The 57671-nt window shown below is 66.2% G+C and carries 52 protein-coding genes (2 of these 52 only partly in view); 40 read left to right on the plus strand and 12 right to left on the minus strand.

Going from position 1 to position 57671, the window contains the following annotated elements:
• Together rpoS and KDW55_RS11580 are read left to right on the plus strand one after the other, a co-directional pair.
• On the plus strand, nt 1-556 hold the 3' portion of the coding sequence (gene rpoS, locus KDW55_RS11575; RefSeq protein WP_069241443.1) for an RNA polymerase sigma factor RpoS. Its footprint begins 530 nt before the window's first position; only the last 556 of its 1086 coding nucleotides appear in the window; its start codon lies beyond the left edge, outside the window; its stop codon occupies nt 554-556.
• 3 nt (nt 557-559) lie between these two features.
• Nucleotides 560-1336 (plus strand): 3'-5' exonuclease, encoded by a 777-nt coding sequence (locus KDW55_RS11580; protein ID WP_209824336.1) that lies wholly within the window; start codon nt 560-562, stop codon nt 1334-1336.
• A gap of 27 nt (nt 1337-1363) precedes the next feature.
• Here KDW55_RS11580 and KDW55_RS11585 read toward each other — a convergent pair whose 3' ends face one another.
• Entirely contained in the window at nt 1364-2224 is an 861-nt protein-coding gene (locus tag KDW55_RS11585) for an endonuclease/exonuclease/phosphatase family protein (RefSeq protein WP_069241442.1), read from the minus strand.
• Nucleotides 2225-2431: 207 nt separating this feature from the next.
• On the opposite strand from KDW55_RS11585, the gene rlmD reads away from it, so the two are divergent.
• The gene (gene rlmD, locus KDW55_RS11590; protein WP_212160607.1) at nt 2432-3829 is read left to right on the plus strand and encodes a 23S rRNA (uracil(1939)-C(5))-methyltransferase RlmD; all 1398 of its coding nucleotides are present in this window, start codon (nt 2432-2434) and stop codon (nt 3827-3829) included.
• 61 nt (nt 3830-3890) lie between these two features.
• On the opposite strand, the gene KDW55_RS11595 is transcribed toward rlmD, so the two are convergent.
• Nucleotides 3891-4589: a Bax inhibitor-1/YccA family protein gene (locus tag KDW55_RS11595; protein WP_006761414.1), complete on the minus strand. Its 699-nt coding sequence runs from the start codon at nt 4587-4589 to the stop codon at nt 3891-3893.
• Between the two features lie 250 nt (nt 4590-4839).
• Here KDW55_RS11595 and ndk point away from each other — a divergent pair, with 250 nt between their 5' ends.
• The 17 genes from ndk to KDW55_RS11680 all read left to right on the plus strand — a co-directional run bounded on the left by ndk (nt 4840) and on the right by KDW55_RS11680 (nt 23574).
• The gene (gene ndk, locus KDW55_RS11600) at nt 4840-5265 is read left to right on the plus strand and encodes a nucleoside-diphosphate kinase (RefSeq protein WP_040144283.1); all 426 of its coding nucleotides are present in this window, start codon (nt 4840-4842) and stop codon (nt 5263-5265) included.
• Between the two features lie 55 nt (nt 5266-5320).
• On the plus strand, nt 5321-6460 hold the full coding sequence (gene rlmN / locus KDW55_RS11605; RefSeq protein ID WP_040144282.1) for a 23S rRNA (adenine(2503)-C(2))-methyltransferase RlmN: 1140 nt from the start codon (nt 5321-5323) through the stop codon (nt 6458-6460).
• A 162-nt stretch (nt 6461-6622) separates the two neighbouring features.
• Nucleotides 6623-7645 (plus strand): helix-turn-helix domain-containing protein, encoded by a 1023-nt coding sequence (locus KDW55_RS11610; protein ID WP_212160608.1) that lies wholly within the window; start codon nt 6623-6625, stop codon nt 7643-7645.
• Nucleotides 7646-7751: 106 nt separating this feature from the next.
• Nucleotides 7752-9056, plus strand: coding sequence for a flavodoxin-dependent (E)-4-hydroxy-3-methylbut-2-enyl-diphosphate synthase (gene ispG / locus KDW55_RS11615; RefSeq protein WP_040144963.1), 1305 nt, complete (start codon nt 7752-7754; stop codon nt 9054-9056).
• A gap of 21 nt (nt 9057-9077) precedes the next feature.
• Nucleotides 9078-10418, plus strand: a complete 1341-nt coding sequence (hisS, locus tag KDW55_RS11620) for a histidine--tRNA ligase (protein ID WP_040144280.1) — start codon at nt 9078-9080, stop codon at nt 10416-10418.
• A 55-nt stretch (nt 10419-10473) separates the two neighbouring features.
• Nucleotides 10474-11103 carry a tetratricopeptide repeat protein gene (locus KDW55_RS11625; RefSeq protein ID WP_040144279.1) on the plus strand — a complete coding sequence of 210 codons (630 nt, stop codon included), beginning with the start codon at nt 10474-10476 and terminating at the stop codon, nt 11101-11103.
• Nucleotides 11104-11142: 39 nt separating this feature from the next.
• Nucleotides 11143-12288: an outer membrane protein assembly factor BamB gene (gene bamB / locus KDW55_RS11630; RefSeq protein ID WP_059547573.1), complete on the plus strand. Its 1146-nt coding sequence runs from the start codon at nt 11143-11145 to the stop codon at nt 12286-12288.
• A 247-nt stretch (nt 12289-12535) separates the two neighbouring features.
• Nucleotides 12536-13873, plus strand: a complete 1338-nt coding sequence (der, locus tag KDW55_RS11635) for a ribosome biogenesis GTPase Der (RefSeq protein ID WP_052111045.1) — start codon at nt 12536-12538, stop codon at nt 13871-13873.
• A 153-nt stretch (nt 13874-14026) separates the two neighbouring features.
• Entirely contained in the window at nt 14027-14266 is a 240-nt protein-coding gene (gene hfq, locus KDW55_RS11640) for an RNA chaperone Hfq (protein ID WP_006399927.1), read from the plus strand.
• 72 nt (nt 14267-14338) lie between these two features.
• Nucleotides 14339-15514 carry a GTPase HflX gene (hflX, locus tag KDW55_RS11645; RefSeq protein ID WP_069241437.1) on the plus strand — a complete coding sequence of 392 codons (1176 nt, stop codon included), beginning with the start codon at nt 14339-14341 and terminating at the stop codon, nt 15512-15514.
• Nucleotides 15515-15561: 47 nt separating this feature from the next.
• Nucleotides 15562-16938 (plus strand): FtsH protease activity modulator HflK, encoded by a 1377-nt coding sequence (gene hflK, locus KDW55_RS11650; protein ID WP_040144275.1) that lies wholly within the window; start codon nt 15562-15564, stop codon nt 16936-16938.
• Between the two features lie 15 nt (nt 16939-16953).
• A complete protein-coding gene (locus KDW55_RS11655) occupies nt 16954-17853 on the plus strand; it encodes a protease modulator HflC (protein WP_069241436.1) in 900 nt (299 codons plus the stop codon).
• A 36-nt stretch (nt 17854-17889) separates the two neighbouring features.
• A complete protein-coding gene (locus tag KDW55_RS11660) occupies nt 17890-18081 on the plus strand; it encodes a DUF2065 domain-containing protein (RefSeq protein ID WP_009687995.1) in 192 nt (63 codons plus the stop codon).
• 98 nt (nt 18082-18179) lie between these two features.
• Entirely contained in the window at nt 18180-19328 is a 1149-nt protein-coding gene (locus KDW55_RS11665; protein WP_069241435.1) for an ATP phosphoribosyltransferase regulatory subunit, read from the plus strand.
• A gap of 113 nt (nt 19329-19441) precedes the next feature.
• Nucleotides 19442-20788, plus strand: coding sequence for an adenylosuccinate synthase (locus tag KDW55_RS11670; protein ID WP_040144272.1), 1347 nt, complete (start codon nt 19442-19444; stop codon nt 20786-20788).
• Between the two features lie 8 nt (nt 20789-20796).
• Nucleotides 20797-21393, plus strand: a complete 597-nt coding sequence (locus KDW55_RS11675; RefSeq protein WP_040144962.1) for a phosphoribosyltransferase — start codon at nt 20797-20799, stop codon at nt 21391-21393.
• 267 nt (nt 21394-21660) lie between these two features.
• Nucleotides 21661-23574: a potassium transporter Kup gene (locus tag KDW55_RS11680; RefSeq protein ID WP_040144271.1), complete on the plus strand. Its 1914-nt coding sequence runs from the start codon at nt 21661-21663 to the stop codon at nt 23572-23574.
• A 116-nt stretch (nt 23575-23690) separates the two neighbouring features.
• Here the strand turns inward: KDW55_RS11680 and KDW55_RS11685 are convergent, their stop codons facing one another.
• Nucleotides 23691-26015, minus strand: a complete 2325-nt coding sequence (locus KDW55_RS11685; protein WP_040144270.1) for a Tex family protein — start codon at nt 26013-26015, stop codon at nt 23691-23693.
• 160 nt (nt 26016-26175) lie between these two features.
• On the opposite strand from KDW55_RS11685, the gene KDW55_RS11690 reads away from it, so the two are divergent.
• From KDW55_RS11690 to KDW55_RS11700, 3 genes are all read left to right on the plus strand, one after another.
• On the plus strand, nt 26176-26925 hold the full coding sequence (locus KDW55_RS11690; RefSeq protein ID WP_209821750.1) for a hypothetical protein: 750 nt from the start codon (nt 26176-26178) through the stop codon (nt 26923-26925).
• A gap of 77 nt (nt 26926-27002) precedes the next feature.
• Nucleotides 27003-27218 carry a YdcH family protein gene (locus KDW55_RS11695; RefSeq protein WP_006755091.1) on the plus strand — a complete coding sequence of 72 codons (216 nt, stop codon included), beginning with the start codon at nt 27003-27005 and terminating at the stop codon, nt 27216-27218.
• Between the two features lie 55 nt (nt 27219-27273).
• Nucleotides 27274-29514: an ATP-dependent DNA helicase gene (locus tag KDW55_RS11700; RefSeq protein WP_212147873.1), complete on the plus strand. Its 2241-nt coding sequence runs from the start codon at nt 27274-27276 to the stop codon at nt 29512-29514.
• 82 nt (nt 29515-29596) lie between these two features.
• On the opposite strand, the gene KDW55_RS11705 is transcribed toward KDW55_RS11700, so the two are convergent.
• Nucleotides 29597-30421 carry an outer membrane protein assembly factor BamD gene (locus KDW55_RS11705; RefSeq protein WP_040144267.1) on the minus strand — a complete coding sequence of 275 codons (825 nt, stop codon included), beginning with the start codon at nt 30419-30421 and terminating at the stop codon, nt 29597-29599.
• Between the two features lie 41 nt (nt 30422-30462).
• Here KDW55_RS11705 and KDW55_RS11710 point away from each other — a divergent pair, with 41 nt between their 5' ends.
• From KDW55_RS11710 to phaR, 6 genes are all read left to right on the plus strand, one after another.
• Nucleotides 30463-31665: an RluA family pseudouridine synthase gene (locus KDW55_RS11710; RefSeq protein WP_212160609.1), complete on the plus strand. Its 1203-nt coding sequence runs from the start codon at nt 30463-30465 to the stop codon at nt 31663-31665.
• A gap of 6 nt (nt 31666-31671) precedes the next feature.
• Nucleotides 31672-32511 (plus strand): peptidoglycan editing factor PgeF, encoded by an 840-nt coding sequence (gene pgeF / locus KDW55_RS11715; RefSeq protein ID WP_040144265.1) that lies wholly within the window; start codon nt 31672-31674, stop codon nt 32509-32511.
• 365 nt (nt 32512-32876) lie between these two features.
• Nucleotides 32877-34751: a class I poly(R)-hydroxyalkanoic acid synthase gene (gene phaC, locus KDW55_RS11720; protein ID WP_212160610.1), complete on the plus strand. Its 1875-nt coding sequence runs from the start codon at nt 32877-32879 to the stop codon at nt 34749-34751.
• Nucleotides 34752-34850: 99 nt separating this feature from the next.
• Entirely contained in the window at nt 34851-36032 is a 1182-nt protein-coding gene (locus KDW55_RS11725; protein ID WP_040144263.1) for an acetyl-CoA C-acetyltransferase, read from the plus strand.
• A gap of 118 nt (nt 36033-36150) precedes the next feature.
• A complete protein-coding gene (locus tag KDW55_RS11730) occupies nt 36151-36891 on the plus strand; it encodes a 3-ketoacyl-ACP reductase (RefSeq protein WP_040144262.1) in 741 nt (246 codons plus the stop codon).
• Nucleotides 36892-37009: 118 nt separating this feature from the next.
• Nucleotides 37010-37576, plus strand: coding sequence for a polyhydroxyalkanoate synthesis repressor PhaR (phaR, locus tag KDW55_RS11735; protein WP_011549704.1), 567 nt, complete (start codon nt 37010-37012; stop codon nt 37574-37576).
• A 290-nt stretch (nt 37577-37866) separates the two neighbouring features.
• Here phaR and KDW55_RS11740 read toward each other — a convergent pair whose 3' ends face one another.
• Nucleotides 37867-38121 carry a hypothetical protein gene (locus KDW55_RS11740; RefSeq protein ID WP_040144261.1) on the minus strand — a complete coding sequence of 85 codons (255 nt, stop codon included), beginning with the start codon at nt 38119-38121 and terminating at the stop codon, nt 37867-37869.
• 284 nt (nt 38122-38405) lie between these two features.
• Between KDW55_RS11740 and rimO the strand changes: the two genes are divergently transcribed.
• The 4 genes from rimO to KDW55_RS11760 all read left to right on the plus strand — a co-directional run bounded on the left by rimO (nt 38406) and on the right by KDW55_RS11760 (nt 42730).
• Nucleotides 38406-39767 carry a 30S ribosomal protein S12 methylthiotransferase RimO gene (gene rimO, locus KDW55_RS11745; RefSeq protein WP_040144260.1) on the plus strand — a complete coding sequence of 454 codons (1362 nt, stop codon included), beginning with the start codon at nt 38406-38408 and terminating at the stop codon, nt 39765-39767.
• Nucleotides 39768-39770: 3 nt separating this feature from the next.
• Nucleotides 39771-40697, plus strand: a complete 927-nt coding sequence (locus KDW55_RS11750; protein WP_209824333.1) for a sugar kinase — start codon at nt 39771-39773, stop codon at nt 40695-40697.
• Between the two features lie 195 nt (nt 40698-40892).
• Entirely contained in the window at nt 40893-41435 is a 543-nt protein-coding gene (locus KDW55_RS11755) for a hypothetical protein (RefSeq protein WP_059544052.1), read from the plus strand.
• Between the two features lie 110 nt (nt 41436-41545).
• Complete coding sequence (locus KDW55_RS11760) at nt 41546-42730, plus strand: cystathionine beta-lyase (protein WP_059544053.1); 1185 nt, start codon at nt 41546-41548, stop codon at nt 42728-42730.
• Between the two features lie 76 nt (nt 42731-42806).
• Here KDW55_RS11760 and serB read toward each other — a convergent pair whose 3' ends face one another.
• Both serB and KDW55_RS11770 read right to left on the minus strand, forming a co-directional pair.
• Entirely contained in the window at nt 42807-43652 is an 846-nt protein-coding gene (serB, locus tag KDW55_RS11765) for a phosphoserine phosphatase SerB (RefSeq protein WP_069241428.1), read from the minus strand.
• 186 nt (nt 43653-43838) lie between these two features.
• Nucleotides 43839-44780 carry a LysR family transcriptional regulator gene (locus tag KDW55_RS11770; RefSeq protein WP_040144255.1) on the minus strand — a complete coding sequence of 314 codons (942 nt, stop codon included), beginning with the start codon at nt 44778-44780 and terminating at the stop codon, nt 43839-43841.
• 130 nt (nt 44781-44910) lie between these two features.
• Here KDW55_RS11770 and KDW55_RS11775 point away from each other — a divergent pair, with 130 nt between their 5' ends.
• On the plus strand, nt 44911-45927 hold the full coding sequence (locus tag KDW55_RS11775) for a zinc-binding alcohol dehydrogenase family protein (protein ID WP_040144254.1): 1017 nt from the start codon (nt 44911-44913) through the stop codon (nt 45925-45927).
• Nucleotides 45928-46087: 160 nt separating this feature from the next.
• Complete coding sequence (locus KDW55_RS11780) at nt 46088-46639, plus strand: DUF6013 family protein (RefSeq protein WP_212197961.1); 552 nt, start codon at nt 46088-46090, stop codon at nt 46637-46639.
• A gap of 120 nt (nt 46640-46759) precedes the next feature.
• Here the strand turns inward: KDW55_RS11780 and fetB are convergent, their stop codons facing one another.
• Together fetB and KDW55_RS11790 are read right to left on the minus strand one after the other, a co-directional pair.
• Nucleotides 46760-47563, minus strand: coding sequence for an iron export ABC transporter permease subunit FetB (gene fetB / locus KDW55_RS11785; protein ID WP_040144253.1), 804 nt, complete (start codon nt 47561-47563; stop codon nt 46760-46762).
• Complete coding sequence (locus KDW55_RS11790) at nt 47560-48261, minus strand: ATP-binding cassette domain-containing protein (RefSeq protein WP_212197962.1); 702 nt, start codon at nt 48259-48261, stop codon at nt 47560-47562. Before KDW55_RS11790 ends, fetB begins: the two co-directional genes overlap by 4 nt.
• A 158-nt stretch (nt 48262-48419) precedes the next feature.
• On the opposite strand from KDW55_RS11790, the gene KDW55_RS11795 reads away from it, so the two are divergent.
• Nucleotides 48420-50708 carry an AsmA family protein gene (locus KDW55_RS11795; protein WP_212197963.1) on the plus strand — a complete coding sequence of 763 codons (2289 nt, stop codon included), beginning with the start codon at nt 48420-48422 and terminating at the stop codon, nt 50706-50708.
• 129 nt (nt 50709-50837) lie between these two features.
• Here KDW55_RS11795 and KDW55_RS11800 read toward each other — a convergent pair whose 3' ends face one another.
• Entirely contained in the window at nt 50838-51290 is a 453-nt protein-coding gene (locus KDW55_RS11800) for a lipocalin-like domain-containing protein (protein ID WP_040144251.1), read from the minus strand.
• Between the two features lie 167 nt (nt 51291-51457).
• On the opposite strand from KDW55_RS11800, the gene KDW55_RS11805 reads away from it, so the two are divergent.
• Nucleotides 51458-53050, plus strand: a complete 1593-nt coding sequence (locus tag KDW55_RS11805; protein ID WP_040144250.1) for an ABC-F family ATPase — start codon at nt 51458-51460, stop codon at nt 53048-53050.
• A gap of 228 nt (nt 53051-53278) precedes the next feature.
• Here the strand turns inward: KDW55_RS11805 and KDW55_RS11810 are convergent, their stop codons facing one another.
• Nucleotides 53279-54325 carry a zinc-dependent alcohol dehydrogenase family protein gene (locus KDW55_RS11810; RefSeq protein ID WP_212197964.1) on the minus strand — a complete coding sequence of 349 codons (1047 nt, stop codon included), beginning with the start codon at nt 54323-54325 and terminating at the stop codon, nt 53279-53281.
• Nucleotides 54326-54461: 136 nt separating this feature from the next.
• Here KDW55_RS11810 and KDW55_RS11815 point away from each other — a divergent pair, with 136 nt between their 5' ends.
• Nucleotides 54462-54926 (plus strand): Lrp/AsnC family transcriptional regulator, encoded by a 465-nt coding sequence (locus tag KDW55_RS11815; RefSeq protein ID WP_212160612.1) that lies wholly within the window; start codon nt 54462-54464, stop codon nt 54924-54926.
• 28 nt (nt 54927-54954) lie between these two features.
• On the opposite strand, the gene KDW55_RS11820 is transcribed toward KDW55_RS11815, so the two are convergent.
• Nucleotides 54955-55320 carry a hypothetical protein gene (locus tag KDW55_RS11820; protein WP_040144247.1) on the minus strand — a complete coding sequence of 122 codons (366 nt, stop codon included), beginning with the start codon at nt 55318-55320 and terminating at the stop codon, nt 54955-54957.
• A 256-nt stretch (nt 55321-55576) separates the two neighbouring features.
• Between KDW55_RS11820 and KDW55_RS11825 the strand changes: the two genes are divergently transcribed.
• Nucleotides 55577-57013, plus strand: coding sequence for an aldehyde dehydrogenase family protein (locus KDW55_RS11825; RefSeq protein WP_212149847.1), 1437 nt, complete (start codon nt 55577-55579; stop codon nt 57011-57013).
• 132 nt (nt 57014-57145) lie between these two features.
• Nucleotides 57146-57671, plus strand: the beginning of a protein-coding gene (locus KDW55_RS11830) for a nitronate monooxygenase family protein (RefSeq protein WP_069241964.1). The gene runs 665 nt beyond the window's last position; only the first 526 of its 1191 coding nucleotides appear in the window; the start codon lies at nt 57146-57148; its stop codon lies off the right edge, out of view.

A 57671-nucleotide genomic window follows, 5' to 3' on the forward strand; every position in this document is an offset into this window, starting at 1 on the left:
GAGCATCGAGCGCGCGATCATGAACCAGGCGCGCACCGTGCGGCTGCCCGTGCACGTGATCCGTGAGCTGAACCAGGTGCTGCGCGCGAAGCGCCACCTCGAAAAGAATTCGATGTCGACGGGCGAGGCGGCGGAGCGCCGCGAAGCCAGCATCGACGACATCGCCTATCTCACCGGCAAGACCGCCGAGGAAGTCACCGACATCCTCGCACTCAACGAACACACCGCATCGCTCGACGCGCCGCTCGATCTCGATCCCGCGAGCAGCCTGCTCGACCTGTTGCCCGACGACCAGAGCCAGTCGCCCGATGCCGAAGTCCAGCACCGCGAACTCGAGACGCTCACGCGCGCATGGCTGTCGCGGCTGTCCGACAAGCACCGGCATGTAATCGAGCGCCGCTTCGGCCTCAACCACATCGAGCCGGCCACGCTCGAGGAACTGGCGGACGAAATGGGGCTTACGCGCGAGCGCGTGCGGCAGATCCAGCAGGAAGCGCTGGTGCGCCTCAAGCGGTTCTTCGCCTCCAACGGTGTGCGCAAGGACGCCGTTCTGTAACTGATGACACCGATTCTCGTTTTTGACATCGAGACCATTCCCGATGTCGACGGCATTCGCCGTCTGGAAGATCTCCCCGCGACGCTCGACGATGCCGCTGTCGCCGAACATGCATTCGCCGCGCGCCGCGAGAAGACCGGCAGCGATTTCCTGCCGCATCACCTGCAGCGCATCGCGGCGATCTCTTGCGTGTTCCGAGACAACAACGGTTTTCGCGTGCGCTCGCTCGGCACGCCGCAGGACAATGAGGCGGCGCTGATCCAGTCGTTCTACCGCGTGATCGAGAAATACACGCCGCAGCTCGTGTCCTGGAACGGCGGCGGCTTCGATCTGCCGGTGCTCCACTATCGCGCGCTCGTGCACGGGATTCCCGCGACCCGGTACTGGGATCTCGGCGAGGACGATCGCGAATTCAAGTGGAACAACTATATTTCGCGCTATCACTCGCGGCACACCGATCTGATGGACGTGCTGGCGATGTATCAGGCGCGGGCGAACGCACCGCTCGATGCGCTCGCGAAGCTGTGCGGCTTTCCGGGCAAGCTCGGGATGGACGGCAGCCAGGTGTGGCCCGCATTTCAGGAAGGGCGCATCGAGGAGATCCGCAACTATTGCGAGACCGACGTCGTCAACACGTATCTGCTGTATTGCCGCTTCCAGCTGATGCGCGGCGGGCTCACGCCGAGCGAGTATGCGGACGAGATCCTGCTCGTGAAAAACGCGCTGGCGCAGGAGCCCGCGCCGCACTGGGCCGAATATCTGGCCGGATTCGACGCCTAGGCTCGGCGGCGCGTGGCGCGGCCGCACTCAATCCAGATCGAGTTCGAGTATGAGCGGCTGGTGGTCCGACGCGCGCACGTCGCCGTCGATCTCGCAGCGCGTGACGCGCGGCAGCAGCGTATCGGTCACGAACACGAAGTCGCAGGCGAGCGGGCCGTCCGACCACTGGGCGGTATCGTAGACACCGGCCGTCGGCGGCGGCGTGCAGCCCGCGTGCCGGGCGACCCATGCATCGACGAACGACGGCGCGTCGGCGATCGGCTCCAGCAGGCGCCGGTACGCATCGCTGCCGAACGCGCTGTTGAAGTCGCCGCAGATGATCGCGTCGCGCGGCTGGTCGGTTGCGGTGAACGGCCCGGTCGCATTCTCGGCCGGAGCAGGGTGGGCGCCGTGTGCGCATGCTTCGCGGTGTCGCGCGCGCAGCGCATCGACCTGCGCGAGCCGCTGGCGGGCCGAGTAGAACTCGAGGTGTGTCGTGACGACGCGCAGCGCGCTCGTCGATGTCGCCAGTTCCACCTCGACCGCGACGCGCGGCATCGATGGCGTACCGGCGTCTGCCGGCCAAGGCAGCAGTTGGCGCAGCACCCGCGCAACCGGCAGCCGGGTCGCTATCGCGTTGCCGAACTGCCGGCGAGGCGCGCCGGGTTCGAGCGCCGGCAGGTCGGCGCCGATCGCGTCGACGATCGTATAGCCGGGCAGCAGCGCCGCCAGTTCGGCGAACTGGTCGGGGCCTGGCTGGCCGGGCAGCGCGCCGAAGCCGCGCGTGACTTCCTGCATGCACAGCACGTCGAAGTCGCCAAGCAGGCGCGCGGCGGCGATCGTGCGTGCGAGGTCGACGATGCCGTCGGCATCCCGACCCCATTGAATGTTCCAGTCGATCAGTCGCATGGTCGAATCTCTCCAGATTCGCTACGGCGAGCACAACGCGTGCCGCGGGGCGGCGGTGCGCGCTGCGGCGCGCCTCTCAACGATCCATTCTCGCACCGCGCACCGCGACATGCGCGTCGACTCCGCCGCGCGCGCGACGAAAGCGGGCGATGCGGGCTGTCGTCGTCTACAATCTCGCCTTCTTCAACGTTTTGTCAGGAAAAGCTGGTGTCCGAAGCCGTCCCCACTTCTGCGCGCAAATCGAAAAATGCGCCCGTCGCGCCCGGGCCTGCCCCGGTTCTGGAGATCGAATCGCTCGACATGGAAGCGCGCGGTGTCGGCCGCACGGCTACCGAGGACGGCACGCCCGGGAAGGTGATCTTCGTCGAAGGCGCGTTGCCCGGCGAACGCGTCACCTATTCGAGCTACCGCCGCAAGCCGAGCTACGAGCAGGCAACCGTCGTCGACATTCTGCGCCCGAGCGTGATGCGCACGCAGCCGAAATGCAAGTTCTTCGGTACGTGCGGCGGCTGTTCGATGCAGCATCTGGACATGCGCGCGCAAGTGGCGATCAAGCAGCGCGTGCTCGAGGACAACCTGTGGCACTTGTCGAAGCTGCGCGCCGACGCGATGTATGCGCCGATCCACGGGCCGTCGTGGGGCTACCGCTACCGCGCGCGCCTGACGGTGCGCAACGTCGCGAAGAAGGGCGGCGTGCTGGTCGGCTTCCACGAAAGGAAGAGCAGCTACGTTGCCGACATGACGAACTGCGAAGTGTTGCCGCCGCATGTGTCGGCGATGCTCGTGCCGCTGCGCCGGCTCGTCGAGGGTTTGTCGATCCGCGACCGGATGCCCCAAATCGAGCTCGCGGTCGGCTCGACGGTCACGGCGCTGGTGCTGCGCGTGCTCGAGCCGATCAATGCGGACGACGAGGCGCTGCTGCGCGCGTTCGCGGACGAGCACAACGTGCAGTTCTGGCTGCAGCCGAAAGGCCCGGACACGGTGACGCCGTTCTATCCGCTCGACGTGTCGCTCGACTACACGTTGCCGGAGTTCGGCATTCGCATGCCGTTCAAGCCGACCGACTTCACGCAGGTCAACCATCAGATCAACCGCGTGCTGGTGGGCCGCGCGCTGCGTCTGCTCGCGCCGTCGCGCGACGATCGCGTGCTCGACCTGTTCTGCGGGATCGGCAACTTCACGCTGCCGCTCGCGCGCCTGTCGCGCGAGGTGATGGGCATCGAAGGCAGCGAAACACTGACGACGCGCGCGCTCGCGAACGCGCGCGAGAACGGCGTCGACGGCCACACGACGTTCGCGTGCCGCAACCTGTTCGAAGTAACCGGCGACGATCTCCGCGCGCTCGGCGCATTCGACAAGTTCCTGATCGATCCGCCGCGCGAAGGCGCGCTCGCGGTGTCGAAGGCGCTGGCCGAAATCGCGCAGAGTGGCGACGGTCCGCTGCCGAAGCGGATCGTCTACGTGTCGTGCAATCCGTCGACGCTCGCGCGCGACGCGGGCCTGCTCGTGCACGAGGCCGGCTACCGGCTGAAGGGCGCCGGAGTCGTGAACATGTTCCCGAATACGTCGCACGTCGAATCGATCGCGCTGTTCGAGCGCGATTGAGCGGGCGGCAGACGTAAAAAAACCGGCCCGAGGGCCGGTTTTTTCATGATCATGACGAACGTCAGTTGCGGTTGCCGCCGAAGATGCCGAGCAGCGCGAGCAGGTTCGTGAATACGTTGTACAGATCGAGGTAGATGGCGAGCGTGGCCGAGATGTAGTTCGTCTCGCCGCCGTTCACGACACGCTGGACGTCGAACAGCATATAGGCCGAAAAGATCGCGATCGCGAGCACCGACACGGTGAGCATCAGAGCCGGCAACTGCAGGAAGATGTTTGCGACCGATGCCAGCAGGATCACGATCACGCCCATGAACAGCCACTTGCCGAGCCCGGAGAAGTCACGCTTGCTGACGGTGGCGATCGTCGCCATCGCGGCGAAGATGATGCCGGTGCCGCCGAACGCGAGCATGATCAGCGACGGGCCGTTCGAGAAGCCGAGGATGAAGCTCAACAGGCGCGACAGCATCAGGCCCATGAAGAACGTGAAGCCGAGCAGCACGAACACGCCCGCCGCGCTGTTTTTCGTGCGCTCGATCGCGAACATGAAGCCGAACGCGATCGCGAAGAACGCGAGCAGGCTCATCATCGGGCTCGTGGCTGCGAACAGCGAGAAGCCCGTCGCGACGCCGACCCATGCTCCCAGAACCGTCGGCACCATCGACAGCGCGAGCAGCCAGTACGTGTTCCGCAGCACGCGGTTGCGAACCTCCGCGGTGCTGACGGAGCCGCCGCGGCCGAAATTGTACGGATAGTCGTTCATGGTTTCTCCTAACATTGAACGCATGGGCGTCCGGGGCCGGTTCGGCGCGCGCGGTGTGCGGCGCAGCAAACCGGAGCAGCTATGGCTAAGATACGTTCCGTGCCGCTTGGTTTCAATGGCCGCGCGGCGCAAAAACATATGAATTTGGAACCTTTCACCGGTGTAAGGGTTCAATCGCAATGATACACGGGATCGTGCTACAATAGCGGATTCATTTGAACCTGTAACTTCTTAATTTTTTGGAGTTTTTATGGCAATCGAGCGCACCCTGTCGATCATCAAGCCGGATGCGGTGGCAAAGAACGTGATCGGCCAGATCTACAGCCGTTTCGAAGGCGCCGGCCTGAAGATCGTCGCAGCGCGCATGGCACACCTGTCGCGTGCTGACGCAGAGAAGTTCTACGCAGTTCACGCGGCACGTCCGTTCTTCAAGGATCTCGTCGATTTCATGATCTCGGGCCCGGTGATGATCCAGGTTCTGGAAGGCGAAGGCGCGATCCTGAAGAACCGCGACCTGATGGGCGCGACGGATCCGAAGAAGGCGGAAAAGGGTACGATCCGCGCCGACTTCGCCGACAGCATCGACGCGAACGCCGTGCACGGCTCGGACGCTGCCGAAACGGCCGCGGTCGAAATCGCGTTCTTCTTCCCGGAAATGAACGTCTACTCGCGCTAAGCCCTGGCTGGCAACAAGTAGGCAGGATTCAGCGCACGCGGCAAGGCAGCACATCATGACGAGCGAAACTTCCGTCAATCTTCTCGACTTCGATGCCGAGGGTCTTGTCGCGTACTGCGGCAGCCTCGGCGAGAAGCCGTTCCGCGCCAAGCAGTTGCAGCGCTGGATCCACCAGTACAACGCCGGCGATTTCGACGGCATGACCGATCTTGCGAAGTCTTTGAGAGAAAAGCTCAAGGGCCGCGCGTCGATCGGGATGCCCGACATCGTCAGCGATCACGTTTCCGCCGACGGCACGCGCAAGTGGCTGATCGACGTCGGAAACGGCAATGCAGTCGAAACCGTGTTCATCCCGGAAGAGACGCGCGGCACGCTGTGCGTGTCGTCGCAGGCTGGGTGCGCGGTCAACTGCCGGTTCTGCTCGACGGGCAAGCAGGGTTTCTCCCGCAATCTGTCGACAGCCGAAATCATCGGTCAGCTCCGGATGGCCGAATTTGCATTGCGTGCGTCGCTCGGTCGCGCGCCCGGTCCGAACGGCAAGGCCGAACGGGTCGTCACCAACGTGGTGATGATGGGCATGGGCGAGCCGCTGCTGAATTACAACGCGGTCGTGCCGGCGATGCGGCTGATGCTGGACGACAACGCGTACGGCTTGTCGCGCCGCCGCGTCACGCTGTCGACGTCCGGCGTCGTGCCGATGATGGACCGTCTCGGCGCCGAACTGCCGGTCGCGCTCGCCGTGTCGCTGCACGCGCCGAACGATGCGCTGCGCGACGAACTGGTGCCGCTCAACAAGAAGCATCCGCTTCGCGAGCTGATGGCCGCGTGCGAACGCTATCTGAAAGTCGCGCCGCGCGATTTCATTACTTTCGAATACTGCATGCTCGACGGTGTCAACGATACCGAAGCGCATGCGCGCGAACTGCTGGCCGTCACGCGTGACGTGCCGTGCAAGTTCAATCTGATCCCGTTCAATCCGTTTCCGGAGTCGGGCCTCATCCGCTCGAAGCCGGAGCAGATCAAGCGCTTTGCACAGGTTCTGATCGACGCGGGTGTCGTCACGACCGTGCGCAAGACGCGCGGCGACGACATCGACGCCGCGTGCGGGCAGCTTGCGGGCGCGGTGAAGGACCGCACGCGCCTGGCGGAGCGGACGGGCGCAGCAGCAAAGATCATCGAAGTCCGGGCGATTTGACGGGGCGGCCTTCGGCCGCGGATGCCCGGACTTTTGGCGGTACAACACGCGAATAGCGATCGGTCGCGGCGCCTCGGCGCCGCGCATGGTATGGACAGTTGCGGGTGTAACCGGCGGGAGCCGGCGGCGCCCCAGTGAAGAAGAATCGACGCGAGGACAAGGATGAGTGAGCCGCAGCCGACCAACGGCGCAGAGACGAATGCCGCGCAGCCGGCATCGGCGGGACTGGAAACGCTGGCGGCTGTCGGCAGCCGGCTGGCGCAGCTCCGGGAGGCGAAGGGCTGGACGGTCGACGACGTATCGGCGCGGCTCAAGGTTGCTCCGCCGAAGTTGCGCGCGCTCGAGGCAGGCGACATCAGCCATCTGCCCGGCGTGACGTTCGCGCTCGGCGTCGTGCGCAGCTACGCCAAGATGCTCGGCGTCGATCCGGAGCCGTTCGCGCAGGCGTTGCGCCGCGAGCGCGGCGTGCCGGAAGTCGACCTGTCGATGCCCGCCTCGTCGGGGACGGATTTGCCGCGCGGCCGCGTATCGATTCCGCTCGGCGGCTCATCCGGTCACCATCCGTGGCTGTGGGGGACGGCGATCGTCGTCATCGCGGTGATCGCGGTGCTCATGTGGCACACTGGCGGCGATTCGTCGAGCTGGCTCGCGCGCTTCAAGGGCGGCGACGCCGGCCATGCGTCCGCGGCGAGCGCGCCGGCGGCGTCCACCGTCGACCAGGCGGCTGCGGCAGGTGCGTCGACGGCAGTCGGTAACGTCGCGCCTGCCGCCGCGCCCGCGCAAGTTGCGGCGTCCGGTGCGGCGCCGCAGGTCGTAGCATCGGCAGCGCCGGCGCCCGTGGTCGCGGCACCCGCATCGCAGCCCGTCGTCGCGGCGGCCGAAGCGGCGAGCGCAGCCGTCGTGCCGGCCCAGCCCGCAAGCGTCGCGGTGGCGGCAGGCCAGTCGATGATCGAACTGAAGGTCAAGCAGGATTGCTGGTTCAGCGTGCGCGACAAGAATGGCAAGGAGCTGTTCTCGGCGCTGGTGCGGGCCGGCGAGACGAAGCAGGTCGCGGGCGACGGGCCGTTCAAGGTCACGATCGGCAACAAGGCCGGCCTCGATACGGTCGCGTTCGACGGAAAACCCGTCGATCCGGCAAAATATTCGGCAGCGCGGGGTAACGTGGCGCGGTTCACGTTGCCCTGACGTCAAGCGCCGTGGCGCGGGCCTGTCCTGGGCAGGCCGCAAGGGCACGGCGCTTTTTCAATTCATGCGCCGCGTCGCGGCGCATTCCGCGTAAATGGATCTATCGATGCAATCCGAAGCTCAATCCCCACGCAGCAGTCAGATTTGTTCAACCGAGCCGGTGTTCGGCGGACATCAGCCGCGTCGTGTGTCGCATGCGGTGAATGTTCGTTGGGGCGGACAACTCGTGACGATCGGCGGCGATGCGCCGGTGCGCGTGCAGTCGATGACGAATACCGATACGGCCGATGCAATCGGTACCGCGATCCAGATCAAGGAACTCGCGAATGCGGGCTCCGAGCTGGTGCGCATCACGGTCAACACGCCGGAAGCCGCGGCGGCCGTGCCCGCGATCCGCGAGCAGCTCGACCGGATGGGCGTGACCGTTCCGCTCGTCGGCGATTTCCACTACAACGGGCACCTGTTGCTGCGAGATTATCCGGGCTGCGCGGAGTCGCTGTCGAAGTACCGGATCAACCCGGGCAACGTCGGCCAGGGCGCGAAGCGCGACACGCAGTTCGCGCAGATGATCGAAGCCGCCGCGAAGTACGACAAGCCGGTGCGGATCGGCGTGAACTGGGGCAGCCTCGACCAGGACCTGCTCGCGCGGATGATGGACGAGAACGCCGCGCGTGCGCAGCCGTGGGATGCGCAGAGCGTGATGTACGAGGCGCTGATCCAGTCGGCGATCGGCTCGGCCGAGCGTGCGGTGGAACTGGGTCTCGGCCGCGACCGGATCGTGCTGTCGTGCAAGGTCAGCGGCGTGCAGGACCTGATCGCCGTGTACCGCGAGCTCGCGCGCCGCTGCGGCTTCGCGCTGCACCTCGGCCTGACCGAGGCGGGCATGGGCTCGAAGGGCATCGTCGCGTCGACTGCCGCGCTCGGCGTGCTGCTGCAGGAAGGGATCGGCGACACGATTCGCATCTCGCTGACGCCCGAACCGGGCGCGCCGCGCACCGGCGAGGTGATCGTCGGCCAGGAGATCCTGCAGACGATGGGCCTGCGCTCGTTCGCACCGATGGTGATCGCGTGTCCGGGATGCGGCCGTACGACCAGCACGTTGTTCCAGGAACTCGCGATGCAGATCCAGACCTACCTGCGCGAGCAGATGCCGGTCTGGCGCAAGGAGTATCCGGGCGTCGAGAAGATGAACGTCGCGGTGATGGGCTGCATCGTCAACGGTCCGGGCGAATCGAAGCACGCGAACATCGGCATCAGCCTGCCCGGGTCGGGCGAGAATCCGGCCGCACCCGTCTTCATCGACGGCGAGAAGGTCAAGACGCTGCGCGGCGAGCGGATCGCCGAGGAATTCCAGCAGATCGTCAGCGACTACGTCGCGCGCAACTACGGCCGTACCGAGGCCCTGAACTAAATTCGTCCACACACACGAACGATGACTGAACAGAAACGCAAGATCGAGAAACTCACCGGCGTCAAAGGCATGAACGACATCCTTCCGCAGGATGCCGGCCTGTGGGAGTTCTTCGAAGCTACCGTGAAATCGCTGTTGCGCGCGTACGGCTACCAGAACATCCGCACGCCGATCGTCGAGCACACGCAGCTGTTCACGCGCGGCATCGGCGAAGTCACCGACATCGTCGAGAAGGAGATGTACAGCTTCACCGATGCGCTGAACGGCGAAAACCTGACGATGCGCCCGGAGAACACCGCGGCCGTCGTGCGGGCCGCGATCGAGCACAACATGCTGTACGACGGCCCGAAGCGGCTGTGGTACATCGGTCCGATGTTCCGTCACGAGCGCCCGCAGCGCGGCCGCTACCGCCAGTTCCACCAGGTCGGCGTCGAGGCGCTCGGCTTCGCGGGCCCGGATGCGGACGCCGAAATCATCATGATGTGCCAGCGCCTGTGGGACGATCTCGGGCTGACCGGCATCAAGCTCGAGATCAATTCGCTCGGCCTCGCCGAAGAGCGCGCCGCGCACCGCGTCGAACTGATCAAATATCTCGAGCAGTTTGTCGACGTGCTCGACGAGGACGCGAAGCGCCGCCTGTATACGAACCCGCTGCGCGTGCTCGACACGAAGAACCCCGCGCTGCAGGAAATCGCGCAGAACGCGCCGAAGCTGATCGACTTCCTCGGCGACGAATCGCGTGCGCACTTCGAAGGGCTGCAACGCCTGCTGCTCGCGAACAACATTCCGTTCAAGATCAATCCGCGTCTCGTGCGCGGCCTCGACTACTACAACCTGACCGTGTTCGAGTGGGTGACCGACAAGCTCGGCGCGCAGGGCACGGTCGCGGCCGGCGGCCGCTACGACCCGCTGATCGAGCAGCTCGGCGGCAAGCCGACTGCCGCTTGCGGTTGGGCGATGGGCATCGAGCGCATCCTCGAACTGCTGAAGGAAGAGAATCTCGCGCCCGAGCAGGAAGGTGTCGACGTATACGTCGTGCACCAGGGCGAGACGGCGCGCGAACAGGCGTTCATCGCGGCCGAGCGTCTGCGCGATACGGGCCTCGACGTGATTTTCCACTGCAGCGCCGATGGCGCGCCGGCGAGCTTCAAGTCGCAGATGAAGCGGGCCGATGCGAGCGGCGCCGCGTTCGCGGTGATCTTCGGCGAGGAAGAGGTCGCGAACGGCACGGTGGGCGTGAAAGCGTTGCGCGGGTCGGGCCAGGAAGGGGAAAAGAACGTTCAGCAGACCGTACCGGTCGAAAGCTTGACCGAATTCCTAATCAATGCGATGGTTGCATCCGCCGAAGACGGCGACGACTGATCGCGCTGGCATTCGCTCGACAAGAAAAGCCTGAAAAGGAAGGAATCGCTCGCCGATGAGTTATCACGACGAACAAGAATCGATTGAAAGTCTGAAGGCGTGGTGGGCCCGCTGGGGCAACCTGACCACGTGGATCGTGCTGGCGGCGCTCGTCGTCGCGGCCGGCTTCAACGGCTGGAATTACTGGCAACGCCGTCAGGCTGCGGAGGCTTCCGGGTTGTACGAACAGGTGCTGAAAGCCGCCGCCGCGAACGACAAGGCGACGATGGCTCGCGCGGCCGCCGACATGGAAGACAAGTTCGGCCGCACGCCGTATGCACAGATGACCGCGCTTGCTGCCGCGAAGACGCTGTACGCGGCCGGCGACGCAGCCGGCGCGAAGGCGCAGCTGCAATGGGCGGTCGACCACGCGAAGGACGACGAATACAAGCAGATCGCGAAGCTGCGTCTCGCATCGCTGCTGCTCGACGAGAAGGCGTACGACGCGGGACTCGCGCTGCTGTCCGGCACGCCGGTCGATGCATTCAAGGGCCTCGTGGCAGATCGCCGCGGCGATCTGCTGGCCGCGCAAGGCAAGACCGACGATGCGCGCGCCGCGTACAAGCTCGCGCTCGACGGTCTGTCGCAGGACGACCAGTCCGCGCGTCAGCTCGTACAGTTCAAGCTCGACGCGCTCGGCGGCTGATTTCGGCCCCCTCAACCTCTTAACTTGCTTCGCTAACCGATGAATTTGCTGAAACGTTACGCTGTGCCCGTAGCCTGCGCGGCGGCTGTCCTGGCATTGGCGGCCTGCTCGTCGTCGAAGGACGCGCGCCGCGTGCCGACGCCGCTCACCGAGTTCAAGCCCGTCCTCGACGTGCAACAGGTCTGGAAGGCGAGCGTCGGCAAGGGCGGGCGCTATCTGTTCTCGCCGGTGGCCGTGGGCGACGCCGTTTTCGCGGCGGGCGAGAACGGTTCGGTCGAAAAGATCGACGCGAAAACGGGGCAGACGCTGTGGCGCACGAAGGTCGGGTCGGACCTGTCCGCCGGTGTCGGCAGCGACGGCAATCTGACCGCGGTCGGCGCGCTGAAGGGCGGCGTGTTCGTGCTCGGTCCCGACGGCAAGCAGCTGTGGAAGACGAGCGTTCAAGGCGAGATCTTCTCGCCGCCGCTCGTCGGCAACGGCCTCGTGATCGTGCGTACGATCGACGGCCAGGTGATTGCGTTCAATGCGCAGACGGGCGAGCAGAAGTGGAACTACCGCAATCGCGCGGTGCCGCTGAATCTGCGCGTGTCGGCCGGCATGACGTTCGCCGGCGATGCGGCCGTGCTGGCGGGCTTCCCCGGCGGCGGCCTCGTCGCGATCAACCTGCAGACGGGCGAGCCGTTCTGGCAGACGCCCGTGTCGTTCCCGAAGGGGGTGACCGAAGTGGAGCGCATCAACGACGTCAGCGGTCCGCCGACGCTCGTCGGCGCCGAAGCGTGCGCGGTCACGTTCCAGGGGCAGCTCGGCTGCTTCGACGCGAACTCGGGCCGCCCGCTGTGGGAAAAGCCGTTCTCGAGCCGCAGCGGTCTCGCACAGGACGATTCGGTTGTCGCCGGCGGCGACGACTGGTCGGTCGTGACGGCCTACGACGCGGCGAGCGGCAACCAGCTCTGGCGCAACGACAAGCTGAAGAGCCGCGACGTCGGCGTGCCTTATCTGCTTGGCCACGCGGTCGTGATGGGCGACTACAAGGGCTTCGTGCACTTTCTGTCGCGCGAAGACGGCAGCTTCATCGCGCGCATGAAGACCGACGGCAGCGCGATCACCGCGGCGCCGGTCCTGGCGGGCAATACGCTCGTCGTGCAGACGAAGGACGGCGGCCTGTACGGGTTCCGTCCGCGCTGACGCGCACGCAACAGGTGCGATCGCGGCGGAGCGGGCGGGGCCCGCCGGCCGTGATCGTGCGACATGAAGGCGGCCGGTGTTCCCGGCCGCTCGGTATTTGAAAGGCAGTTCGCAACGAAAGACGACGGCGCGCAACGCGCGCCCGGCGCGCGCATCCGGCGCGGCGCGAAATCGTGATATTTTCATTCAGCGCAGCCGCCCGCAGCAGCGGGCCTCCCGCTGCTGCGCATCACCGTAGAAAACACAGATGAAACCGGTCATTGCCCTCGTTGGGCGCCCCAATGTGGGGAAATCCACGCTGTTCAACCGGCTCACGCGCTCGCGCGATGCGCTGGTCGCCGACTTGCCGGGCCTGACGCGCGATCGCCATTACGGCGAGGGGCGGGTCGGCGCGCGGCCGTATCTGGTCGTCGATACCGGCGGCTTCGAACCCGTCGCGAAAGACGGCATCCTGCACCAGATGGCGCGCCAGACGCGGCAAGCCGTCGAGGAAGCGGACGTCGTCGTGTTCATCGTCGACGGCCGCAACGGGCTCGCGCCGCAGGACAAGTCGATCGCCGATTACCTGCGCAAGACCGGCCGGCCGATCTTCCTCGTGGTCAACAAGGCCGAGGGGATGAAGTACACGGCGGTCGCGACCGACTTCTACGAACTCGGCCTCGGCGACCCGCGCGCGATCTCGGCCGCGCACGGCGACGGCGTGACCGACATGATCAACGAGGCGCTGGAAGTCGCGTACGCGGGCCAGCCGGAAGAAGCGGACGAGGACGATCCGTCGCGCGGCATCAAGATCGCGATCGTCGGCCGCCCGAACGTCGGCAAGTCGACGCTCGTGAACGCGCTGATCGGCGAGGACCGCGTGATCGCGTTCGACATGCCGGGCACGACGCGCGATTCGATCTACGTCGACTTCGAGCGTAACGGCAAGAAATACACGCTGATCGACACCGCGGGCCTGCGACGCCGGGGCAAGGTGTTCGAGGCGATCGAGAAGTTCTCCGTCGTGAAGACGCTGCAGTCGATCTCGGATGCGAACGTCGTCATTCTTCTGCTGGATGCGCAGCAGGACATATCCGATCAGGACGCGCACATCGCCGGCTTCGTCGTCGAGCAGGGCCGCGCGCTCGTGATCGGCGTCAACAAATGGGACGGCCTCGACGACCACGCGCGCGATCGTGCGAAAGCGGATTTGACCCGCAAGCTGAAATTCCTCGATTTCGCGAAATCGCACTACATCTCGGCCGCGAAGAAGACCGGCATCGGCGCGCTGATGCGCTCGGTCGACGACGCGTATGCGGCGGCGATGGCGAAACTGCCGACGCCGAAGCTCACGCGCGCGCTGATCGAAGCAGTCGAGTTCCAGCAGCCGCGCCGTCGCGGCCCGGTGCGTCCGAAGCTGCGTTATGCGCACCAGGGCGGCCAGAATCCGCCGCTGATCGTGATCCACGGCAACGCGCTCGATGCGGTGACGGAAACGTACAAGCGTTACCTCGAAAACCGTTTCCGCGAAACTTTCTCGCTGACCGGGACTCCATTGCGCATAGAGTTCCGTTCGTCGAACAATCCGTACGCGGACAAGGGCTGAACACGCCTGCTACGCACGTCCCACAAGGGATAGGCCGCATGGCCCATGCCGGGGCGGGGCAGGCAAAATCGGCTATAGTGTAGCGATTGGCGCCGGATCTCTTTTTCTTCGTCGCCAATCCAGATCAACCTGCAAAAAAAGATGGAGTACGCCATGAGCAACAAAGGGCAATTGTTACAAGACCCGTTTTTGAACGCACTGCGCAAAGAGCACGTTCCCGTTTCGATCTATCTCGTCAACGGCATCAAGCTGCAAGGGAACATTGAATCGTTCGACCAGTACGTCGTGTTGCTCCGTAATACGGTGACCCAGATGGTTTACAAGCACGCCATCTCGACGGTCGTGCCGGCGCGCCCGGTGAATTTCCACCCGGACGCGGAAGCCTCGTCCTAACCCATCGCAGCGGCCGGCATCCGGTCGCCGCGAGCGACCGATGCCAGCCGCCTCATCTTGACACCCGATAATTTGATCAACGCAGCGCTCGTCGGCATCGATTTCGGCAAGACCGATTTCGAAGCCAGTCTCGAAGAACTCAGCCTTCTTGCCTCCAGTGCGGGAGCCCGTCCCGCCGTCACCCTCACGGGCCGTCGCGCCAGTCCCGATGCCAAGATGTTCATCGGCAGCGGCAAAGCCGAAGAACTGCGGCTCGCCTGCGACGCGCACAACGTCGAAATCGTCATCTTCAACCACGCACTGGCACCGGCTCAGCAGCGGAATCTGGAGCAGGCGCTTAACAGGCGTGTGGTCGATCGCACGAGTCTGATCCTCGATATCTTCGCTCAGCGCGCCCGCAGCCATGAAGGCAAGCTGCAGGTCGAGCTCGCGCAGCTGCAGTACCTGTCGACCCGGCTGATCCGCGCGTGGACCCACCTGGAGCGGCAAAAGGGCGGTATCGGCCTGCGCGGCCCCGGCGAAACGCAGCTCGAAACCGACCGCCGGCTGATCGGCGAGCGCATCAAGATGCTGAAGTCGCGGCTCGACCGGCTGCGCCGGCAGCACAGCACGCAGCGTCGCCAGCGCGCACGCAGCGGCACGATGTCGGTGTCGCTCGTCGGCTACACGAACGCGGGCAAGTCGACGCTGTTCAATGCGCTGACGAAAGCGCAGGCGTACGCGGCCGATCAGCTGTTCGCGACGCTCGATACGACGTCGCGGCGCGTGTACCTCGGCGACGAAGTCGGGCAGATCGTCGTGTCCGACACGGTCGGGTTCATCCGCGAACTGCCGCACCAACTGGTTGCAGCGTTTCGCGCGACCCTCGAGGAGACGATCCACGCGGATCTGCTGCTGCACGTGGTCGACGCGTCGAGCGCAGTGCGGCTCGAGCAGATCGAGCAGGTCAACGGCGTGCTGCACGAGATCGGCGCGGACACGATCCGGCAGGTGCTCGTGTTCAACAAGATCGACGCCGTGCCGGAGCTGGCAGCCCGCGGCGACGCGGTCGAGCGGGACGAGTATGGTAATATTTCGCGCGTCTTTTTGAGCGCGCGCACCGGTCAGGGTCTCGACACGTTGCGTGCCGCCATCGCCGAAATCGCCTCCGCGGAACACCTCTCCGGCGCGACGTTGCCCGACGACGCGCTCGACGGCGCGCCCGCAGAACCGCACGAAGACCACACGATTTCCGAACACGGGCGCTAACCGGTCCCGGCCGGTTCGCCGGCGTCCAATCTGGTGAACAAACTCTGGTGAACGAATACAACGAGCGGAGTACCTGGCGGCGGATGCGCGCCTTGCTGTCGATCAACGATCCCCGCTGGGGGCGTGGTGATGGCAAGGGCAACGACGGATCCCGTCCGCGTGCGAACGAATCGAAGCGTCCGCCCGGCGGCGACGGTGACGGCCCGCCCGATCTCGACGAGATGTGGCGCAACTTCAACCGGCGTCTGAGCGGCCTGTTCGGCGGCAAGGGCGGCAACGGCTTCCGGCCCGATAATGGCCGGGCCGCGCGCGTCGGCGTCGGCATCGTGATCGGCGTGCTGATCGCCGTATATGCGGGCAGCGGGCTGTTCGTCGTGCAGGACGGCCAGACGGGCGTCGTGCTGCAGTTCGGCAAGTTGTCGGGCACGGTAGGCCAGGGCGTCCACTGGCGCGCGCCATATCCGTTCGCGTCGCACGAGATCGTCGACACGTCGCAGGTCCGTTCGATCGAGATCGGCCGAAACAACGTCGTGCGTCTCGCGAACGTGAAGGAAGCGGCGATGCTCACGCGCGACGCCGACATCGTCGATGTGCGTTTCGTCGTTCAGTACCGGATCCGCTCCGCCACCGATTACCTGTTCCGCAGCGTCGATCCCGAGCGCAGCGTGTCGCAGGCCGCACAGGCTGCGGTGCGCGCGATCGTCGGCACGCGCAGTGCAGCCGACCTGCTGAACCAGGATCGCGACGCGCTGCGCGAGCAGCTGTCCGCCGCGATTCAGCGCGATCTCGATCGCTACCAGTCCGGGCTCGAGGTCACGGCCGTCACGATGCAGAGCGTCACGGCGCCCGAGCAGACGCAGGCCGCGTATGCGGAAGTCGCGAAGGCGCGCGACGAGCGCGAGGCTGCGAAGCGGGCCGCGCAGGCCTACGCGAACGACCTGCTGCCGAAGGCGCAGCGCGATGCGGCGAAGCTCGCCGACGACGCAAATGCGTATGCGCAGCGCGTGGTCACCGAAGCCGAAGGCGACGCCGAGCGCTTCAAGCAGGTCTATGCGCAATATTCGAAGGCGCCCGCGGTGATTCGCGAGCGGATGTACCTCGAGACGATGCAGCAAATCTATTCGAACGCGACGAAGGTGTTCGTCGGCAACAAGGGCGGCAACAGCGTCGTGTACCTGCCGCTCGACAAGCTCGTCGAGCAGGGGCGGCAAAGCGCCGCGAATGCGACGGCCGCGACGAATGCGGCGAATGCGACGGCAGCCGCTGGCGCAGCCGTGCCCGACCAGTCATCGGCGCCAGCTGCTGCCGCGTCAAGCGCGCCGGCGAGCGCGGCTTCGGCTGCCGCGGCGCCTGCACCGGGCAGCGACGTGCTGCGATCCCGCGAAGCGTTCCGCAGCCGCTCGCGCGAAGACGATACGAAGTAACGGGGAGCGCAGAACATGAACCGAATCATTGCGCTCGTCGTCGCAATCGTGATCGCCGCGTTCGCGGCGTCGTCGACCGTGCTGAGCGTCGATCCGCGCCATATGGCCGTGCTGTCGGGGCGCGACGGCGCGCAGCCCGAGCTTGCCGGCCCCGGCATCCATTTCAAGCTGCCGCCGCCGTTGCAGACTGCGACGCTGATCGATACGCGCCTGCAATCGCTCGAATCGCCGGATCCGTTGCAGGTGGCGACCGAAGACAAGCACGATCTGCTCGTTGCGTACGCGGTCAAGTACCGGATCAGCGACCCGATGAAGTACTTCACGGCGACGGGCGGCGACCCGGCTGCTGCTGCCGAGCGGCTGGCTGCCGCGCTGAAGTCCGCACTCGGCGACGCGTTCGGCAAGCATGCGCTCGACGACGCGCTCGGCGGCCAGCGGGAGATCGCGAATGCGGCCCGCGATGCGGTGCGCGTACAGGCGTCGGGCCTCGGCGTCGACGTGGTCGACGTCCAGTTGACGCGTATCGACCTGCCGGCTGCGCAGACGGACGCCGTGTATCAGCGGATGATTGCCGCGCTGCGCGATCAGGCCGCGAAGGTGCGTGCCGACAGTGCGGCCGACGTCGAGCAGATCAAGGCCGACGCGGAACGCGAACAGCAGGCGGTGCTCGCGAATGCGTACAAGTCGGCGCAGACGATCAAGGGCGAGGGCGACGCGAAGGCCGCGTCGATCGCCGCCGACGCGTTTGGCCGCGATCCGCAGTTCTATCAGTTCTACGCGAGCCTGCAGGCTTACCGGAATACGTTCAAGCGCAACGACATCATCGTCGTCGATCCCGACAGCGAGTTCTTCCGTTTCATGCGCAGCCCGACGGGCGGCGCCGCACCGGCGGCGCCTGCTCCCCGCAAACACTGACCTTGGGGCGCCGCGACGAGCGGCGCCGTCGCTCGCATGGATCTGGCTGGCTCGTTGTTGCTCGCGGTAGCACTGATGCTGATCATCGAGGGGGCGTTCCCCTTCGTGTTTCCCGTCGCCTGGCGCGACACGTTTCGTAGAATAGCGGAGCGGCCGCCGCATCATATCCGGATCGGCGGGCTCATCGTGATGGCGCTCGGGCTCGTCCTGCTGCTGCTTGCCACTTGATCGGACGGCGCACCCGCCGTTCGTTCCGCCCGATTCCGATTTCCGATTCATTTGCGGCGCGTGTGTCGCGCCCTGTTTCCCGTCGTAGGACCGTACCGATGTCGACCTGGTTACTTCCCGAGAATATCGCCGACGTACTGCCGTCGGAAGCGCGCAAGATCGAGGAGCTGCGCCGCAGGCTGCTCGACCGCTTCCGTTCGTACGGCTATGAAATGGTGATGCCGCCGCTGCTCGAATACCTCGAGTCGCTGTTGACGAGCGGCGGCGCCGACCTGCGCCTGCGCACCTTCAAGCTGGTCGACCAATTGTCGGGCCGTACGCTCGGGTTGCGTGCGGACATCACGCCGCAGGTCGCGCGCATCGACGCGCATTTGCTGAACCGTCAGGGCGTGACGCGTCTTTGCTACGCGGGGCACGTGATGCATACGCGCCCGCGCGGCCTGCATGCCACGCGCGAGCAGATCCAGATCGGCGCCGAAATCTACGGCCATGCTGGGCTGGAAGCCGATCTCGAGATCCAGCAGCTGATGCTCGACGCGCTGCACCTCGCGGGGCTGTCGCGGATCCGCCTCGATCTGTGCCACGCGGGCGTGCTCGCGGCGCTGCTCGCGCGCGACGCGCAGGCGGCCGAGCGCGGCGAAGCGCTGTACGACGCACTGTCGGGCAAGGACGTGCCGCTGCTGAGTGAACTGACCGACGATCTCGGCGCGGACACGCGCGCGGCGCTGCGTGCGCTGCCGCAACTGTACGGCGACGCAAGCGTGCTCGACGAAGCGCGCGCACGCCTGCCGGTGCTGCCCGAGATCACGCGCGCGCTGGACGACCTCGCGCAACTCGCGGTCCAGGCGAAGGGCGTCGAAGTGGCGATCGATCTCGCCGATCTGCGCGGCTACGCTTACCACAGCGGCGCGATGTTCACGGCCTACATCGACGGCGTGCCGAACGCGATCGCGCGCGGCGGCCGCTACGACCACGTGGGCCAGGCCTATGGTCGCGCGCGGCCGGCGACGGGCTTCTCACTCGACCTGCGCGAGCTCGCGCGAATTTCGCCGGTCGAGGCGCGCGGCACCGCGATACTTGCCCCGTGGGCGCAGGACGATGCGCTGAGCGCAGCCGTCGCGGCGCTGCGCGATGCGGGCGAGGTCGTGATTCAGGCGTTGCCGGGACACGACCACGTGCTTGACGAGTTCGCGTGCGACCGTTCGCTCGTCGAGCGGAACGGCGCATGGGTGGTCGAACCCCGTTAATCAGGCGTTCGCGGGCCGTCGTTTGACGTGCATATCGTTGAAGCGAAACGGAAAAATTCGGAATCGCCCGCGAACATAGGTAGAATACGTTTTTAACCAGCTAACGAATCAACATGTCTGCCAGCGCAGTGAACGTGACTCCCGGGCGCAATGTCGTCGTCGTGGGAACGCAATGGGGTGATGAAGGCAAGGGCAAGATCGTCGACTGGCTGACGGACCACGCTCAGGGCGTCGTGCGTTTCCAGGGCGGTCACAACGCCGGCCACACCCTCATCATCGGCGGCAAGAAAACCATCTTGCGCCTCATTCCGTCGGGCATCATGCGTGAAGGCGTCGCCTGCTACATCGGCAATGGCGTCGTTCTGTCCCCCGAGGCACTGTTCAAGGAAATCGGCGAGCTGGAAGAAGCCGGCGTGAACGTGCGTGACCGCCTGTTCATCTCCGAAGCCACGACGCTGATCCTGCCGTACCACATCGCGATCGACCAGGCGCGCGAAGCGCGCAAGGGCGCGGGCAAGATCGGTACGACCGGCCGCGGCATCGGCCCCGCGTACGAAGACAAGGTCGGCCGCCGCGCGCTGCGCGTGCAGGACTTGTTCGACGCAAAGACTTTCGCCGACCGCCTGCGCGAGAACCTCGATTTCCACAACTTCGTGCTGACCCAGTATCTCGGCGGCGCGGCCGTCGATTTCCAGGCCACGCTCGATACGATGCTCGGCTATGCCGATCGCCTGAAGCCGATGGTGGCCGACGTGTCGCGCCGTCTGTACGACGCGAACAATGCCGGTCAGAACCTGCTGTTCGAAGGCGCGCAGGGCACGCTGCTCGACATCGACCACGGCACCTATCCGTTCGTCACGTCGAGCAACTGCGTCGCGGGTGCGGCGTCGGCGGGCGCCGGCGTGGGTCCGCAAAAGCTGAACTACATCCTCGGCATCACGAAGGCGTACTGCACGCGCGTCGGCTCGGGCCCGTTCCCGAGCGAGCTGTACGATGCGGACAATCCGCAGCGTCAGGACCAGGTCGGTGTCACGCTCGCGAACGTCGGCAAGGAATTCGGCTCGGTTACCGGCCGTCCGCGCCGCACCGGCTGGCTCGATGCGGCGGCACTGCGCCGCTCGATCCAGATCAACGGCGTGTCGGGCCTGTGCATGACGAAACTCGACGTGCTCGACGGGCTCGATGAAGTGAAGCTGTGCGTCGGCTACAAGGTCGACGGCAAGGACGTGGACATCCTGCCGCGCGGTGCGGTCGACGTCGCGCGTTGCGAACCGGTGTACGAAACGTTCGCAGGCTGGAAGGAAAGCACTGTCGGCATCAAGACGTGGGACGCACTGCCGGCGAATGCGCAGGCATACCTGACCCGCGTCCAGCAAGTGGCTGGCGTGCCGGTCGACATGATTTCGACGGGCCCGGACCGCGACGAAACGATCCTGCTCCGCCATCCGTTCAAGGTTTAATGTTCAGCATGACGCAGCAAATCACGATGACGGCGGCAGACTTGATGACCGATCCGCGCAACGACGACAAGAACCTGTGGGTGGGCTGGGACGAATACCATCGTCTGATCGAGTTGCTCGCGCTGCAGGTGCATGAATCCGGCTGGAAGTTCGACCAGATCCTGTGCCTCGCGCGCGGCGGCCTGCGCGTCGGCGACCAGCTGTCGCGCATCTACGACGTCCCGCTCGCAATCCTCGCGACGAGTTCGTACCGCGAAGCGGCCGGCACCGAGCAGGGCGAGCTCGACATCGCGCAGTACATCACGATGACGCGCGGCAACCTCGCAGGCAACGTGCTGCTGGTCGACGATCTCGTCGATTCGGGCGTCACGCTCGCGCGGGTGCAGGAGCATCTGAAAGAGCGCTATCCGTCCGTCACGGCCGTGCGCTCGGCTGTGCTCTGGTACAAAGGTTGCTCCAAGGTGAAGCCCGATTACCATACGCAGTACTTGCCGACGAATCCGTGGATTCATCAGCCGTTCGAAGAATGGGACACGGTGCGTCCGCACAACCTCGAGGCATGGATCAAGCGCGGTCGCGCGCAGCGCGACGGCTCGGGCGCGTAAGCGGCCAGCCTTGATCGAACGAAAGCCTTGTACGGCGCCGCTTGCGGCGCCGTTTTCATTTGCGCCGCCCGCTGCGGCGATCGGCGGCGGCGGTAGGCAGACGGGGCGGGCCCGGCTATGATGGCAGCCCTGCCACAGCTCGCGCGTGATTGCATGCGCGGCGTGAATCACGTGGTGTCAGGGCAACAGGGCAGGACGGTGTTTCAGGGGGGCGCGAGTAGAATAGCGCTCGTTTTGTCCGAACCGGACCCGATTATTACGCTTCATATGAACGACACGACCCAGGCGACCGACGCCGCCCATGCGCATTCGACGCATCAACATTCGTTGCAGGCGCTCGCGATAGCGGCGATCGGCGTCGTGTTCGGGGACATCGGCACGAGCCCGCTCTATTCGCTCAAGGAAGCGTTCAGCCCCGCCCACGGCATTCCGTTGACCGAAGCGTCGATCCTCGGCGTGATCTCGCTGCTGTTCTGGGCGATCATCCTCGTGGTCGGCATCAAGTATCTGCTGTTCGTGATGCGCGCCGACAACAACGGCGAAGGCGGCGTGCTCGCGCTGATGGCGCTGTCGCTGCGGCCGCTCGATTCGAAAACGCGCGTCGCGGGCGCACTGATGGCACTCGGGATATTCGGCGCGTGCATGTTTTACGGCGACGCGGTGATCACACCGGCGATCTCCGTGATGTCGGCGGTCGAAGGCCTCGAGATCGCGACACCTCGCCTGTCGCACCTCGTGTTGCCGATCACGATCGTGATCCTGATCGCGCTGTTCTGGATCCAGCGTCACGGCACCGCAACGGTCGGCAAGCTGTTCGGGCCGATCATGGTTCTATGGTTCATCGTACTCGCCGCGCTCGGCGTGTATCACATCATGCGCGCGCCGGGCATCATCGCGGCGATCAACCCGTACTATGCCGCGTCGTTCATGGCGGACCACCTGCTGCAGGCTTACGTCGTGCTGGGCTCCGTCGTGCTGGTGCTGACCGGTGCGGAAGCGCTCTATGCGGACATGGGGCACTTCGGCGCGAAGCCGATTCGCCTCGCCGCGTACGGGCTCGTGATGCCGTCGCTCGTGCTGAACTACTTCGGCCAGGGCGCGCTGCTGATCCAGAATCCGAAAGCGATCGAGAATCCGTTCTTCCTGATGGCGCCGGAGTGGGCGCTGCTGCCGCTCGTCGTGCTGTCGACGGTCGCAACCGTGATTGCTTCGCAGGCCGTGATTTCCGGCGCGTATTCGCTGACGTCGCAGGCGATCCAGCTCGGCTACGTGCCGCGCATGAAGGTGCTGCATACGTCCGAGCTGGCGATCGGCCAGATCTACGTGCCGGTCGTGAACTGGCTGTTGCTGTTCGTGATCCTGTGCATCGTGATCGGCTTCAAGAGCTCCGACAACCTGGCTGCCGCGTACGGCATCGCGGTGACGGCGACGATGGTGATTACGACCGTGCTCGCGTGTGTCGTGATGGTGAAGGTGTGGAACTGGAACCGGCTGCTCGTCGGCGCGATCATCACGGTCTTTCTCGCGGTCGACCTCGGCTTCTTCGGCGCGAACCTGCTGAAGGTTGCGCAGGGCGGCTGGCTGCCGCTCGGGATCGGCGCGCTGTTGTTCTTCCTGCTGATGACCTGGTACAAGGGCCGTCACATCGTCAAGGAGCGCACGGCCGCCGACGGTATCCCGCTCGAACCGTTCCTGCAGGGGCTGCTCGCGCATCCGCCGCATCGCGTGTCGGGTACGGCGATCTATCTGACCGGCAACGACAAGCTCGTGCCCGTCAGCCTGCTGCACAATCTCAAGCACAACAAGGTGCTGCACGAGCGGACCATTTTCCTGACCTTCGTCACGCGCGACATCCCGTATGTGCGCGACGACAAGCGCCTCAGTTCCCGCGATGCGGGCGGTGGCCTGTACATCGTGAAGGCGCAGTACGGCTTCAACGAGACGCCTGACGTGAAAGCGGTGCTGGAGGAATTCGGCCGCACGCACGACATGACGTTCGAGCTGATGGACACATCGTTCTTCCTCGCGCGCGAAACGGTGGTGCCGACGCATCTGCCCGGCATGTCGATCTGGCGCGAACGCGTGTTCGCGTGGATGCATCAGAACGCGGCCAAGCCGACCGACTTCTTCTCGATTCCGGCGAACCGCGTCGTCGAACTCGGCACCAAGATCGAGATCTGACGTACGCACGGCCGCTCTTGCGGCCTGCGCGGTTTCTGCGGCGTGGTTCGCTGAAAACATGAAAAAAACCCGCCTTTCGGCGGGTTTTTTCATACGGCGACGATGCGTCGCGCCGCTCAGCGCTTGAGCTTCGCGAACGCCGCGGCCATCGCGCCGGCGGGTTCCGGCTCGCGCGAACGTTGCGGGCGCACCGCGCCGCGGCCGGCGCCGCCGCGATCCTGGCCGCCGCGCGGCGCCATGCCGGGTGCGGCCGCATCGTCGTCGAGGCGCATCGTCAGCGCAATCCGCTGACGCTTCACGTCGACATCGAGGACCTTGACCTTGACGACCTGGCCGGCCTTCACGACTTCGTGCGGATCCTTGATGAACTTCGTTGACATCGCGGATACGTGAACGAGGCCGTCCTGGTGTACGCCGACGTCGACGAACGCGCCAAATGCCGCGACGTTCGTCACGACACCTTCGAGCAGCATGCCCGGCACCAGATCGGACACTTTTTCGACGCCGTCGCGGAACGTCGCGGTCTTGAATTCCGGGCGCGGGTCACGACCCGGTTTTTCCAGTTCGGACAGGATGTCGCGCACGGTCGGCAACCCGAAACGTTCGTCGACGAATTCCGCCGGCGACAGGCCTGACAGTGCGTCGCGGCTGCCGAGCACGTCGTCGATCCGCTTGTTGATCTTCGCGAGAATCCGCTCGACGACCGGATACGCTTCCGGGTGCACCGACGAGCGGTCGAGCGGATTCTCGCCGCCGTTGATGCGCAGGAAGCCGGCAGCCTGTTCGAACGTCTTGTCGCCAAGGCGCGGTACCTTGCGCAGGTGATCGCGCGACGGGAACGGACCGTTCGCATCGCGATAGTCGACGATGTTGCGCGCGAGCGTCGCATTGAGGCCCGACACGCGTGCGAGCAGCGCGACCGACGCGGTGTTCGCGTCGACGCCGACCGCGTTCACGCAGTCCTCGACCACCGCGTCGAGCGAGCGGGCCAGTTCGCGCTGGTTCACGTCGTGCTGGTACTGGCCGACGCCGATTGCTTTCGGTTCGATCTTCACGAGCTCGGCGAGCGGGTCCTGCAGGCGACGCGCGATCGACACGGCGCCGCGCAGCGACACGTCGAGATCCGGGAATTCCTTTGCCGCCAGCTCCGACGCCGAGTAGACCGACGCGCCGGCTTCCGACACGACGATCTTCTGCAACCGCAGCTCCGGATGCTTCGCGATCAGCTCGCTCGCGAGCTTGTCGGTTTCGCGCGACGCGGTGCCGTTGCCGATACTGATCAGCTCGGCCTGCGTCTGCGCGGCGAGCCGGGCGAGCTTCGCCAGCGAGCCGTCCCAGTCGCGGCGCGGCTCGTGCGGGTAGATCGTATCGGTCGCCAGCAGCTTGCCGGTGCGGTCGACCACGGCGACCTTCACCCCGGTGCGCAGGCCGGGGTCGAGGCCGATCACGGCCTTCGGGCCGGCCGGCGCGGCGAGCAGCAGATCCTTCAGGTTGCGCGCGAACACGCGGATCGCCTCGGCTTCGGCCGTTTCACGCAGTTGGGTGAGGAGTTCGTTCTCGATGTGCGGCTGCACCTTCACACGCCAGCACCAGCGGCACACGTCGGACAGCCACTTGTCGGCCGGGCGGCCCTGGTTCGCGATTCCGAAATGGCGCGCGATCATCGCTTCGCCTGGATGCGGAACCTGCGCGTCGAGTTCGTCGCCGAGGCCGAGCTTAACGGTCAGCACGCCGGCGTTGCGGCCGCGGAACAGCGCCAGCGCGCGGTGCGACGGCACGGTGCGGATCGTTTCCGCGTAGTCGTAGTAGTCGCGGAACTTCTCGCCTTCCTCGTTCTCCTTGCCTTCGACGACCGCCGACGACACGACGCCCTGGCTGTGCAGGTAGTCGCGCAGCTTGCCGAGCAGTTCCGCCGTCTCGCCGAATTGCTCGGACAAGATGTCGCGCGCGCCGTCGAGCGCGGCCTTTACGTCGGCGACGCCCTTGTCGGCATCGACGTACGCGGCCGCCTCGGTTTGCGGGTCGAGCAGCGGATTGGCCAGCAGCGCCTGCGCGAGCGGCTCGAGCCCGGCTTCGCGGGCGATCTGTGCGCGCGTGCGGCGTTTCGGCTTGTAGGGCAGATAGAGGTCTTCGAGCACCTGCTTGCTGTCGGCCGCGTCGATCGCGGCGCGCAGTTCGTCGGTCAGCTTGCCCTGTTCGTCGATGCTCGACAGGATCGCGGCGCGGCGATCCTCGAGCTCGCGCAGATAAAGGAGCCGCTCCTCGAGCTGGCGCAGCTGCGTGTCGTCCAGGTTGCCGGTCACTTCCTTGCGGTACCGGGCAATGAACGGAACGGTCGAGCCTTCGTCGAGGAGTTGCACTGCCGCCGCGACCTGGCGTGGCTGGACGGACAGTTCGGTGGCGATGCGCTGTACGATCTTGAGTGCTACGGTTTCCGTCATGTCGTGGATGATCTGCCTGCTGAAATCGCGGCGCGGGCCGGCAGACCGCGCGGCGGGCTGCGAGACGGGCCCGCCGGACCAGATGCCGCGGGTGAGTGAAGCGGGGCATTTTGCCATAAATGGCGGAGCGTCCAGCCGGGGGGGTGATAGAATTTGGCACATGTCCCGCAGCTTTCCTACGACGTTGCCAACTTCCCGCATTTCTCTCGTCGCGCTCGCCGCAGCGCTTGCCGCGGCTTTGTCCGCCGGGCCCACCGCCGCATATGCGCAGGCCTCCGGCGCGGCCGTGCCTGACACCGCCGCCGCGCCGGTTGCGGCCTCTGCCACGCAGGATTTTGACGCCCGTCAAAAAGTGCTCAATCAGCGTTCCGCGGAAAACGATTATCGTTATGCGGTGGCGGAGCACGATTGCTACAGCAAGTTCTTCGTCAACCACTGTCTCGGCAATGCGCGCGACCGGATGCGCGAGGAGCGGGCAAGCATCCGTCAGGAGCAGCTCGCCCTCGACGACGAACAGCGCGCGGTCCGGGCGCAGCAGCGCGACGAGCAGCAAGCGCTGAAGCAGGCGCAGAATGCGGCGGAGGCTCCGCAACGTGCCGCGAACGAGGCGGCGAACGCCGCTGCGTTCCGCGACAAGCAGGAGCAGAATGCACTGAAGCAGGCGCAGCGCGGTGCGGAAGGGCCGCAGCGCGCCGCGAACCGGCAGGCATACGACCAGAAGCAGGCGGATTTCCAGCGCAAGCTCGACCAGGCGCACCAGCAGGCCGCGCAAAAAGCGCAGGAGCGCTCGGAGAACGCCGCGCGCTACGAGCAGAAGCAGAAGGAAGCCGCCCAGCACAAGGCCGATGTCGAGCGGCGTCAGCAGGAAGCAGCCGAGAAGGCGAAGCAGAAGCAACAGCAGGGGCAGTAACGTGGTGGATTGATCCGGAATCAGTCTCGTGCGTGCCGGCACGCCAGCCGGCGCGCTGCTTCGATGAGGAGGCGCATATGCAAAACCGTCCCACGGAACAGCAGCAGGAATTGCACAACCGTTTGGCAGCATTGCAGGAGCAGCACCAGCAGCTCGCACGGGAAATCGAGCTGAAGGAAGGACACTCCGACATCGACGACATTACGCTGCACCGGCTGAAGAAGGAAAAGCTGGCAGCCAAGGACAAAATCATTTTGCTGCAATCGCAGCTGGAACCGGATAAGCGCGCCTGAGCGCGGCCTGGCAAGCGCCGGCGCCGCCCGGGCGCTGGACACAGGAACGCTTGCCTTGAATTCACCGCTTGAAGCCAACCCCGATGCCCGGCGTGACGCGTCGTCCGCCGGGCGCGTTCGTGCGCCCGAACGCACGTTCGAGCTGAGCCGCAAGCGTGTCGACGAACTCGACACGATCTTCGGCGAAGGCGGACTCCTTGCGCGCGCGCTCGACGGTTATCGTCCGCGTCAGTCGCAGATCGAGATGGCGCGCGCGGTCGCGTCCGCGATGGAGGCGTCCGCACGCCGGTTGCCCGAGCCCGAAATCTTCGAGACCCGCAAGCGGCCTGCGCGTCGGCTGGGCGACGCCGACAAGCCGGCCGATCCCGCCGCGGACGCCTCTGTTGACACCGATACCGACGCCGGCGACAACACGCTGATCGTCGAAGCCGGCACCGGCACCGGCAAGACCTACGCGTACCTCGTACCGGCGATGCTGTGGGGCGGCAAGGTCATCGTGTCGACCGGCACGAAGCACCTGCAGGACCAACTGTTCCAGCGCGACATCCCGACCGTGCGCAACGCGCTCGCGGTGCCGGTGACGGTGGCGATGCTCAAGGGTCGCTCGAACTACCTGTGCCATTACTACCTGCAGCGTACGGCCGACAACGGCCGGCTGCCGTCGCGACAGGACACCGCGTACCTGCAGGAAATCGTCCGTTTCGCGAAGATCACGAAGAGCGGCGACAAGGCCGAACTCGCGAGCGTGCCGGAGACCGCACCCGTGTGGTCGATGGTCACATCCACTCGCGACAACTGCCTCGGCCAGGAGTGCCCGCATTACAAGGAGTGCTTCGTGATGCAGGCGCGGCGCGAGGCGCAGCAGGCCGACATCGTCGTGGTCAACCATCACCTGTTCTTCGCGGACATCATGTTGCGTGACACCGGGATGGCCGAACTGCTGCCGAACGCGAACACGGTGATCTTCGACGAGGCGCATCAGTTGCCCGAGACGGCCACGCTGTTCTTCGGCGAGACGCTGTCGACCACGCAGATCCTCGAACTCGCGCGCGACACGGTCGCCGAAGGTCTTAGCCATGCGCGCGATGCGGTCGAATGGGTGAAGCTCGGCGGCGACCTCGAGCGCGCGGCCCGCGACTTGCGCCTTGCGTTCGCGAACGACCAGATCGTGCGCATGTCGCTCGCGCAGCTCGGCGACGATCATCCGATGTTCGGCGCGCTCGACGCGCTCGACGCGGCGCTCGATGCGCTCGCATCGGCGCTGGCCGGCCAGGCCGAGCGTGCGGAGTCGCTCGGCGCCTGCCTGCGGCGCGCCCGCGAATTGCAGGATCTGCTCGCCGGCTGGGTCACGCCCGCGGCGGCGGAAGCGGCCGCGAAGGCCGATGCCGCTGCAGCCGCCAACACCGCCGCCGGCGACGACCCGGGCGAGAAGGTGCGCTGGGTCGAGGTGTTCGCGCATACCGTGCAGTTGCACGAAACGCCGCTGTCGGTCGCGCCGATCTTTGCGAAGCAGCGCGCCGGCGTGCCGCGCGCGTGGGTCTTCACGTCGGCGACGCTGTCGGTGCGCGGCGACTTCACGCACTACGCGGCGCAGATGGGCCTCAGTTCGCGGCGTTCGATGACGCTCGCGAGCCCGTTCGACTATCAGACACAGGGGCTGCTGTACGTCCCGCGCAACCTGCCGCAGCCGTCGTCGCCGGCGTTCACCGATGCCGTGTTCGACGCCGCGCTGCCGGCGATCGAGGCGGCGGGCGGCGGGGTCTTCATGCTGTGCACGACGCTGCGTGCGGTCGACCGGATCGCATCGAAATTGCGCGACGTGATCGAATCGCGCGGCTGGAACACGCCGCTGCTGGTGCAGGGCGATGCAAGCCGCACCGAATTGCTCGATCGCTTCCGCTCGTACGGGAATGCGATCCTGGTTGGCAGCCAGAGCTTCTGGGAAGGGGTCGACGTGCGCGGCGACGCGCTGTCGCTCGTCGTGATCGACAAGTTGCCGTTCGCGCCGCCGGACGACCCGGTGCTCGCCGCGCGTCTCGACGCGCTGACGCGCAAGGGCCTGAGCCCGTTCGCGGTTCACCAGCTGCCGCAGGCCGTGATCACGCTGAAGCAGGGCGCAGGCCGGCTGATTCGCGCGGAGACGGATCGCGGCGTGCTGATGATCTGCGACACGCGGCTCGTCGACAAGCCTTATGGCCGCCGGATCTGGCAGAGCCTGCCGCCGTTCAAGCGCACGCGCGAGATCGCGGTCGTGCAGGACTTCTTCGACGAGCATCGCGCGCAACAACGCGCGTAGGCATACCGTCGCGCGCTGCCGCAGACGGCAACAAAAAACCCGGCTCGATGGCCGGGTTTTTTGCTGGTGCGGCGGGCGTCGCTCAGAATTGCCACCACGACTTCTTCGAGCCCGGTCGCGAGTGGCCCGTGATGTACGGGCTGTCCGGGAACGTGCCCGCGAGCACGCGCTTCGTATCTTCTGCGAGTTGCGGCTGGTTCAGCTTGCCGTACGACAGGATCATGATGTGCAGCGCGTCTTCGATTGCGGGCGCACCCTTGTAGTCCTTGATCGCGAGTTGCGCGCGGTTGATCGCCGCGACATATGCGCCGCGCCGGTAGTAGTAATCGGCCGCATGCACTTCGTGCGACGCGAGCGCGTTGACGATGTAGCGCATCCGGGCCGCCGCATCCGGCGCGTACTTGCTCTTCGGGAAGCGGTCCACGACCACCTTGAACGCATCGTACGATTCGCGCAGCGCCTGCGGATCGCGCTCGCTCATGTCCTGGCCGGAAAAGCGGCCGAACAGGCCGAGATCGTCGTTGAAGTGGATCATCCCCTTCAGGTAGTACGCGTACGGGATGTCCGGGTGGTCCGGGTGGAGTTGGATGAAGCGGTCGACGGCCTGGTCGGCGGCGGCCGGTTCGTTGTCCTTCCAGTTGCAGTACGCGACGTTGATCTGCGCCTGTTGCGCGAAATGACCGAACGGATCGCGGCCTTGCAGCGATTCGAAGTATTTCGCGCACTTGCCCCAGTCGCCGCCGGACAGTGCGTCCTGGGCCTCTGAGTATAATTTGTTGTTCGACCAGGTAGCCGTCTCGTCCTGCTTCTGCGGCAAGCCGTGGCAGCCGGCGATGAGGGCCGCGGCCGCTACCGCCGCAGCTCGGGCGGCGACGGTTTTGGCCGTACGTTTGGTCGAATTCATCATGCTCGCATGTCCTAGCTTCAAGTCTCGGTGACCCAGTCTAAATGACCCGTTCAAGTTCGCAGAATGCCCCGCGGGGCAAGTCAAATCGCGAAGATTATAGCCCAAGCGATCGGCCCGCCGACGCAGCGTCAGGGGATTCCCTCGATGACGATCTGGCCGGCGACGCGATCCGGGCGCCCGTCGTGCCGTCCGCCGCGGGCGACGACGCGCCTCGGATCGTCGAAGTGCCGTTGCCGCTTGCCGGCGAGCGCCTCGACAAGGCGCTTGCCCAGCTGTTTCCCGAATTCTCCCGCAGCCGCCTGCAGAGCTGGATCGACGCGCAGCGCGTGCTGGTCGACGGCGCGCCCGCGAAGATCCGTCAGCCGGTGCCGCTCGGCGCGAAAATCGCGCTCGTGCCCGACCTGCTGCCGGAGCAGCTCGCGTTTACGCCGGAGCCCGTGCCGCTCGACGTGATCTACGAGGACGATGCGCTCGTCGTGATCAACAAGCCGGCCGGCCTCGTCGTGCATCCGGCCGCCGGCAACTGGAGCGGCACCATCCTCAACGGCCTGCTGCACCGCTACGGCGACGCGGCGGCCGGCCTGCCGCGCGCGGGCATCGTGCACCGGCTCGACAAGGAAACGTCGGGCCTGATGGTGGTGGCACGCACGCTCGCCGCACAGACCGATCTCGTGCGCCAGTTGCAAGCCCGCACCGTGAAGCGCCGCTATTTCGCGCTCGTGTGGGGCACGATGCCCGACGAAGGCACGATCGACGCGCCGATCGGCCGCGATCCGCGCGAGCGCACGCGCATGGCTGTCGTCACCGGCGCGTCGGGCAAGCCCGCGCGCACGCATTTCCGCACGGTTGACACATGCGTGTGGCAACGTCAGCCCGTTTCGGCGATCCAGTGCGATCTCGAAACCGGACGCACGCATCAGATCCGCGTGCATTGCTCGCATGCCGGGCATCCGTTGCTTGGCGATCCGGTGTACGGCCGCGCGCGCGGCAAGCGCTCGGTCGCGCCGCTGCCGAACGGGTTCGCACGGCAGGCGCTGCATGCGTGGCGGCTCGGCCTCGTGCATCCGGTCACGGGCAAGACGATGCAGTGGCGTTGCCCGCTGCCGGACGACATGAACGCACTGGTCGCGGCGCTGGGCTTTGGCCAGGATGACGAATTCGACGATGATGACGACGTCTACGACGACGATTTCGCCGGCGAGTATCACGACGATGAGCCCTACGTGGACGACGAGGAGGAGTGAGTGCCGATGACGAACCTGGCGCCGTTGACATGGCATGACTGCATCCGCCCCGACTGGCACGTTTCGCCGCGCGTGCGGGCGCTGATCACCACGCGCGACGGCGGCGTGAGCGAAGGTCCGTATGGGCGCTGGCGGGATGGCGCCGCGTTGGCGGGCGGCATGAATCTCGGCCTGCACACCGGTGACGATCCGGCCCATGTCGCCGCCAATCGCGCGCGACTGCTCGCGCTCGCAGGCCAGTCGCGCGCGGCGTGGCTCGAACAGGTGCACGGCGCGCGGATCGTGCGCGCGGACGAGGTGATCGGCGCCGCGCCTGAGGCCGCGGCACCCGTGCAGGCCGACGCGAGCGTGACGGATCGTGCGGGTGCGGTCTGCGTCGTGATGGTCGCGGACTGCATGCCGGTGTTGCTGTGCGATGCGCAGGGCAGAGCCGTGGGTGTCGCCCACGCGGGCTGGCGCGGACTTGCGGCCGGCATCGTCGAGCAGACCGCGGCCCGCGTTGCCGCGCTCGCGGGCGGCGCGACGGACCAGCTCCATGCGTACCTCGGGCCGGCGATCGGTCCGCAGGCATTCGAAGTCGGCGCGGACGTGCGTGATGCGTTCCTCGACACGGCTGCGCAGTCGGAGCATGATGAAACGCGGCAGGCGTTCGTCGCGAGCGATGCCGCGCCGGGCAAGTTCCTCGCCGATCTGCCTGCGCTTGCCCGGCTGCGACTCGCTCGCGCTGGCGTTGCGCACGTGAGCGGCGGAACCGCATGCACGGTCACCGAACCCGCGCGCTTCTACTCATACCGGCGCGACCGCATCACCGGGCGCATGGCCGCAGCCATCTGGCTGACCGAATGACGGCCGGCCGCGCGCTCGAACGCGCGGCTTATTGCACTGCAAAATGGACTTGTCTCGATATTGACGCGGCAATGCGTCGTTGCACTGACTACCTAATGAATAATCGCAGCGTCAAGTCAAGCAAAATATTTTATGTTTCCGCGGAAGCCTTGTCCCGTCTGTCGCGCGCGGATTATCTCCGGGATGAAACGTTCAGTGGTTTGACGCGGTGCTTCACATGGGGAAAACGATAATGATAAAAATACCGCACTGCGGCAGAATCTGGAGACGCCTCTCCAGAGCATGACGGCCCGGCTCGCAGTCGGCATGCGGCGCGCGAGCAGGATTTCACGATTGACGCTCACGAATCACCGGTAAGGCAGGTAATGACAGCATCGAAAAATTCGTCGACGTCCGCTCAGGCGGGCACTTCCGCGGGCAGCACCGGTTTCGGTCAGGCCGCGCAGCCGATGCAGCAGATGTTCGAGTCATGGCTGAACGCATGGCGCGGCTTCGCCGATCCGGCCCGCGCCGCAACGGCCGCGACTTCCGCGAACCCGTTCGCCGCCTTCCAGTTCCCCGCATCGCTCCCGTTCCAGATGCCGGCGATGCCCGATCTGGGCGGCCTCGGCAATCTCGCATCGCCGTTCGCGGGCCTGAAGCTGCCGGTTGCCGCGATTCCTCCCGAACGGCTCCAGAAGTTGCAGTCCGACTATGCGCGCGACTGCATGACGCTGATGCAGCAAGCCGCTGCCGCCAAGTTCGAGCCGCCGGAACTGAAGGACCGCCGCTTCAGCGCGGATGCATGGAAGGCGTCGCCCGCACATGCGTTCGCGGCGGCGTGGTATCTGCTCAACGCGCGCTACCTGCAGGAACTGGCCGATGCGCTCGAGACCGATCCGAAGACGCGCGAACGCATCCGCTTCTCGGTCCAGCAGTGGACGGCCGCCGCCGCGCCGAGCAACTTCCTCGCACTCAATCCCGACGCCCAGAAGTCGATCCTCGAAACGCAGGGTGAAAGCTTGCGCCAGGGGATGATGAATCTGCTCGGCGACATGCAGCGCGGCAAGATTTCGCAGACCGACGAATCGCAGTTCGTGGTCGGCAAGAACCTCGGCTGTACCGAAGGCTCGGTCGTCTACGAGAACGACCTGATCCAGCTGATCCAGTACGCGCCGAAAACGGACAAGGTGCTCGAGCGGCCGCTGCTGATCGTGCCGCCGTGCATCAACAAGTTCTACATCCTCGATCTGCAGCCCGAGAATTCGCTCGTCGCGCATGCGCTGTCGAACGGCCATCAGGTGTTCCTCGTGTCGTGGCGCAATGCCGATGCATCGGTCGCGCACAAGACGTGGGACGACTACATGAACGAAGGGCTGCTCGCGGCGATCGACGCCGTGCAGCAGATCAGCGGCCGTGAGCAAATCAACACGCTCGGCTTCTGCGTCGGCGGCACGATGCTCGCGACCGCGCTGTCGGTGCTTGCCGCACGCGGCGAACATCCGGCCGCGTCGATGACGCTGCTCACCGCGATGCTCGACTTCACCGACACCGGCATCCTCGACGTGTTCGTCGACGAGGCGCACGTGCAGATGCGCGAGCAGACCATCGGCGGCAAGAACGGCGCGGCGCCGGGCCTGATGCGCGGTGTGGAGTTCGCGAACACGTTCTCGTTCCTGCGGCCGAACGATCTCGTGTGGAACTACGTCGTCGACAACTATCTGAAGGGCCGCACACCTGCCGCGTTCGACCTGCTGTACTGGAACAGCGACTCGACTAGCCTGCCGGGCCCGATGTACGCGTGGTACCTGCGCAATACCTATCTCGAGAACAAGCTGCGCGTGCCGAATGCGCTGACCGTGTGCGGCGAATCCGTCGACCTGTCGCGCATCGACGTGCCGACCTTCATCTACGGGTCGCGCGAGGACCACATCGTGCCGTGGCAAACGGCGTATGCGTCGACGTCGATTCTGACGGGCCCGCTGAAGTTCGTACTCGGCGCGTCGGGCCACATCGCGGGCGTGATCAATCCGCCGGCGAAAAAGAAGCGCAGCTACTGGGTCAACGACAACGATTTGCCCGAATCCGCGGACGACTGGTTCGCCGGCGCGACCGAGCAACCGGGCAGCTGGTGGACGAGCTGGGTCGAATGGCTCGACCAGTACGGCGGCCGCAAGGTGGCGCCGCCCGCCACTGCAGGCTCCGCGCAGTTCCCGGTGATCGAGCCGGCACCTGGCCGTTACGTGTTGCAGCGCGATTGACGAAAACCGGACAGCGGCGCACGCTGTCCGGTGCCCCGCAGTTTTTTTAACAGGGACGGTAGCGATGCACCGTGTCGTGCCGGCCCGGAGGAAACGGAAATGACGGACGTAGTGATCGTATCGGCCGCGCGGACCGCGGTCGGCAAATTCGGCGGCTCGCTCGCGAAGGTTGCGGCACCGGAGCTGGGCGCGACGGTGATTCGTGCGGTGCTAGAGCGTGCGGGCGTGAAGCCCGACCAGGTGAGCGAAGTGATCATGGGCCAGGTGCTGACGGCGGGCTCCGGGCAGAACCCGGCGCGCCAGTCGCTGATCAAGGCCGGCCTGCCGAATGCGGTGCCGGGCATGACGATCAACAAGGTGTGCGGTTCGGGCCTGAAGGCCGTGATGCTCGCGGCGAACGCGATCATCGCGGGCGATGCGGAGATCGTGATCGCCGGCGGCCAGGAAAACATGAGCGCGGCGCCGCACGTGCTGCCGGGCTCGCGCGACGGCTTCCGGATGGGTGATGCGAAGCTGGTCGACACGATGATCGTCGACGGGTTGTGGGACGTGTACAACCAGTACCACATGGGGATCACCGCGGAGAACGTTGCGAAGGAATACGGGATCACGCGCGAGGAGCAGGACGCGTTCGCGGCGCTGTCGCAGAACAAGGCGGAAGCCGCGCAGAAGGCCGGCCGTTTCAACGACGAGATCGTGCCGGTGGCGATTCCGCAGCGCAAGGGCGAGCCGGTGCAATTCGCGACCGACGAATTCGTGCGCCACGGCGTGACGGCAGAATCGCTGGCGGGGTTGAAGCCGGCGTTCGCGAAGGACGGGTCGGTGACGGCGGCGAACGCGTCGGGGCTGAACGACGGCGCGGCGGCGGTGCTGGTGATGTCGGCGCAGAAGGCGGCGGCGCTGGGTCTGACGCCGCTTGCGCGGATCAAGGCGTACGCGAACGCGGGCGTGGATCCGAGCGTGATGGGCATGGGCCCGGTGCCGGCGTCGCGCCGTGCGCTGGAGCGCGCGGGCTGGACGCCGGGCGACCTGGACCTGATGGAAATCAACGAAGCGTTCGCGGCGCAGGCGCTGGCGGTGCACAAGCAGATGGGCTGGGACACGTCGAAGGTGAACGTGAACGGCGGGGCGATCGCGATCGGCCACCCGATCGGCGCGTCGGGCTGCCGGATCCTGGTGACGCTGCTGCACGAGATGGTCAAGCGCGACGCGAAGCGCGGGTTGGCGTCGCTGTGCATCGGCGGCGGGATGGGCGTCGCGCTCGCGGTCGAGCGTCCGTAACGTCCGGCGTCGCGGTATAAACCAATCCGGGTGCCGGCCGATTGCGGCTTCGGCCGGCGCTACGTGAAGTCAGAGGGGGCCTCCGGCAGCTCTCGAATCTAAAAATGGAGTGAGATTTATGTCTCAGCGAATTGCGTACGTAACGGGCGGGATGGGCGGCATCGGCACCAGTATTTGCCAGCGTCTGTCGAAAGACGGCTTCAAGGTGGTCGCAGGTTGCGGCCCCAACTCGCCGCGCCGGGTGAAGTGGCTCGAGGACCAGAAGGCGCTCGGCTACGATTTCATCGCGTCGGAAGGCAACGTCGGCGACTGGGACTCGACCAAGGCAGCGTTCGACAAGGTCAAGGCCGAAGTCGGCGAGATCGACGTGCTGGTCAACAACGCGGGCATTACGCGCGACGTCGTGTTCCGCAAGATGACGCACGAAGACTGGACGGCCGTGATCGACACTAACCTCACGAGCCTGTTCAACGTGACGAAGCAGGTGATCGACGGGATGGTGGAGCGCGGCTGGGGCCGCATCATCAACATCTCGTCGGTGAACGGCCAGAAAGGGCAATTCGGGCAGACGAACTACTCCACCGCGAAGGCCGGCATCCACGGCTTCACGATGGCGCTTGCGCAGGAAGTCGCAACGAAGGGCGTGACGGTCAATACCGTGTCGCCCGGCTACATCGGCACCGACATGGTGAAGGCGATCCGTCCGGACGTGCTCGAGAAGATCGTCGCGACGATTCCGGTGCGGCGTCTCGGTGCGCCGGAGGAAATCGGCTCGATCGTCGCATGGCTTGCATCGAACGATTCGGGCTTCGCGACCGGCGCCGACTTCTCGCTGAACGGCGGCCTGCACATGGGCTGAACGTCCGGGCTGCGCAGGCCGGCTCGGCCGTGCAGCCTGGCGTTTCCGAAGGCCCCCGCCTCCCGTTCCGGGAGGCGGGGATTTGTCACTTGCGCTACGCTGCACCGAAAGGCGTTACATGACTACTACAAAGAAAACGGCCGAGCGGCTCATCAAGAAGTATCCGAACCGCCGGCTCTACGATACCGAGACAAGCACGTACATCACGCTGACCGACGTCAAGCAACTCGTGCTGGAGCAGGAGGATTTCAAGGTCGTCGATGCGAAATCCAACGAAGACCTGACGCGCAGCATCCTGCTGCAGATCATTCTCGAGGAGGAGAGCGGCGGCGTGCCGATGTTCTCGTCGTCGATGCTGTCGCAGATCATCCGTTTCTACGGTCATGCGATGCAGGGGATGATGGGCACGTACCTGGAAAAGAACATCCAGGCTTTCATCGACATCCAGAACAAGCTTGCCGATCAATCGAAGAACCTTTACGAAGGCAACGCGATGAATCCGGAAGTCTGGTCGCAGTTCATGAACATGCAGGCGCCGATGATGCAAGGGATGATGACGAGCTACATCGAGCAGTCGAAGAACATGTTCGTGCAGATGCAGGAGCAGATGCAGAATCAGGCCAAGTCGATGTTCAGCACGTTCCCGTTCAAGCAGCCGGGCGCGCCGGAACCGGAAAAGAAGTAACGCTCGCGCGGCGGGCCGGCCAACCGGCGGCGCGCGCAGCCGGTTGGCGGGCGCTGCTGCGTGCAGCGGGGCGTCACGCCGATTGCGCGCGGCGGCGCTGCGGCCGCCGCTTCAGGCTTTCGCCACGTATGGCCGACGATCGTTTGCGATCGTCGGGATCGGGCGTCCCTGCCGCGTCGGCGGGCGTGATCGCGGTCCGATCCATCGCATTTCATACGATCATCGAAACGATTGCGCCGCCGTTGCGTCTCGCCGCGCTGCTCCCCAAGCGCGCCGCTCACCAGTCTTGCTCAAAGCGCCGGATCGAAATCGTGATGATCGTCCGCCGGCGGAAGGTCGAGCACGAGCTTCACTGCGCAGTAGTTCGACTTCAGCGAAAACACGCGACCGATCACGAGAAACGTCTGGCGCGAATTTTCCAGTTCGACGAAGTCGCCGGGCTGCGGCACGTGCGCGCCTTGGTCATACGAAAAACTCGTGCTGGTTTGCTCGTTGATGGTTTCGGCGGCGTGCTCGGTGAATTCGATCGTGATGTGGGTGGTCATGCGAACCCCGTTGGGTAGGTGAATGGAGCGAATGTCGGGATTTTCGCATAGCGGCGCGGCCGCGCCGGGGCGATTGTCGTGCGGGGGCGGCCGGCAATCTCGCCCGGCGCCGGATCGCCGTCCGCGTGAAAGGGCTGGATCTCCGGTGCCTGCGGCCGCGCGATTCGCGCGTGCGCCCCGCGTGTTGGGGCCGCGATCCCGGGCGCCCGGTCTGCCGGTTTTGCCTCGCTGACCCATAAATAGCTGTAAACTCACGCTTTTGCCGCCACGCCCCCACATTCCAGATGTCCCAGTCCCCCAAAGTAGGCTTCGTATCCCTCGGCTGCCCGAAGGCCCTCGTCGACTCCGAGCAAATCATCACGCAGCTGCGCGCCGAAGGTTATGAAATCTCCGGCACGTATGACGGCGCGGATCTCGTCGTCGTCAACACCTGCGGCTTCATCGACGAAGCCGTGCAGGAAAGCCTCGACGCGATCGGCGAGGCGCTGACCGAGAACGGCAAGGTGATCGTCACCGGCTGCCTCGGCGCGAAGTCGAGCGCCAGCGGCTCGAACCTCATCGAGGAAGTCCATCCGAAGGTGCTCGCCGTCACCGGCCCGCACGCCGTGGGTGAAGTGATGCAGGCCGTGCATTCGCACCTGCCGAAGCCGCACGATCCGTTCGTCGACCTCGTGCCGGCCGCCGGCATCAAGCTCACGCCGCGTCACTACGCATACCTGAAGATCTCCGAAGGTTGCAACCACCGCTGCACGTTCTGCATCATCCCGTCGATGCGCGGCGATCTGGTGTCGCGTCCGGTCGCCGAAGTGATGCTCGAGGCCGAGAACCTGTTCAAGTCGGGCGTGAAGGAACTGCTCGTGATCTCGCAGGATACGAGCGCGTACGGCGTCGACGTGAAGTACCGCACGGGCTTCTGGAACGGCAAGCCGATCAAGACGCGCATGACGGACCTCGTCGCCGCGCTCGGCGAACTCGCCGCGCAGTACGGCGCGTGGGTGCGCCTGCACTATGTGTATCCCTATCCGAGCGTCGACGAAGTCATTCCGCTGATGGCCGAAGGCCCGTTCAAGGGCCACGTGCTTCCGTATCTCGACGTGCCGTTCCAGCACGCGCATCCGGAAGTGCTCAAGCGCATGAAGCGTCCGGCGAACGCGGAGAAGGTGCTCGAGCGCGTGCAAAAGTGGCGCGACATCTGCCCGGATCTGACGATCCGCAGCACGTTCATCGCCGGCTTCCCGGGCGAGACGGAAGAGCAGTTCGACACGCTGCTCGACTTCATTCGCGAAGCGGAACTCGATCGGGTCGGCTGTTTCGCGTATTCGCCGGTCGAAGGGGCGAGCGCGAACGAACTCGACGGCGCACTGCCGGACGAGGTTCGCGAAGCGCGTCGCGCGCGTTTCATGGAGGTCGCCGAGGAAGTGTCGGCGCGGCGCATGCAACGCAAGGTCGGCAAGACCGTGAAGGTGCTGATCGACGAAGTCAACGCGGAAGGCGGCATCGGCCGCACGGCGGCGGATGCGCCCGAGATCGACGGCGTCGTCTATGTGGAGCCGGCGGCGAAGGCTTCGAAGCGCTACAAGGTCGGCGATTTCGTGTCCGTGAAGATCACCGGCGCGGACGGTCACGACCTGTGGGGCGAGGTCTGAGCGATGGCCGCAGCGTTCCCGCAGATCCTCGCGCTCGGCGAGGCGATGATCGAATTCAACCAGTCGCAGCCGGGGCGTCCGGAGTTTCTGCAGGGCTTTGGCGGCGACACGTCGAACTTCTGCATCGCCGCGGCGCGCCAGGGCGCATCGACGGGCTTCGTATCCGCGATCGGTGACGATCGATTCGGTCGCTTGCTGGCGGACATGTGGGCGGCCGAGCAGGTCGACACGACGTATGTGCGGATCGACCGCACTGCGCCGACCGGCGTGTATTTCGTCACGCACGGAACCGACGGGCACCAGTTCGATTATCTGCGCGCGGGCTCGGCGGCGAGCCGCTATTCGATCGCCGACCTGCCGTTCGATGCGCTGGCCGCGGCGAAGGCCGTGCATCTGTCGGGTATCAGCCTTGCGATCAGCACGACCGCGTGCGACGCGGCGTTTGCGGCGATTGCGCATGCGCGCAGCAACGGCGCGCAGGTCAGCTTCGACACGAACCTGCGCCTGAAGCTGTGGCCGCTGCCGCGCGCCCGCGCGGTGATGCGCGAAGCGCTGCGGCAGACCGACATCTGCCTGCCGAGTTGGGACGACGTCACGGCACTCACGGGCGCGAACGATCGGGACGCGATCGTCGATGCGATGCTCGAGCACGGGCCGCAGGTCGTCGCGCTGAAGCTGGGCAGGGAAGGCGCGTATGTGGCAACCCCGAACGAACGTCGTGTGGTGCCGGGTTTCGCGGTCGAGGCCGTCGACGCGACGGGCGCGGGCGACTGCTTCGGCGGCGCGTTCGTGGCGCGGATCGTCGCGGGCGACGATCCGTTCGCGGCCGCGCGGTACGCGAACGCCGCGGCGGCATTGTCGACGACGGGCTACGGCGCGGTCGCGCCGATTCCGCATCGCGCGGCGGTCGAACGCCTGATGCAGGGCTGACGCGAATCGCGCACGCCGGCCGGGCGTTCGCGCACGACATGCGAGACGCGACGTGATGCGTGGAGAACGGCATGCGTATCGCGCGAGCGGCGCCGTTGAATGGAGGCCGTCCGGCGCTCGCGATGGCGTCGATCGGCGTGCGACGAGATATCGCCGCGATTGTCGAGCGAATCTCAAGCAAGGGAGCAACACGAAGTGGGTGGATATTCGGAATGGCAACGTGCGCTGGTGATCGCCGGCGCACTGGCGGCAGCTCTGGCGGTGCCCGGCGTGGCGGCGGCGCAGGCCGCTGCGCCGGGTGTGCAGCAGGATGACGCGGCACCGGCGCGGCCGCTGCGGCCGAATCCTGAATTCGCGCGCCTGCCGCGCTACGAAGGCACGCTCGGCGACCGGCCGATCGTCGTGCATCTCGGGCCGAAGACGGACGAAGAGGGCGTGCACGGCGAATACCAGTTTGCCGATACGGGCGAGGTGATCCTGCTCGCCGGCGATCGCGATGGCGACACGCTCGAAATCGAGGAGTCGAACGACGGCACGAACATCACGGGCGTGTGGATCGGCCGCTTCGATTCGACGGGCGGGTTGAAGGCCGACCGGATGAATTCGGATGAATCGGATCCGCAACCGGTCGTGCTGCGGCCGGCGCCTGGCAAACGCGCCGCGCTGCAGGTTCGCGACGGCCGCGTGCAGGAAATCGAGACGGTCGGCGGCCTGGTCAACCTGCGTACCGACGACTGAGCGCGCTGGCTTGGTGCAGGCGCCGCGCATTGTACCGGGCCAAGCGCGCCGTTTTTGGCTAATCTAACGACATCTTCCGCAACCGAACGGCCTAGCCACGGCCTCCTGCCATGACTCAATCCGCCCCGAAGCGCGCGCTGCAAACCCGCATCGTTCAACCCGACGACGTCATTCCGGAAGGCTTCCGTTCGTTCGTGCCGCCGGTCGCGCGTGCGTCGACGGTCGTGTTCCCCGATCTCGCGACGATGCGCGCGCTCGTGTGGCACAACGACAACCAGTGGCGCTACGGTCTGCATGCGACGCCGACGTCGCTCGCGCTCGCGCAACGGCTCGCCGAGATCGAGGGCGGTACGCACGCACTGCTGCAACCGTCGGGCCTTGCGGCCATCTCGAACGTCTACTTCGGGCTCGTGAAGGCTGGCGACGACGTGTTGATCCCGCACAACGTTTATGGCCCGAACGCCGACTTCGGCAACTGGCTCGCGAAGGATTTCGGCATTACCGTGCGCTTCTACGATCCGTTGGTCGGCGCCGGGATTGCCGACCTGATCCAGCCGAACACGCGGCTGATCTGGATCGAGGCGCCGGGCTCGGTGACGATGGAAGTGCCCGACGTACGAGCAATCACGACGGCCGCGCGGGCGCGCGGCATCGTCACCGCAATCGATAACACGTATTCGGCCGGGCTCGCGTTCAAGCCGTTCGAGCACGGCGTCGACATCTCGGTGCAGGCGCTGACCAAGTACCAGTCGGGCGGCAGCGATTTGCTGATGGGTGCGACGATAACGGCAAACGCGGAGCTGCACGCGCAACTGAAGCTTGCGCGGATGCGCTGCGGGATCGGCGTGTCGGTCGACGATTGCTCGCTCGTGATGCGCAGCCTGCCGAGCATGCAGGTGCGCTTCGACGCGCACGGCAAGAGCGCGCTCGCACTTGCGCAATGGCTGAAGACGCGTCCGGAGATCGCAACGGTGCTGCATCCGCAACTGCCGGACTGCCCGGGCCATGAATCGTTCGTACGCGACTTCACCGGTGCGGGCGGGCTGTTCTCGGTGGTGTTCGACGAACGCTACAGCAGCGAGCAGATCGATCGCTTCGTCGAGGCGCTCGAGTTGTTTGCGATCGGCTGGAGCTGGGGCGGCGCGTGCAGCCTCGCGATGCCGTACGACGTTGCGTCGATGCGCACGGACTGGCCGCATCGCGGCACGCTGGTGCGCTTCTACGTCGGTCTCGAGGACGAAAGCGATCTTCGCGCGGACATCGAGCGCGCGATGCAGGCCACGCTGGGCCGATAACCGACCGAAGCGGAAAAACGAAACGCCGGCGCGATTGGACATCGCGCCGGCGTTTTCATTGGCGGGGTGGCGCGGATCAGAACAGCCGCAGCAGGCCGTCGAGGCCGACGTGGTCGAACGCGACGGTTGCCGCGTCGCGCACGACCGGCTTCGCGTGGAACGCGACCGACAATCCGGCTTCGGCCATCATCTTCAGGTCGTTTGACCCGTCGCCCATCGCGATCGCGCGGCTCGGCGCGATGCCGAGCGATGCGCACGTGTCGCGCAGCATGCGCGCCTTCACGTCCGCGTTGACGATCTCGCCGAGCACCTTGCCGGTCAGCTTGCCGTCGACGATTTCAAGCGTGTTCGCGTGTGCATAGTCGAGGCCGAGACGTGCCTGCAGGCGCTCGGTGAAGAACGTGAAGCCGCCCGATACGAGCAGCGTCTTCAGGCCCGCGGCCCTCACGCCCGCGAGCATCGTCTCCGCGCCCGGCGACAACTGCAGCCGCTCCTCGTACACGCGCTCGAGCGCCCGAGCGTCGAGCCCCGCGAGCAGCGCGACGCGGCGCGTGAGGCTTTCGTTGAAATCGCGGATTTCACCGCGCATCGATGCTTCGGTGATCTCCGCAACCTGGGTCTTCAGCCCGCAGAAATCGGCGATTTCGTCGATGCATTCGATCGTGATCAGCGTCGAATCCATGTCCATTACGACGAGTCCGAAATCGGCGAGCGTCCGGCCGGCCTCGACGAAGCCGAAGTCGAGCGCATGCGTGCCGCAGTACGCATCGATGTCGAGGCGCTGCGCCGGGTTCGCGTTTTCGATGCGCAGTGCGTGCTCGTCGGTCTGCACGATACGGGAGCCGCGCGACAGCGCAAGCAGCGGTTTGTGATGCGCGTCCGACAGCGGCGCGAGACTCTGGATGACGAGATTGTGGGTCATGACGGAATGATTGGAAGCGAATGAAACGCGGGTGCGGCCGCTGGCGGCCGTGTGCGGGCACGGCCTGTCCGGCCTTCGGCCGTTGCGTCGCGAACGCGCCATTGTAGCCCGTTGCTGTCCGAGCGCGACCGGAACGCCGTGGCGGCGCGGCGTACGCTGCCGACAGCGCCGGTTCGCGGACGTCGGTCAGCGTGTATGCACGCGATCCCAGTAAGGCGGATCGCCGAAGTGTTCAGCCAGGAACGCAATGAACGCGAGCGTCTTCAGCGGCACGTGCGCACGGCTCGGATAGACGGCCCAGATCGCGACGTCGTCCGCGAACGGGTAATCGTCGAGCACGGTGACGAGCGCGCCGCTCGCGAGCTGCGGGCCGACGTCCCAGGTCGACTTGATCGCGATGCCGAAGCCGTCGACGAGCGCCTCGCGGATCGCCTCGCCGTTGCTTGCAACGAGCCGGCCGCTCACGCGTACCGTGAGCCGGCCTTGCGGCGTAACGAACGACCAGTCGCGCTGGTCGCCGAGGATCACGCATTCGTGCTGCGCGAGATCGGCCGGATGCCGCGGCGTGCCGCGCTCCGCGAGATACGAGGGCGAGCAGCACACCACGCGCCGGTTCGTGGCCAGCTTGCGCGCCACGAGCGTCGAATCCTTCAGCGCGCCGAGGCGAATCGCGACGTCGTAGCCGTCGTCGACGAGATCGACGATCTCGTCGGAAAGACGCAGATCGAGCGATACGGACGGATAGCGGCGCAGAAATGCCGGAATCACCGGCGCGACGTGCTGGCGGCCGAACGACGACGACATCGACACCTTCAGCCGGCCATACGGCTCGCTGCGGCCATGGCCGACGGACGCGCGCGCCGCATCGGCGGCCGACAGCAGCGCCTCGGCGCGAGCCATGAACACCTCTCCGTCCTGGGTGAGAGAGATCCGGCGCGTGGTGCGATGCAGCAATCGTGCGCCGAGCTGGCGCTCGAGCTGCGCGATACGCGCGCTCGCGACCGCGGCCGACACGCCATACTCGCGTCCGGCCGCGCTCACGTTCGCGAGCAGCGCGGCGCGAACGAACAGGCCGACGTCCAGCAGGTCCAGCGGCTTGTCGGGAGCGGGGATTGGGTCGGATGTCATTATTCTGAGATTCCTGAAAATGTTTCAGGAAATATAGCGGTTTTCTCGAAGGATCGGGCGCCCTACGATGGCGTTCATGGGCTGCGCCGCGGCCCGACCGAATTTCCTGGACACGATAGGAGCTACCGTTATGAAAGCAGTTGGACTGACCCGTTACCTGCCGATCGACGACCCGCAAGCGCTGCTCGACGTCGACGTGCCGCAACCCGAGCCCGGCCCGCGCGACCTGCTCGTGAAGGTCGAGGCGATTTCCGTGAACCCGGTCGACACCAAGGTCCGCGCGCCGAAGCCGCAGGTCGAGGAGAGCCCGCGCGTGCTGGGCTGGGATGCTGCCGGCACGGTCGTCGCGGTGGGCGCCGACGTCACGCTGTTCCGGCCGGGCGACGCGGTGTTCTACGCGGGCAGCATCACGCGCGCCGGCGCGAACAGCGAATTCCATGCGGTCGACGAGCGGATCGCCGCGCACAAGCCGCGCACGCTGGATTTTGCGGCGTCGGCCGCGCTGCCGCTCACCGCGCTGACCGCGTGGGAGGCGCTGTTCGACCGGCTGCGCGTGTCGCCGCAGGGCGCCGATGCGGGCAAGTCGGTGCTGATCATCGGCGGGGCGGGCGGCGTCGGCTCGATCGCGATCCAGCTCGCGAAGACGCTCGGGAAGCTGCGCGTGATCGCGACCGCGTCGCGGCCCGCATCAGCCGAATGGGTGCGTGCGCTCGGTGCGGACGACGTGGTCGACCACTTCGGCGACCTGCCCGCGCAATTGCGTGACATCGGTCATCCGAACGTCGATTACGTGCTGATCTTCAACGACACGGACCGTCATTTCCCTGCCGCGGCGGAAGTCGTCCGGCCGCAGGGCGGCATCTGCACGATCGTCGAGAACGCGAAGCCGGTTCCGGTCGAACTGCTGAAGGCGAAGAGCGCCGCGTTCCACTGGGAGTTCATGTTCACGCGCGCGATGTTCGAGACGCCGGACATGATCGAGCAGCACAAGATCCTCACCGAGGTTGCGCGGCTCGTGGACGACGGCACGCTGCGCACGACGCTCGGCGAACAGCTCGGCACGATCAACGCGGCGAACGTGCGGCGCGCGCATCAGATGCTCGAGGCCGGGCGCGCGATCGGCAAGCTGGTGCTGAGCGGCTTCTGATCGGGCATCGCGCGCACGGGATGCGCGGCCGCGAACGCAAGCGGGGTAACACCCGATGCGTTTGCGGCGCATTGCATGCCGCTTGGCGGTAGACTGGCAACGCATCATGCATCGAAAACCGCGCGGCACGCGCGTGCCGCCGCATTACAAGGAGGTCAGCATGAGCCAACGCAGCTTGTCAGTCGCCGTATCGTGGTCGGCCGTGTTCGCGGCGGCATGCGTAAGCGCAAGCGTATTCGCGGCGCCGCCGGTCAAAGGCAGCCTGAAGGGCGGCGGGACGGGGCAGCTCGAATACACGGTCAAGGTCGATTCGAAGACCTTCGGCAATATGCAGGAGACGCGCAAGATCCGCTCGGGCGAGACGGACGACTTCAACTGGAAGTCGGTGCCGCCGGGCGGTGCGGTCGCGATGCAGGACGGTTGCCCGAGCGCCGACAGCCTGCCGCGCGACGAGAACGGCGCGATGGTGCGCCAGACCCAGGTGCGGCTCGCGCCGTCGGTCGACGCGAAGGGGATCGCGAACGTGCAACTGAGCTTCCTGGCCGCCGCGCCGAAAGGCACACGCAACGTGAGCGCGGGTGGCAAGACGCTGCAGTGTCCGGACGTCGTGTCGGTGAGCCAGGTCAAGTGGGTGTCGATTTCGACGAATGGCGGGTCGAAATCGGTCACGATGAGCGACGGCACGAAGGTGACCGTGTCGATCAAGCACTGAGCCGGTGCGCGCGCAACGAGTATCGGGACGAGCCGCATGTTGCGCGGGGCCGTCGGCAAACGCAGCACCGCGCGCCGACGGCGCACTGCCTGTACGCCGTATGCGCCGCGGCGTCGCGCGTCAGCGCGTGCGTTCCTCGAGCCGCGCGGCAAGAAACCGGTGATCGGCCGAGAACAGCCGGCGATACGTCATCAGTACCGCGCCGACGGTGCCGAGCGCCGACGCCGCGGCGATCAGGAACATGATCACGATCTGATAGCGCACGGCCTGCAGCGGCGACTGGCCGGCCAGCACCTGGCCGGTCATCATCCCCGGCAGACTTACGACGCCGACGACGGCCATCTGATTCAACGTCGGCAGCATGCCCGCGCGCACGGCTTGGCGCGCGGCGTCCTGCGCGGCTTCCCAGCGCGTCGCGCCGAGTGCGAGTGCGGTCTCGACACGGTCGCGCCGCGCGGTGAGCTCGTCCATCATCCGTTCGACGCCGAGCGCCACGCCGGTGAGCGTATTGCCGAGGATCATCCCCAGAATCGGGATCGCGTATTGCGGTTCGTACCACGGGTGAATGCGGATCACGACGAACAGGCCGATCGCCGCGACGAGCCAGCTGCTGACCCAGATCGACGCGATGCTGTCGATGCGCTGCCCGCGGTACGCGTGCTTGCCGCGCGCGGCGCCCGCGAAACCTGCGATCAGCGTCATCAGTGCGGTGAGCGGCAGCACGACCGTCCAGTGCGGATGGCCGAACACCCAGCCGAGGACGTAACCGATCGCGAGCAACTGCACGACGGTGCGCACGGCGGCCAGCGCGAGCTGGCGACCGAGGCCGAGCGACAGCGCGGCCGAGATCGCGCCATTCACCGCGACGAGCGCGGCGGCGATGCCGACGTCGACGAGGCTCAGATCCTGCAGCGCTGGGCTCATTGCGCACCCTCCGTCGAGGCTGCGGCTTGCAGCACGCCGGCCTGCATCACGAGCCGCGTCGTCGCGATCCGCGCGGCCTGCGCCGGATCGTGGGAGATCCACATGTATGCACGCGCATCGGATGCTGCGTCGAACCATGCGTCGACGAGCGCTTCGATCGCACGCGTGGAATCGGGATCGAGCGCGGAGGTCGGCTCGTCGAGCAACAGCACGTCGGGGTCAAGCTGCAGCACGCGCAGCAGCGCGGCGATCTGCGCTTCGCCGCCCGACAGATCGCTCGCACGCTTGTCGAGAAAATCGGCGCCGCGCCCCGCACGCGCGGCGAGCGCTTCGACGCGCGCGCGGTCGAACGTCGCGTCGCGATAGACCGCGAGCGAGTACGGATAGCGCAATTGCGCGTCGACGGTGCCGTCCATCTGCGCGGGGCGCTGGCGCACATACGCGATGCTGCGTCGGTAGCGCGGAATCGCGGCGCGCCTGATGCGCTTGCCGCGCCACAGCACCTGGCCGCCATCGAGCGGATCGAGCAGCGCGAGCGCGCGCAGCAGCACGCTCTTGCCTGAGCCCGACGGACCCGTGATAGCAATTCGCGATCCCGCGGCAAGGCTGAAATCGGTCGGCGTCAGCAAGGTCTTGCCGGTGCGTGCGTCGCGGCGCGTGATGCGCTGTGCGTCGATGAGACCGTGGGGGGCTGTCATGTCACAAATGAAAAAAAGCGTTAATGGCGCCGAGGCGTTGCGGCGGCGTGCGTCATAATAACCATTGAAAAGCCGCCGATGTCGTGCTTCGTGCTCCGCGCGCGTATGCAACAGCCCGATGTCGCGTGCAACTTCTGCAGAACAACAACGGAACCGCCATGACGCTCACCCGAACCATCGGCAAAACCGCTGCATGGATCGTCGGTATCGTCGCACTGATCATCGTCGCTGCCGGCGTCTTCATTGTCACGTTCGACTGGAACCGCGCGAAACCGTGGGTCAACGAACATGTGAGCACCGCGCTTGGCCGTCCGTTTGCGATCAACGGCGACCTCAGGGTCGACTGGCGCCGCCCGCAGAGCGAAACAGGCTGGCGCGCATGGGTGCCCTGGCCTCGCATCTCGGCCACCCGGCTGGAGATCGGGAACCCCGACTGGGCGAAGGGCCCCAAGTTCGTCACGCTCGACGCCGCGCACTTCGATCTCGCGATTCTTCCGCTCCTCACCCACCAGATCGTCATTCCGTCGATCGACGTCGTCAACCCGGCCGTCGACCTCGAACGGCTCGCCGACGGTCGTAACACGTGGACCTTCCAGTTCAAGCAGTCGGGCCAACCGAAGACATGGAAAGTACGGCTCGACAGCTTCGCGTTCGCGAAGGGGACCGTCGTTTATCGAGACGCAATCACCAAGGCCGATCTGACGATCGGGATCGATACGCTCGGCCAGCCGGTTCCGCTCGGTGACGTGCTCAAGGAGCAGGAACAGAAGTCGCGTGCGGCATCGGCGCAGCGTGTCGGCAAGCGCGGCGCCGCGCAACTCGCGGCGAAGGCGAACGCGGAAGCCGCGTCCGGTGCGTCAGCGGCGCAAGGTGCGAGCGAAGTGCCTGCGGCCGCGTCGGCGGGCGCGTCCGCCGCTGCGCCCGTTGCCGCGGCTTCGTCCGCATCGGCGAGTGCGGCTGCCGCCGGCGCGAGCGGCGCATCGGGCGCCGCCGCGCGTGTGCAGCCGGCCGGCCCGATTTACGCGTTCGGCCTGAAGGTCGATGGCCGCTACAAGAACGTGCCGATCACCGGCACCGGCAAGGTGGGCGGTGTGCTGGCGATCGAGAATGCGACGCAGCCGTTCCCGCTGCAGGCCGACGTGAAGGCCGGCGACACGCGGCTCGCGATCGTCGGCACGCTGACCGATCCGATGCACCTGGCGGCGATCGACCTGCGGCTGTGGCTGCAGGGCACGTCGATGTCGCGTCTGTACCAGCTCACCGGCATCACGCTGCCCGACACGCCGCCGTACGCGACCGAGGGGCGCCTGATCGGCCAGATCAAGCAGAAGGCGAGCACGTTCCGCTACGAGAACTTCCACGGTCGCGTGGGCGGCAGCGATCTCGCGGGCACGCTGACGTGGGCGCAGCGCGAGCCGCGGCCGAAGCTGTCGGGCGAACTCGTGTCGAACCTGCTGCAGTTCTCCGACCTCGCGCCGGTGATCGGCGCCGATTCAGCCGCGAGCAAGGCCAAGCGCGGCGACACGACGCGCCAGCCGCCGGACCGCGTGTTGCCGGTCGCGGCGTTCCGCACCGAGCGCTGGAGCGGGATCGACGCGGACGTGAAGTTCACCGGGCGCAAGCTGATCAAGAGCCCGCAACTGCCGATCACGAACCTGTACACGCACATCCTGCTGCAGGACGGCGTGCTGACGCTCGAGCCGCTGCAGTTCGGCGTCGCGGGCGGCACGCTTGCGACGAATGCGCATCTCGACGGCAGCCGCACGCCGCTGAAGGGACGCTTCACGCTGACCGCGCGCCACCTGAAACTCAAGCAGCTGTTCCCGACGCAGAAGGTGATGCAGACTGCGCTCGGCGAGATCAACGGCGACGCATCGCTGTCGGCGACCGGCAATTCGCCGGCCGCGCTCGCGGCCACGTCGACCGGCGAAGTGAAGGCGCTCGTCACGGACGGCCGCATCAGCCTCCTGCTGATGGAGGCGGCGGGCCTGAACGTCGCGAACGTCGTCTACGAAAAGCTGTTCGGCACCCGCGACGTGAACATCAATTGCGCGGCGATCGATTTCGTCGCGAACGACGGGCTGCTCCAGCCGAAGGTCTTCGCGCTCGATACGGACGATGCGCTGATCAACGTGGACGGCCCGATCAACCTGCGCGACGAATCGCTCGACCTGAAGATCCATCCGCACACGAAGGGCTTCCGGATCTTTTCGCTGCGCTCGCCGCTTTACGCGAAGGGCACGTTCAAGAATCCGAAGGTTGGCGTCGAGGCGGGCGCGCTCGCGCTGCGTGCCGGCGCGATGGTCGGGCTCGGGCTGATCAACCCGTTCGCGGCGCTGATCCCGTTGATCGCGCCGAGCAACAACCGCGACGTCCCGTGTTCGCAGCTGTTCGGGCAGATGAACGCGAAGGCCGCGCAGAAGGGGGCGGCGAAGGCCGGCAAGTGACGCGCGACGGCGGATCGGGATCCGGAACGACACACGCACCGGCGGCGTCTGTCGCGATGCCGGCGGCGCCGCAGCCCCGGTAGCGGCCGCGACGGCGCGCTCGTGGTTCCGCTGTCCGACCGCCGCGCTTCAGCGGCGCGCGCGCGCCCAGACGAGCACCGCGTCGACCTGCCGGCCGTTGACGACCACGGGCTTGGCCGTGCCGAGCTGCAGGCGATTGCCTTCGACGCTGACGACCCGCTGCTGGACGTTGCCGATCCAGTTTGGAAACAGGCTCACGTCCATCTCGTGCGTCAGCGTCCCGTTGTCGTCAACGTTGAAAGGGCCTGAATACGCAACATAGCCGCGCGCGGCGGCGGCGCGTTCGTCGCGGCTGCCGCCGTGCAGATCGCCGTCGGCATAGGGCGGCCGGCCGGCTGCCATCAACTGCGCGGACATATAGCCGTCCGGCGTGTAGAGAATCCAGCCGCGTACGTCGCGGCCGAGCGGGTAGGTGATGGTGCCGCCGTCGCGCGGGCGGACTTCATAGGACACGAGGCGCCATGCGCCGACGAGTTGGTCGCGAAGCTGGCTGGCGGGCATGCGGGTTTCCGGTATGACGGCGACGACGCGCGCGCCGTCGTGTTGACGGGGGTGAGCGGCGGCGCGCGACACGTGCGCGAGGCCGCCGCGGCGGTGCGGTCGGCAGTTTCTCCGACACCTGCTAAAATACACGGTTTTCCGTCGATTTCTCTCTTACGGGACCTGCCGTGCTTTCTACTGCCAACATCACGATGCAATTCGGGCCGAAGCCCTTGTTCGAGAATATCTCGGTCAAATTCGGCGAGGGCAACCGCTATGGTCTGATCGGCGCGAACGGCTGTGGCAAGTCGACCTTCATGAAGATCCTCGGCGGCGACCTCGAGCCGAGCGCCGGCAACGTCGCGCTGGAGCCGAACGTGCGTCTGGGCAAGCTGCGCCAGGACCAGTTTGCGTATGAAGACGTGCGCGTGCTCGACGTCGTGATGATGGGCCACACCGAAATGTGGGCCGCGATGACCGAGCGCGACGCGATCTACGCGAACCCGGAAGCCACCGACGACGACTACATGCACGCGGCCGAGCTGGAAGGCAAGTTCGCCGAATACGGCGGCTACGACGCCGAGGCGCGCGCGGGCGCGCTGCTGCTCGGCATCGGCATCGAGGAGAAGTTCCACAACGGCACGATGGCCGACGTCGCGCCGGGCTGGAAGCTGCGCGTGCTGCTCGCGCAGGCGCTGTTCTCGAAGCCGGACGTGCTGCTGCTCGACGAACCGACCAACAACCTCGACATCAACTCGATCCGTTGGCTCGAGCACACGCTCAACGAGTACAACTCGACGATGATCATCATCTCGCACGATCGTCACTTCCTGAACTCGGTGTGCACGCATATGGCCGACATGGACTACGGCACGCTGAAGGTCTGGCCGGGCAACTACGACGACTACATGCTCGCATCGGCGCAGGCGCGTGAGCGTCAGGCGGCGGCGAACGCGCGCGCGAAGGAACGCGTGGCGGAGCTGCAGGACTTCGTGCGCCGCTTCTCGGCGAACAAGTCGAAGGCGCGCCAGGCAACGAGCCGCGCGAAGCAGATCGACAAGATCAAGATCGAGGAATTCAAGCCGTCGTCGCGGCAGAACCCGTTCATCCGCTTCGAGTTCGACAAGAAGCTGCACAACGTTGCGGTGGTCGCCGAAGAAATCACGAAGAAGTACGAGCGTACGATCTTCCAGAACTTCAATCTGTCGGTGCAGCCGGGCGAGCGCATCGCGATCATCGGCGAGAACGGCGCGGGCAAGACGACGCTGCTGCGTTCGCTGCTCGGCAACCTGCCGCTCGATCACGGCACGGTGAAGTGGGCCGAGAACGCGAACGTCGGCTACATGCCGCAGGACACGTACGAGGAGTTCCCGGACGACATTACGCTGATGGACTGGATCGACCAGTACCGCAAGGAAGGCGACGACGAAACGATGGTGCGCGGCACGCTGGGCCGCCTGCTGTTCTCGTCGGACGACATCAAGAAGTCGGTGAAGGTGCTGTCGGGCGGCGAGAAGGGCCGCATGATCTGGGGCAAGCTGATGCTCGGCCGCCACAACGTGCTGCTGATGGACGAGCCGACCAACCACATGGACATGGAGTCGATCGAATCGCTGCAGATCGCGCTCGAGCAGTTCGAAGGCACGCTGATTTTCGTGTCGCACGACCGCGAATTCGTGAGCGGCCTCGCGAACCGGATCATCGAAGTGCGCACGGACGGCACGCTGTTCGACTTCGGCGGGAATTACGAGGATTTCCTCGCGAGCCAGGGGCAGGAATAATCGCCCGGGCGGCCACGCCCGCTCCAACGTGACGGAAGCCCGCCGGGTGCAAGCCTGGCGGGCTTTTTCGCATTCGCGCACCGTGTTCGTCGGCCATCGTGGCCGGATCCTTGCGCGTCCACCGCGCGATGCCCGCCGCGTCACGCGTGCGCGGCGGCCGTCATGCGTGCCCGATTCAGCATGCGGAATCGGGAACCGCGGTGTCCTGCATCGCTCGCGCACGCGCGATCAACGCGAAAAGTCCGTCACGACCGTCACGCCTGCGCCTTCGAACCGGTTCATGTTCATCAGCGCGTCGATCGACTCGCCGAGCCGGATCTCCTTGCCGATCAACCGGCTCGGCGCGAGTTTGCCGGCATGCACCATATCCAGCATCGCGTCGTAACGATGCGCCTGCATCCCGTGGCTGCCGAGTATCTCCAGTTCGTGCGCGATGACCTTGCTCATCGGCACGGCAGGGGCCGCATGCTCGCCGAGCATCAGCCCGACCTGCACGTGCTTGCCGCGGCGGCGCAGATTGCTGATCGAGTTGAAACAGGTGTCCGGATGGCCGAGCGCATCGAGCGACACATGTGCGCCCCCGCGCGTGATCTCCTTCACCGCCTCGACAACGTCCGCGACTTGCGACGCATTGACGGTCGCCGCCGCGCCGACCGAGCGCGCCAGCGCGAGCGCTCGGTCCGAGATGTCGATCGCGACCACGTTCGCGCCGATCGCATTCGCGATCATGATCGCCGACAGACCCACGCCGCCGCAGCCGTGCACGGCGACCCATTGGCCGGCCGACGTGCGGCCCTGGTCGACCACCGCGCGAAACGACGTCACGAACCGGCATCCGAGGCTCGCCGCGGTCGGGAAATCGAGCGCATCGGGCAGCCGTACGAGATTCAGGTCCGCATGATGGATGCCCACGTATTCTGCGAACGAACCCCAGTGCGTGAAGCCGGGCTGAAACTGTTGCTCGCATACCTGCTGGTTGCCCGAGTGGCATTCCGGGCAGTGGCCGCACCCGGCGACGAACGGCACCGTCACGCGGTCGCCCGCCTTCCAGCGCGTGACCGACTTACCGGCCGCGACGACGACGCCTGCCAGTTCATGGCCCGGCACATGCGGCAGCACGATGTCCGGGTCGTGCCCCATCCAGCCGTGCCAGTCGCTACGGCACACGCCCGTTGCTTTGACCTCGATCACGACGCCGTCGGGCGCGGGCGCGGGATCGTCGACGTTCATCAGCCGCGGCGCCGCGCCGAACGCTTCATAGACAATTGCTTTCACTCTCTCCTCCGTATTGGAATGACTGTTTCAATATAGCCGCGAACAGGCGGATTTTTCCTTCGTTTTTCGATTGAGAAACGGGTGTTCCTGAGATAGCCTTGCCGCTGGCACGCGTTCGCCGCAAGGAGCTTTCATCATGGAACAATTGGATCGAATCGACCGCGGGATGCTGGACATGCTGCAGCAGGACGGGCGCGTATCGAACACGCGGCTCGCCGAAGCGTTCTCGCTCAGCGAGTCATCCTGCTGGCGCCGGCTCCGACGGCTCGAGGAAGCCGGTTTGATCGCCGGCTATCACGCGCGGCTCGACCGCCGGAAGCTGGGGTTCGGCGTCATGGCGTTCGTGCAGATCGTCTGTACGCAGCACGGCGAGGAAGTGACGGCGGAATTCGAGCGCCTGATCGAGGCGAGTCCGAACGTGCTCGCGTGCGACAACACGACCGGCGAAGCGGATTTTCTGCTGCAAGTCGTGGCCGCCGATCTCGACGACTACAGCCATTTCGTCGAAAAGGTGCTGCGCAAACTGCCGGGCGTGTTGAGCATTCGCTCGAACCTGTCGCTGCGCCAGTTGAAGTCGACGCAGCGGTTGCCGATCGCGTGACGGCGCGCCGCGGCGCTCGCACCGGCGCTCAGTCGGCCAGCCGCTTGTCGGCGAGCGCCTTGCAGCAGTCTTCGTACACCCATTGCACGAGTTTCGCGCGGTAGTCGAGGTCGTCGGTATCGACGATTTCCTCGACTGCGTCGCGCGCCCATGATGCGTCGACGAAGTCTGCGTGTCGCTTCGCGATGTCCTGCGCAAGGGCGGCCAGCTTCGCGATCGCGAGCCAGTCCGCGTGCCGGTGATGGCGGTCCAGCCAGCGGTGCGCGGCCTGCACCTGGAACGCTGCATCGGGCCAGCATTCGTTCAGGTAATACGCGCCGAGATTGCCGCAGGTAAGCCAGCACAGCAGTTCCAGGCGATCTTGCGAGCCGAGGTTGGGGGATGCGTCGGTCATGGCAGCGCTCACGAAAGCATCGATTCCGGGTGGCGCGGCGTGCAGCGGCCGGCGCCGATATTAAAAACATAGCACGATGCGGGCCACGTGGCGCGCCGGCGTGGCGCGGATGCCGAAAGCGCGCAGAAACCGCCGCCGGGAGCCAGTGCGCCCACGCTCGTGCAGCGTTCGCACGGGAGCTCGCGCTGCGCGAAGGTGTTGCCGCCGGGGCGCGCGACACTCGTTAGAATGGCTGTTTTCCGGGAGACAGGAAGCGATGAAAATCTACGATCAGTTCTACATCGACGGCGCATGGCGCAAACCGGACGGAGCGGGGAAGATCGACGTGATCGATTCGGCCACCGAGGCCGTGATCGGGCGGATTCCCGAAGGCGTCGCGTCGGACGCGCAGCACGCTGTCCGTGCGGCGCGTGCCGCATTCGATGGATGGGCCGCAACACCGGCCGCGACGCGCGCCGGCTACTTGCGCAAAATCGTCGAGCGCCTGCAGACGCGCAGCGAGGAACTCGCGCAGTCGATCACCGGCGAAGTCGGGATGCCGATCAAGCTGTCTCGCGCGATCCAGGTCGGCGGCCCGATCTACAACTGGAACGCATATGCGAAGCTCGCCGAATCGTTCGAATTCGAGGCGAAGGTCGGCAACTCGCTGGTAGTGCGCGAGCCGGTCGGGGTCGTCGCGGCGATCACGCCGTGGAACTACCCGCTCAACCAGATCACGCTGAAAGTCGCGCCGGCGCTTGCGGCCGGCTGCACGGTGGTGCTGAAGCCGTCCGAAGTCGCGCCGCTCAACGCATTCATGCTCGCGGAGGCGATTCACGAAGCCGGCCTGCCGCCGGGCGTGTTCAACCTCGTGTGCGGGTACGGCCCTGTCGTCGGCGAGGCGCTGGCTACCGACCCGGACGTCGACATGGTCTCGTTCACCGGCTCGACGCGCGCGGGCAAGCGCGTGGCCGAACTCGCTGCGGCGGGTGTGAAGCGCGTCGCGCTCGAACTGGGCGGCAAGTCGGCGTCGGTGATTCTCGACGATGCCGATTTTGCGGCGGCTGTGAAGGGTACGGTCAACGCGTGCTACCTGAACGCGGGGCAGACGTGCTCCGCGCATACGCGCATGCTGGTGCCCGAAGCGCGCTACGAAGAGGCGCGCGCGCTTGCGAAGGCGGCGGCCGAAGCGTACGTCGCGGGTGATCCGCGGCTCGAAACGACGCGCCTCGGCGCGCTCGCATCGGCCGCCCAGCAGCAGCGCGTGCACGCCTACATCCAGCGCGGGATCGACGACGGCGCGGAGCTTGTGACGGGCGGCACCGGTCTGCCGGAAGGGCTCGACAAGGGTTTCTTCGTGAAGCCGACGGTGTTCGGGCGCGTCGATCCGAGATCGACGATCGCACAGGAAGAAATCTTCGGGCCGGTGCTGTCGATCATCACGTATCGCGATGAAGAAGAAGCGGTGCGGATCGCGAACGATTCGCCGTACGGGCTCGGCGGCGCGGTGTGGGCGGGCAGTGACGAACGCGCAATGCGTGTCGCGCGGCGCATCCGCACGGGGCAGGTCGACATCAACGGCGGCACGTGGAACGCAGCCGCGCCGTTCGGCGGCTACAAGCAGTCGGGGCACGGCCGCGAGAACGGCGTGTACGGGCTCGAAGAGTATCTCGAGTACAAGTCGATGCAGCTGAAACACGGGCATCCGGCCTGACCGTCGCCAGATTGCCCAGGCCCCGCAACGGCACGCTCGCGTGCCGTTTTTTTATTGACGGCCGTCAAGGTGCGCGCCGGTGGATCGTCGATCATCGCGGTTCCGATTTCCGATGTTTCGACGAGGCTCCAGATGACCGCACGCACTTCCTTCCCGCCGCTCACGATCCGCGGCCGCACGTTGCTGCCCGTAGTGCAGGGCGGCATGGGCGTGGGGATCTCCGCGCACCGTCTCGCGGGCAGCGTCGCACGCGAAGGTGCGCTCGGCACGATCGCGAGCATCGACCTGCGTCATCACCATGCGGACCTGCTCGCGCGCTGCCGCGCGAACCCCGACCGCGCGACGCTCGAGGCCGCGAACCTCGACGCACTCGCCCGGGAGATCCGTCTCGCGAAGACGTACAGCGAAGGCCGCGGGATGATCGCGGTCAATGTGATGAAGGCGGTGAGCGCGCATGCGGACTACGTGCGCGTCGCATGCGACGAGGGCGCCGACGCGATCGTGATGGGCGCCGGCCTGCCGCTCGATCTGCCCGACCTCACGCAGGGCCGCGACATCGCGCTGATTCCGATCCTGTCGGACAGCCGCGGGATCGCGCTGGTGCTGAAGAAGTGGATGAAGAAGGGCCGGCTGCCCGATGCGATCGTGATCGAGCATC

It is taken from the genome of Burkholderia sp. AU19243 (assembly GCF_018148075.1).
GTDB lineage: Bacteria > Pseudomonadota > Gammaproteobacteria > Burkholderiales > Burkholderiaceae > Burkholderia > Burkholderia latens_A.

Excerpts from the sequence above, each read along its gene's own strand:
- KDW55_RS11585 (WP_069241442.1), bottom strand. The coding sequence starts at position 2,224 with ATGCGACTGATCGACTGGAACATTCAATGGGGTCGGGATGCCGACGGC.
- hfq (WP_006399927.1), top strand. The coding sequence starts at position 14,027 with ATGAGCAACAAAGGGCAATTGTTACAAGACCCGTTTTTGAACGCACTG.
- KDW55_RS11670 (WP_040144272.1), top strand. The coding sequence starts at position 19,442 with ATGTCTGCCAGCGCAGTGAACGTGACTCCCGGGCGCAATGTCGTCGTC.
- KDW55_RS11580 (WP_209824336.1), top strand. The coding sequence starts at position 560 with ATGACACCGATTCTCGTTTTTGACATCGAGACCATTCCCGATGTCGAC.
- KDW55_RS11725 (WP_040144263.1), top strand. The coding sequence starts at position 34,851 with ATGACGGACGTAGTGATCGTATCGGCCGCGCGGACCGCGGTCGGCAAA.
- KDW55_RS11695 (WP_006755091.1), top strand. The coding sequence starts at position 27,003 with ATGCAAAACCGTCCCACGGAACAGCAGCAGGAATTGCACAACCGTTTG.
- fetB (WP_040144253.1), bottom strand. The coding sequence starts at position 47,563 with ATGAGCCCAGCGCTGCAGGATCTGAGCCTCGTCGACGTCGGCATCGCC.
- bamB (WP_059547573.1), top strand. The coding sequence starts at position 11,143 with ATGAATTTGCTGAAACGTTACGCTGTGCCCGTAGCCTGCGCGGCGGCT.
- KDW55_RS11760 (WP_059544053.1), top strand. The coding sequence starts at position 41,546 with ATGACTCAATCCGCCCCGAAGCGCGCGCTGCAAACCCGCATCGTTCAA.
- KDW55_RS11655 (WP_069241436.1), top strand. The coding sequence starts at position 16,954 with ATGAACCGAATCATTGCGCTCGTCGTCGCAATCGTGATCGCCGCGTTC.
- phaR (WP_011549704.1), top strand. The coding sequence starts at position 37,010 with ATGACTACTACAAAGAAAACGGCCGAGCGGCTCATCAAGAAGTATCCG.
- KDW55_RS11825 (WP_212149847.1), top strand. The coding sequence starts at position 55,577 with ATGAAAATCTACGATCAGTTCTACATCGACGGCGCATGGCGCAAACCG.
- rimO (WP_040144260.1), top strand. The coding sequence starts at position 38,406 with ATGTCCCAGTCCCCCAAAGTAGGCTTCGTATCCCTCGGCTGCCCGAAG.
- KDW55_RS11705 (WP_040144267.1), bottom strand. The coding sequence starts at position 30,421 with ATGATGAATTCGACCAAACGTACGGCCAAAACCGTCGCCGCCCGAGCT.
- KDW55_RS11815 (WP_212160612.1), top strand. The coding sequence starts at position 54,462 with ATGGAACAATTGGATCGAATCGACCGCGGGATGCTGGACATGCTGCAG.
- KDW55_RS11665 (WP_069241435.1), top strand. The coding sequence starts at position 18,180 with ATGTCGACCTGGTTACTTCCCGAGAATATCGCCGACGTACTGCCGTCG.
- KDW55_RS11820 (WP_040144247.1), bottom strand. The coding sequence starts at position 55,320 with ATGACCGACGCATCCCCCAACCTCGGCTCGCAAGATCGCCTGGAACTG.
- KDW55_RS11675 (WP_040144962.1), top strand. The coding sequence starts at position 20,797 with ATGACGCAGCAAATCACGATGACGGCGGCAGACTTGATGACCGATCCG.
- ispG (WP_040144963.1), top strand. The coding sequence starts at position 7,752 with ATGCAATCCGAAGCTCAATCCCCACGCAGCAGTCAGATTTGTTCAACC.
- KDW55_RS11685 (WP_040144270.1), bottom strand. The coding sequence starts at position 26,015 with ATGACGGAAACCGTAGCACTCAAGATCGTACAGCGCATCGCCACCGAA.
- KDW55_RS11790 (WP_212197962.1), bottom strand. The coding sequence starts at position 48,261 with ATGACAGCCCCCCACGGTCTCATCGACGCACAGCGCATCACGCGCCGC.
- KDW55_RS11595 (WP_006761414.1), bottom strand. The coding sequence starts at position 4,589 with ATGAACGACTATCCGTACAATTTCGGCCGCGGCGGCTCCGTCAGCACC.
- pgeF (WP_040144265.1), top strand. The coding sequence starts at position 31,672 with ATGACGAACCTGGCGCCGTTGACATGGCATGACTGCATCCGCCCCGAC.
- KDW55_RS11750 (WP_209824333.1), top strand. The coding sequence starts at position 39,771 with ATGGCCGCAGCGTTCCCGCAGATCCTCGCGCTCGGCGAGGCGATGATC.
- KDW55_RS11775 (WP_040144254.1), top strand. The coding sequence starts at position 44,911 with ATGAAAGCAGTTGGACTGACCCGTTACCTGCCGATCGACGACCCGCAA.
- KDW55_RS11780 (WP_212197961.1), top strand. The coding sequence starts at position 46,088 with ATGAGCCAACGCAGCTTGTCAGTCGCCGTATCGTGGTCGGCCGTGTTC.
- der (WP_052111045.1), top strand. The coding sequence starts at position 12,536 with ATGAAACCGGTCATTGCCCTCGTTGGGCGCCCCAATGTGGGGAAATCC.
- KDW55_RS11710 (WP_212160609.1), top strand. The coding sequence starts at position 30,463 with ATGACCCGTTCAAGTTCGCAGAATGCCCCGCGGGGCAAGTCAAATCGC.
- KDW55_RS11795 (WP_212197963.1), top strand. The coding sequence starts at position 48,420 with ATGACGCTCACCCGAACCATCGGCAAAACCGCTGCATGGATCGTCGGT.
- KDW55_RS11625 (WP_040144279.1), top strand. The coding sequence starts at position 10,474 with ATGAGTTATCACGACGAACAAGAATCGATTGAAAGTCTGAAGGCGTGG.
- KDW55_RS11680 (WP_040144271.1), top strand. The coding sequence starts at position 21,661 with ATGAACGACACGACCCAGGCGACCGACGCCGCCCATGCGCATTCGACG.
- hisS (WP_040144280.1), top strand. The coding sequence starts at position 9,078 with ATGACTGAACAGAAACGCAAGATCGAGAAACTCACCGGCGTCAAAGGC.
- KDW55_RS11770 (WP_040144255.1), bottom strand. The coding sequence starts at position 44,780 with ATGACATCCGACCCAATCCCCGCTCCCGACAAGCCGCTGGACCTGCTG.
- KDW55_RS11690 (WP_209821750.1), top strand. The coding sequence starts at position 26,176 with ATGTCCCGCAGCTTTCCTACGACGTTGCCAACTTCCCGCATTTCTCTC.
- ndk (WP_040144283.1), top strand. The coding sequence starts at position 4,840 with ATGGCAATCGAGCGCACCCTGTCGATCATCAAGCCGGATGCGGTGGCA.
- rlmN (WP_040144282.1), top strand. The coding sequence starts at position 5,321 with ATGACGAGCGAAACTTCCGTCAATCTTCTCGACTTCGATGCCGAGGGT.
- serB (WP_069241428.1), bottom strand. The coding sequence starts at position 43,652 with ATGACCCACAATCTCGTCATCCAGAGTCTCGCGCCGCTGTCGGACGCG.
- KDW55_RS11800 (WP_040144251.1), bottom strand. The coding sequence starts at position 51,290 with ATGCCCGCCAGCCAGCTTCGCGACCAACTCGTCGGCGCATGGCGCCTC.
- KDW55_RS11610 (WP_212160608.1), top strand. The coding sequence starts at position 6,623 with ATGAGTGAGCCGCAGCCGACCAACGGCGCAGAGACGAATGCCGCGCAG.
- KDW55_RS11660 (WP_009687995.1), top strand. The coding sequence starts at position 17,890 with ATGGATCTGGCTGGCTCGTTGTTGCTCGCGGTAGCACTGATGCTGATC.
- KDW55_RS11730 (WP_040144262.1), top strand. The coding sequence starts at position 36,151 with ATGTCTCAGCGAATTGCGTACGTAACGGGCGGGATGGGCGGCATCGGC.
- KDW55_RS11740 (WP_040144261.1), bottom strand. The coding sequence starts at position 38,121 with ATGACCACCCACATCACGATCGAATTCACCGAGCACGCCGCCGAAACC.
- phaC (WP_212160610.1), top strand. The coding sequence starts at position 32,877 with ATGACAGCATCGAAAAATTCGTCGACGTCCGCTCAGGCGGGCACTTCC.